This window comes from Goodfellowiella coeruleoviolacea (assembly GCF_024171785.1).
Taxonomy (GTDB): Bacteria; Actinomycetota; Actinomycetes; order Mycobacteriales; family Pseudonocardiaceae; genus Goodfellowiella; species Goodfellowiella coeruleoviolacea.
The window spans coordinates 376,622-434,292 of record NZ_JAMTCK010000005.1; the positions used below are offsets into that span (position 1 = coordinate 376,622).

Genomic DNA, 57,671 nt, shown 5'->3' on the forward strand with positions numbered 1-57,671 from the left:
TCGCCCACCCCACCGGCGATCACCGGCACGTCCAGGTCCGCGATGAACCGCTTGAGGTTGAGCGGCTCGCCGTTCCTGGCCACGTGCTCGGCCGAGATGATGGTGCCCTGCACGACCAGGATCTCCACGCCGGCGGCCAGCAGGTCGGGGGTGAGTTCGGCGGCGTGCTGCGGGCTGACCCGCACCGCCACGGTCACACCGGACTCGCGGACCTGCCGGATCGCCTCGGTGATCAGGTCCATCCGCACCGGCGCGGCGTGCAGCTCCTGCAGCAGGCGCACCGGGCCGGCCAGGTCCTCGCCGCTCTCCGCGCTCTCCTCCACGGCCTGCACCAGCCGGAACAGCACCTCGTCCACGTCGGCGTGGCGGGCCCACAGCCCTTCGGCGTTGAGCACGCCCAGGCCACCGAGTTCGCCCACGGCCACCGCGGTGCGCGGCGACACGATCGCGTCCGTGGGGTGGGTGACCAGCGGGATCTCAAACCGGTATGCGTCGATCTGCCAGGCCGTGGACACGTCCTTGGAGGACCGGGTCCGCCGAGACGGGATGATCTCCACGTCGTCCAGCTCGTAGGCCCGCCGAGCGGTCCGACCAATGCCGATCTCGACCAGATCCCGCACGTGAAGTCCTTTCTTGCTGACTGCTTGCTGGCGCTGTTTCCCCACCCACCTGGGCACCCGTCCACCTGGGCACCCGTCCAGCCGGGCGCGCCACCACCCGACAACCACCCGACCAGCAGCACCCCAGCCCCGTACCGCGCCTCATCCACCCCGCCGAAGTCCAGCCCCCACCCTCCCGGGGGGCGAGCCCCTGGCCAGCCTATCCGCCGCGGCCTGGGACAACACCGGGCCGGGGGAAGTTGTGCACAACCGGCGGGGCTGTGGACAACTCCCCTCACCAACGGGTGAATTCGGGGCGGAGCGCGCCCACGTGTGCTAGCGGGTCGTGTAGTTGGGCGCCTCGACCGTCATGGTGATGTCGTGCGGGTGGCTCTCCTTCAGGCCGGCCGCGGTGATCCGCACCAGCTGGGCCTGCTGCAGCTCGGCGATGGTCCGCGAGCCGGTGTAGCCCATGCCCGACCGCAACCCGCCGACCAGCTGGTCCACCACCTGCGACAGCGGCCCGCGGAACGGAACCCGCCCCTCGATGCCCTCCGGAACCAGCTTGTCCTCGGAGAACACGTCGTCCTGGAAGTAGCGGTCCTTGGAGAACGACTTGGCCTCGCCGCGCGAGCGCATCGCGCCCAGCGACCCCATGCCCCGGTAGGTCTTGAACTGCTTGCCGTTCACCAGGATCAGCTCACCGGGCGCCTCGGCCGTGCCGGCCAGCAGGCTGCCCAGCATCACCGCGCTCGCCCCCGCGGCCACCGCCTTGGCGATGTCACCGGAGTACTGGATGCCACCGTCGGCGATCACCGGCACCCCGGCCGGCCGACACGCCTGGTCAGCCTCGTACACCGCGCTGATCTGCGGCACACCCACGCCGGCGATGACGCGCGTGGTGCAGATCGAACCCGGGCCCACCCCGACCTTGACGCCGTCCGCGCCCGCGTCGACCAGCGCCTGGGCGCCCGCGCGGGTGGCCACGTTGCCGCCGACCACGTCGACCGAGTCGCCCAGTTCCTTCTTCAACCGGGCCACCATCTCCACCACGTTGCGCTGGTGCCCGTGCGCGGTGTCCACCATCAGCACGTCCACGCCGGCGTCCACCAGGGCCATGGCCCTGGCAACGGCGTCCGCGCCAACGCCCACCGCGGCCCCGCACAGCAGCCGGCCGTCCCGGTCCTTGGTGGCCAGCGGGTACTGCTCGGTCTTGACGAAGTCCTTGACGGTGATCAGCCCACGCAGCTTGCCGGCGCCGTCCACGATCGGCAACTTCTCGACCTTGTGCCGGCGCAGCAGGCCCAGCGCGGCCTCAGCCGACACCCCGACCTGGGCGGTGACCAGCGGCCCCTTGGTCATCACTTCCTTGACCTGCCGGGTGTGGTCCACCTCGAAGCGCATGTCGCGGTTGGTGATGATGCCCACCAGGGTGCCGTCGGTGTCGGTGACCGGCACCCCGGAGATGCGGAACCGCGCGCACAGCGCGTCCACGTCGGCCAGGGTGTCCTCGGGCGAGCAGGTCACCGGGTCGGTGACCATGCCGGCCTCGGACCGCTTCACCGTCTCCACCTGCCCGGCCTGCACGTCGATCGGCAGGTTGCGCTGGAGAACGCCGATGCCACCCTGGCGGGCCATGGCGATGGCCATCCGGGCCTCGGTCACCGTGTCCATGGCGGCCGAGACCAGCGGAATCCGCAACGCGACGTTGCGGGACAGCCTGGTCGACGTGTCCACGCTGCTGGGCACGACGTCCGACTCGGCCGGCAACAGCAGAACGTCATCGAAGGTCAGGCCGAGCATCGCGAACTTGGGTGGGATTCCGTCAGCGTTGTGCTCGCTGGTCATGACTGGTGGTGGACCTTCCTTTGACGCTGTTCGCACCGCCCGCGCCGTGGGGTTTCCGCAGGCGGTGGCCTCGAACCCATGGTATCTGGACCTGGCGGGGCACCCGCCGGGTACCGTGCGGGATCGTGCCGCACGAAGCGTTGCCCCCAGACCCCTTCGCGGGTGACCCGGACGACCCCGCACGGGAGTTGGGCGAGCCCGACGAGGACCCGTTCCAGCCGCTGGGCGAGGACGAACGGACGGAACTCCTCGACGACCTCAGCGACCTGGCCGTTTATCAGACGTTGTTGGAGCCGCGAGGCATCCGCGGCATCGTGGTCGACTGCGGGGAGTGTGAGGAGCCGCACTACCACGACTGGGCCCTGCTGCGTGCCAGCCTGGAACAGCTGCTCGCCGACGGGCGGATGCGCCCGCACGAGCCGGCCTTCGACCCCGACCCGGCCAGGTACGTCAGCTGGGAGTACTGCCGGGGTTTCGTGGACGGGGTAACAGCGACCGAAAGCGCGCGCTGATCGGGCTGCCCGGGCAGCGGGTGCGGGCCGCGCCAGCGGGAATTCGATTCGCCGGGCGGCGTGCGAAAAACCGAGGTGGGTGAACGAAAAAACCGAGGAGCCAGCCGCTCGTTGCTGGCGGGCTCCTCGGTGGCGATGGCGGTGGCGGCTGTCGATATCGGCGACCGGCCACGGTGGTGCTGAATCGCGCGGGCCTGACGATTGGCGCTGACCGATGTGTGTTGTCAGTCGATTCTCGAACTCATCCCCAGGAATTGACCGGGCCAGAACCAACTGCCGCTCAGTTGTTGCTCTCGCTCTGCGTTCCGTTGCCGTTGTTGGAGGATTCCGGACGCTGCCCACCCGGGGTGGTCACACCGGTGTCGATCGGCGGGTTCGGTTCTTCCCGCGTGCTGCTCGGGGACGAGACTGACGAGCTGCTCTCCTGCGCCGGCGGCGGGGGGCTCGACGGAACGGGCGGTGAGGTGGGGTCGAGGGTGCTGCTGGGCGGTGCGCTGGGGCTGTGGCTGGGCGACGGCACCGACTGCGTGCTGGACTGGCTGCTGGTGCTGGTCAGGTCGGGCAGCACTGGCGCGTCGGGAAGCTGCTGGACCAGGGACTCATGTCTGGCGACCAGGTCGGCCTGGCCGTCATCTCTGGACACCGACGGCAGGGTGTCCCCGGCCCGGTCCAGCGCGGTCCTGGCGTCGGCGATCCGTCCCTCGCGCAGTGCCGTGCCCGCACTGTCCAACTCGGTCTGCACGGATGCCGCGGCCTCGACCGAGCGGGCGTGCTCGGAGTACAGCACCTGGGCCACCGCCCACAGCGCGTCACCGGGCCGCGCGTCCCTGGCGGCCAACCCGACACCGGTGAAGGTGATCACCAGGACAGCGGCGGCGGCGGCGAACGGGACCAGGAACCGGTGCCGGTTGCGGACCGGCTTGCGCGCCGCCATCAGCGTGGCCAGAGCGGTGTCCGTGTCGACGAGTTCACCGATCCGCTCGCTGTCGACGTCCCGCCGCCAGGCCAGCAACAGGCTGTTGAGTTCCTGGTCGGCGAGGTTCTCGGCGGCCTCGGGCTCGCTGCCGCCCAGGGCGTTCAACAGGATGTCGTCCGCGCGGATGGCCGCGACGTCGTCCGGCTGGGGCGTCTCGGCATCCACCGGACCCGGCTCGGTGGGCCGGTTCTCGCCAGCGGCCTCGCCCGGTGCCGCGCTCGCCGCCAGGTCGCCGCCTGCGTCGCCCCGCTCCCCAGGGGCCTGTCCGGTTTTCTGAGGGACCTGGTCGGTCAAGTCCTGTCCAGTCACGTTCTGCCCAGTCAACGGGTCGCCCGAGGTGAGTGCGGCTTCCTTCGACTCGCTGCGCACGATCTCCTCATCGCCGTTGGCGTGTTGCTCGGCCACTCAGACCACCTCCTCCGCTGCCAGCGTCTTGCGGAGCCGGGCCAGCGCACGGTGCTGTGCCACCCGGACCGCACCGGGAGTCGAGCCCACCGCCTCGGCGGTTTCCTCGGCCGACAACCCGACCACCACCCTGAGCAGCAAGATCTCTCGCTGCTTCTCGGGCAGGATGCGCAGGAGCTTCGCCATCCGCTCAGACAACTCGCCCTGCATGGCCCGCTGTTCTGGGCCGGCTTCGGTTTCGGGAGCGTCCGGAACCTCGGGAACCGGCTCGGAGCGGTTCCGCGCCGCCGACCGATGTGCGTCGGCGACCTTGTGCGCGGCGATGCCGTACACAAAGGCCAAAAACGGCCGTCCCTGGTCGCGGTAGCTGGGCAGCGCCGTGAGCACCGCGAGACACACCTCCTGGGCCACGTCGTCCGCCGAAGCGAAGGACCGCTCCTGCCTCCCGACACGGGCACGGCAGTACCGCACCACCAAGGGACGGATCGACGCCAGCAGGCGCTCCACCGCCCGGCGATCGCCTTCGACAGCAGCGCCTACTTCGGCGTCCAGTCCGTCCCCCAAGTTGGTCATCGCAGACAACAGCCCTGGTGTTACTGGTAGGCGTACCGACAACGAACGGCATGGGAGGCCCACATCGCCCATACCGGTGACGGTAACCGTACCGGTCGACGTGATCCCTCCGGGCCGGTGGGGCAAGACAGGGGTTTGCGCGCCTCGGTGCTATGTGTCCCCACCCAGCGCAACACGCCCATCCCCCTTCGGCTCACCAGCCCCACTCCGCCCGGCTTCGCTCCGCCGTCGTCGTCCCTCGACGCTCGCTCCTCGCTTCGAGGCTCGCGCGTCCCCGGCCCACGTTCCGTGCACGAACAGCGGCCCAGCGGCCGTGTTTTCACGGACGTAACCCAGCATCCAGTCCGACGCGCGCTCGGCCAGCAGCCATTCGGCCCAGTGCCGCCCCGGTCGCAACAGGCCAACCGTCCCAGCGCCGACTGGGCCGGTCGGACACGGGTGACCGCGTCCGGGGGAAGTGCCCGAGCAGACAGCAGCCGCGGATCCAACACCAACCAGGTCAGCCCCGACCAAGTTCAGCACCGACCGACTCAGCACCGGCAGAAGCCGACACCGGCAGAAGCCGGCACCGGCGGCACCGACGGACCCGGCACCGACGGCAGGCACGTGGCAACGGAATCGAGCCCGAGCGGTACAGCCCGGCTCAGACACCAGCCCGGTTCAGACACCGACCGCGGCTACCGGCCCAGCCGGCACTGCCCGGCTGACCACAACCTGGACAACTCCAGACGCACAACCGTGTCTAGCCCGACGACTGGCTTTCGTCGGGCTAGACACGGTTGTTGCCGGACGGGTTCAGGATGGGACTCCTGAGACGGCGTGGTGGGGTTTCAGGACACGAGGCCACGGCGGAAGCCGTGGGCGACCGCCTGGGCGCGGTCCCGTACCCCGAGCTTGCGGAACAGGCGACGCGCGTGCGTCTTGACTGTGTCCTCGGACAGGTAGAGCTCACGCCCGATCTGTCCGTTGCTCTTGCCCTGGCTCATGCCGCGCAACACCTGGAGTTCACGCTCGGTCAGCTGAACTCCAGGATCTGACGGCTGTCGGGGCGCCGGCACCGAGGTGCTGGCCAAGGTGTGCGCGAGGGCGGCGACCAGTTCGGGACGCGAGGCGTCCCAACGCAGGTAACCGCGGGCTCCGCCAGCTATGGCGGCCGCGATGCTGCCGGCGTCGTCGGGTGCGCCGAACACGATCACGTTCGCTTGCGGGTTTGCTGAGACGAGCCGGCGGGTCGCTTCCACCCCGGTCGGGACGGCGCGCTGGGTACCAACCAGTACGACGTCGACCGGCTGCCGGGAGAAGCGGGCCAACAGCTCGTCACCGTGCGCTACGCAGTCGATGCGACTCACCCCGGGGACAGCCGACATCACACGGGTGAGACCCTCCCGCACACTGCGCCGGTCGTCGCAAATCAGGACCGTCGTCACGGGGACTCCTTCCTGCAGCCGAGTGACGTTCCACATCCCCTATCGGACGCTTGAGCCCCAACCTTGACACGATCTGGTGCTTTATCCGTCAAGAACTTCGCCCAGCCGGCCGCATTCGGGGGTTCCCCGGAATGGAGCAGTGCCGACGGCACCCACGGGGAAGCCGCCGCAATCCGCCGGCCAATCGGGTCGGCGGCACGTAATACGCAGCTCAGAGCGTTGTTAGCCCAGTCGAGAAGTTCCGCCGACTCATCCGGGGCATGTTGCGCGAGCACCAACGCTGCCGGCCAAACGAGCGAAAGCAGCCCCAGATCCACGGTGTGATTTAACACACACCCGAGTAGCGCAATGCACGTGGGCAACCGAGCGATGGCGCTCCCTGCCGCGTCCTCATCCCGGCCGACCACGGTGCTACCGGCCACCACCTCGCCGATCCCGGACTCGGCCTGGCCGGCCACCGCCAGGGCCGTGCCCAGCACGAGATCGGACTTGAGCACGTGACGGGCAGCGCCGGCCGTTCGCGCCAGCCGACCAGCGGCCTCGGCCAGCGGAACAGCCGCCTCGGCCCGGCCGGCGGCCAGTTCGATCTCGGCGCCAACCCATCCGGCGCGCACCTGTCCACGCCAGTCCGCCGGCTGCGGCAGTGGCGGTGGCCCGGTTTCTCCCGCTCCACCGCGCCGACCCGGCCGACCTCGCCGCTCCGGTTGCCGCTCCAGCCCCAGTTCCCGTTCGGCCGCGGCGAGCAACCGCCTGGCCTCGTCGACCCGACCCAATCCGACCGCGTCCGCGGCCAACCCCAGCAGCGCGTCCACCCGGGCGGCCGACTCGGTCACCCCGGCGGCCTCGGCCAGCACCAACTCCTCGACCGACCTGGTCACCCCTGGTCGTCCGAGCTGGGCCAGATGGGTCAGTGCTTCGGCGTCCAATCGGCGCGCGGCCACATGCCCACCGAGTTGCCGGCGGTGCGCGGCCAGTGTGCTCGCGGCGAGGGAGGCCAGCACGGGGTCGCGGACCGCGCGCAGCGGGCCGAGCAGGGTGGCCGCGGCGGCGTACCGGCCCTGCGCGCCGAGCACGACCCCGGCCAGCCACCGGCGGGTTGGGCGATCAGCGGGCGATATCGCGCTGACGTCCGCCCCGGGCAGGTCTCCGAAGGCGGCGCGGACCAGGCTGGCGTCGTCGATCACCACGTCATCCTGGCCAACCGCCCGGACGCTCCGCGTGAACTGCACCCCCACCCACCACAACCATTGTGATTCCCCCCACATTCTCGGTTCGGTCTCCCGCGATCCCCCCTCGCCACCGCGCGAGTCGACACCTCCGCGCCCGCGAGTTGCACCCTCGCGCACCGCGAGTTGACCGTTCAGCGTGCGCGAGTTGACACCTCACGCACCGCCATTCAGGTGAACGAGAACTGAAAAGCCCAGGCAGGAGCGGTGATCGGTCGTTCCACCCGGCAGCCGGGTTATCCACAGGGCAGCGAGTTATCCACAGCCACTGATCGAGGTCCTGATTTCTCCGGCTGCCGTCGATAGGCTGGAGCGGGGCTCGCCCCCCGGGAGGGTGGGGGGCTGCCCTGGGGGAGTTGCCTCGCCTGGCGCGGGTCGGCGCCGTGGTGGGGCGAGTCGGGTGTGGGTCGTGGTTTCCGCTGGTCGCGGGGCGGATGGGGGCGGTGGGGCCCGGGGCCGCGGTGGCGGTCAGGGGTTGTCGTCGGCGACCGCCTGTTCGACCAGGGTGGCCGCTTCGGCCAGGTCGGTGATCCGGTGCACCGACGGCGGGGCGGTCGTGTGCTCCCAGCCCGGCCCGCCCACGAACACCCTGGCCGGCTGCCTGGTCCTGGGCAGCGCGTCGAGCACGTCCGGGTCGGCGTGCCTGGGCAGCTGCGCCCACAGCACCACGGCGGCCGGCGCGGTTCGGCGGACCGCCGCGATCAGCGCGCGCGCCGGCAGGGCCGCGCCGAACTGCCTGGTCGCGATGCCCCGGGTGGCCAGCACCGCGGCCAGCGGGTAGAGCGGCAGGCTGTGCCGTTCCTCGGGCATGCCGGCCAACAGCACGGGGCGTGGGTTGCGCGGCTGGGTGACCAGCGGGGTCGCCCGCACCATGACGGCCACCACGCACTCGGTGAGCAGGTGCGTCGCCTCAACGCCGGCACCGGAGATCTCCCAGCGCTCGGTCAGGGCCCGCGACACCGGCTGGACCAGGTTCTCCCACGTGCTGATCAGCCCGTGCTCAGCCACCTCCTCGGCCAACAGCTGCTGCGCCGTGGTCGAGTCCAGGGCCAGCACCGCGCGCCCCAGCCCCCTGGCCCGCCGGCCGGCCCCTGGCATGCGCAGGCCACGGCCACCGGTGTTGGCTGGTGTGCCCACCCCCGACTCGAACACACCGCTGAGCAACACCGGGTGGTCATGGGCGCCGTCGGTCCGGGTGGGGGGCTGGTCCGCGGCGGCGCTCACCCGATCGGGGTCCCCCGGTCGTGCCGCGAAAAGTCGGTCTCCTGGGGATGGCTGGTCACCGGACGCGGGACCGGCAAGGGCGTATCTGGCGGCCTCAGCCGGGGAGGCGCCACGCAGCAGAGCCCGCTGCATGGTCTCCAACCGGGCGATGTCCTGCGGTCCGTACCGACGGTGTCGCCCACTCGTGTGATTGCTGGGCCCGAGTCCGTAGCGCCGGTCCCAGGTGCGCAGGGTCGCTGGAGCCACCCCGAGGCGTCTGGCCACGGCGGCCACGGTCAGCCTGGGCTCCCCGCCCGCGTCGTCGCTGTCCGTGAGGACGATCTCGGTGGGGTGTGACCGGTGTTCCCTCTCGGGGCTCGTGTGACTACCGGCCGACGTGGAATCCGGTGTCGTCATCACGTGGACATCGTGGGTTCACCTCATCCGGGAGGCAAGTGGACGGCGAGGCGACCACGGACGGTTGACCCCCTACCCATCGGCTGAATTGGCCAACTTCCCCAGGTTGAGGTCTTGAACAACCTTTGAAGCGGTTTTACCGTGAAGCTCCGTTAAGCCGAATGGAGCAAGCCACTGACGCAGTCCACATGACATCGCCCACGCGATGAGGAGGCAGTCTCGATGGCAGACACCCGGAGACTCCCTGGACCAAACGCCGACATCTGGGACTGGCAGCTTCGTGGTTCCTGCCGTGGGATGGACAGCGCGTTCTTCTTCCATCCCGACGGTGAACGAGGCCCCGCGCGGGCCAGGAGGGAAGCACGGGCCAAGGCGGTTTGTCAGACCTGCCCCGTACTGGAGATGTGCCGCAAGCACGCACTGACCGTGCAGGAGCCCTACGGCATCTGGGGCGGGCTGTCCGAATCCGAACGCGACGCCATCATCAAGTCGCGCAAGCGCGAGCTGCTGCTCGCGCAGGGCTCGTGACCAGGCCGAACCTGTCAGCACGCGATCCGACGAGACAACAGAATGACCACAACCGAATGCACGCCTGACCCGCCCAGCCGCACCTCTCGGCCTGACCGGCCGCGACGCGTGCCGGACACCGGTTCAGGACGACACGAGCCACCTGTTCAGGGGCCATCTCGCGGGAGAGGCGGCACTCCGAGGAAGAAGTGCCGCCTCTCGCCCTAGCAGCGGACCCCCGCAGCCGGCCAGCGCCGCGACCGCGCGGCCCGGGGCTGCCCGGGGTCGGTGCCGATCAGAAACCGCCGGGGCCGTGGCCGTGCCCGTGCCCGTGACCAGCGGCAGCCGGCTCCTCTTCCTTCTTCTCCACCACAGCGCTCTCGGTGGTGAGCACCATCCGCGCGATGGACGCGGCGTTGGCCACGGCCGAGCGGGTGACCTTCACCGGGTCGACCACGCCGGCCTCGATCAGGTCGCCGTAGGTGAGGCTGGCGGCGTTGAAGCCGTTGCCCCACTCCTGCTCCTGCACCTTGGCCACCACGACCGGGCCCTCCAGGCCGGCGTTCGCCGCGATCCAGTGCAGCGGCGCGGTCAGCGCCTCGCGCACCAGGGCCACGCCGGTGGCCTCGTCGCCGCTCAGGCCGAGCCCGCTGGCCAGCTCCTTGGCCGCGTGCACCAGGGCGGAACCGCCACCGGGCACGATGCCCTCCTCGACCGCGGCCTTGGTCGCCGCGACCGCGTCCTCGATGCGGTGCTTGCGCTCCTTCATCTCGGTCTCGGTGGCCGCGCCGACCTTGATCACGGCGACGCCGCCGGACAGCTTGGCCAGCCGCTCCTGCAGCTTCTCGCGGTCCCAGTCGGAGTCGGTGGTCTCGATCTCCTTGCGCAGCTGCTCGGCGCGCCCGGCGATGTCGGCCGCGGAGCCGCCGCCGTCGACGATGGTGGTGTTGTCCTTGGTGACCACCACGCGCCGGGCGGAGCCCAGCACGTCCAGGCCGGCCTCGGACAGCTTCAGGCCGACCTCGGACGAGATCACCTGGGCGCCGGTGACCACGGCCAGGTCGTCCAGGAACGCCTTGCGCCGGTCGCCGAAGAACGGAGCCTTGACCGCCACCGTCTTCAGGGTCTTGCGCAGGGCGTTGACCACCAGGGTGGACAGGGCCTCACCCTCGACGTCCTCGGCGATGATGACCAGCGGCTTGCCCGCCTCGGCCACCTTCTCCAGCAGCGGGAGCAGCTCGGCCAGCGCCGAGATCTTCTCCCGGTGCAGCAGGACGTACGGGTTCTCGAAGACGACCTCCTGCGCCTCCTGGTCGGTGGCGAAGTGCGCCGACAGGAAGCCCTTGTCGAACTGGACGCCCTCGGTGATCACCAGCTCGGTGGCCAGCGTGGAGGACTCCTCGACGGTGATCACGCCGTCCTCGCCGACCTTCTCGATGGCCTCACCGAGCAGGGCGCCGATGGACTCGTCGCGCGAGGCGACGGTGCCGACCTGGGCGATGTTGTCCCGGCCCTTGACCGGTGTGGCCTTGGCGCGCAGCACCTCGACCACCGCGTCGGCGGCGGCCTGCACGCCCCGGCCCAGCGCGGTGGGGTTGGCCCCGGCGGCCACGTTGCGCAGGCCCACCCGGACCATGGCCTGGGCCAGCACGGTCGCCGTGGTGGTGCCGTCACCGGCCACGTCGTTGGTCTTGGTGGCCACGTTCTTGGCCAGCTGCGCGCCCAGGTTCTCGAACGGGTCGGCCAGGTCGATCTCGCGGGCGATGGTGACACCGTCGTTGGTGACGGTGGGGCCACCGAACTTCTTGTCCAGCACGACGTGCCGGCCACGCGGGCCGAGCGTGACCTTCACCGCGTCCGCGAGCTTGTTGACGCCGCGTTCCATCGCCCGACGAGCGTCCTCGTCGAAACTAATCTGCTTTGCCATTGCCTACCTTCCATGAAGCAAAACGCCCCGGGACCCCGGATCGTGGGGCCGCCGGGGCGTCTGGCGTAGACGAGGAAGCGTCGTCAGTTGACGACGGCCAGCACGTCGCGGGCGGAGAGGATCAGGTACTCCTCACCGTTGTACTTGACCTCGGTGCCGCCGTACTTGGAGTAGATGACGACGTCCCCAACCGCGACGTCCACCGGGATGCGGTTGCCCTTGTCGTCGATCCGGCCCGGGCCCACGGCCAGAACCTTGCCCTCCTGGGGCTTCTCCTTGGCGGTGTCCGGGATGACGATGCCGGACGCGGTCGTCGTCTCAGCCTCGCTCGCCTGGACGAGGATCTTGTCCTCAAGCGGCTTGATGTTCACGCTCACCGGGGTGACCTCCACGGGTCGTCGAAAGCGTTGGCAGGTACCTAGTTGCGTTCCGGCTCCTGCCACCCCGCCGTCGCGGGTGCCGGGGCGGTGCTGGTGCCGTGCGATTGGCACTCTACCCATGAGAGTGCCAACGATTCAACGAGGGGTACACCAAACGTGGTCTTCGGGCGGAGATCACCACCGCGCCCGGCGGACACCGAGGTCACGGCCGGTATTCACCCGCCAGCACCAGGGTTGTCGACCGGATGCGGAACCTGGAGGTGCCAGTGGCCGAGCACCGCAAATCACTCGAACGGATGAACCGGCGGCCCGGCGGTGTCGTACCCGGCAACTACCGTCCGGCCCGTGACTGAGCACCAGGAACTGCACCGCACCAGCATCGACCGCGTGGAACAGCTGGTCGTGACCGAACTCGACGGCCGACCGCACGTGGTCATCGCCGGCGCCTGGCAGACCAGCGTCTGGCTCTGGGACCCGAGCGGCCCGGGCGACCGGCCGGACGAACTCCCACTGCGCGGCGCCGCCAGCTACACCATCGCCCAGCTGGCCACCGCCCAGCTCGACGGCCGGCCGGTCGTGGTCACCGGCGGCGACCGGCACGACGCCAGCGAGACCGACACCGGCGACATGGGTGGCAACGTCCGCGTGTGGGACCTGGCCAGCGGCACGATGCTCGGCCAGCCCCTGACCGGGCACTGGGCCGGCATCTGGTCACTGGCCACGGCCGTGGTCGACGGCCGGCCGGTCGCCGTCAGCGGCGGCGAGGACGGCCAGGTGATCGCCTGGGACCTGGCCAGGGGCGAGCAGCTGTGGGCGGAGGGGATGCACAGCGACGGCATCTGTGGCCTGACCACCGCCCGGGTGGATGGCCGGCCGACAGCGGTCAGCGGCGGCCACGACTCGACGATCCACCAGTGGGACCTGGCCGACGGCTGGAAGCCGGGCGAGATCGCCACCGACGCGGACGCGGCGATCCGGGCCGTCGCCGTGACCCGGCTCGACGGGCGGGACGTCGTGGTGAGCACCGGCGACGACAGCGAGATCAGCCTGTGGGACCTGGCGAGCCGGGAGGCGGTCGGCGACCCGCTGAGCGGCCACGAGGACCGGATCTTCGCGATGGCGGTCGGCGTGCTCGGCGGCAGGCCGGTGGCGGTCACCGGAAGCGAGGACACCACAGCCCGCGTGTGGGACCTGGCCAGCGGCGAACAGCTCGGCGCGCCGCTGCGGCACGGGTCCACGGTGCAGTCCGTGGCGATCACCGAGATCGACGGGCGGACGGTCGCGGTCACCAGCGAGCAGGCCGGCCACGTCCGGGTGTGGGCCCTGGGCGACTGATCACCGGTCGAGCGCCGCCAGCCAGCAACGCGGGATCAGCCCCGGACTGGTTCCCGCGTTGCCGTTGCGGCGATCAGGTCCGGTCGAACGCGCCGGCCTTGCCCGCCGTCAGAAAGGCCGACCACTTCCTCGGCGAGAACATCAGCGCCGGGCCGGCCGTGTCCTTCGAATCCCGGACACCAACCACCGACACCCCACCGAAGCCGATTTCCACGCAATTCGCCTTGTCTGGATGGGTATAGCTGCTCTTACGCCAGACAAGACGGAACCGCTCTTCCTGGTCCATGTGCCCCTCCTCAACCCTAACGACGTTTGCTCATGTACTCGAAAAATTCCGCAGTACCCTCCGAGCCCTCCGCGGTACGAGACATCTTCTTGAAGAGCAGCTTATATTGCTCTACGTCGTTTGGGCTTTCCAGGAACAACACGCTGTTATCCATCTCCTGGTAGACCACAGCGCCATCCTCTGGATCAGCGAAGGTCAATACAGCAAAGGAAGCACCCATACCGAAGTAGGCACCTTCCTCATAGCTGACGTACTGAATGGTGACATTGGGCAGCTCGGCCATCTTGGCGATGTGGGCGAACTGGTCCTGAATCACCTGCTTCCCGCCCACCTGGCGGTTGAACACCGCCTCGTCCACGATCGCATGCAACCGCAACGGGTTGTCTGGATCGGTCAGTCGCTTCTGCCGCTCCATGCGGAGGCGCACCTTCTGCTCGATGCGTTCGGGATCGGTGACAGAGCCGATCATCATCAGGGCACGGGCGTAACTGGGAGTCTGCAGCAACCCGGGTATCATGAGCGGCTCGTAGTTGAGTATTTCGACGGCTTCAGCCTCAAGCGCGAGGTAATGCGCGAAGATCTTCGGCATGCTCCCCGTCGCGCGTTCCCAGTAACCCTGGTGTTTGGCCTCCTTGGCCAGGTCGAGCAGGGATTCACGTTCCCCGTTGGGCACCCCGTAGAAGTCGAGCATGTCTCGCACGTCCCGAGTGAGCACGGGGACCTTACCCGTTTCGATTCGGCTGATTTTCGCGTCCGAACACTCCAGGTACTCGGCCACGTCGTCGAGTCGCTTGCCAGCCGCCTCGCGCAACCGGCGCAGTTCCTGTCCCAAACGGCGACGGCGCAGGACAGGACTGCCGATTGGCCCCATGACGTACCTCCAGAAGTCGGAATGTGACCACACCATTCCGCACTTCAGCCAGGCGTAAAAGGCTCCAGCTCCGCATTCACCAGATCGTGTAGCTAGCGGCGCAATTGCACGAGCTAGAGCAGCACGGTGTCCACGGGCAGGCCCGGGGTGGCGCCGAAGTCGGGCGGCGAGGGCTCGGCGCCGGCGGCGACCAGGTGGGCGCCCAGGGCGGCGATCATCGCGCCGTTGTCCGTGCACAGCCGGGGGCGCGGCACGCGCAGGCTGATGCCGGCCGCCGCACAGCGCTCGGCGGCCAGACCGGACAGCCGGGAGTTGGCCGCCACACCACCGGAGATGACCATGGTGTCCACGCCCAGCTCGGTGGCGGCGCGCACGGCCTTGGCGGTGAGCACGTCGGCCACGGCCTCCTGGAACGACGCGGCCACGTCCGGCACGGGCACCGGCTCGCCGTCCCGCTCCCTGGCCTCCACCCAGCGCGCCACCGCCGTCTTCAACCCGGAGAAGGAGAAGTCGAACCTGGCGTCGCGCGGGCCGGTCAGGCCGCGCGGGAACGCGATGGCGTTCGGGTCGCCCTGCTTGGCCATCTTGTCGATGGGCGGGCCGCCCGGGTAGGGCAGGTCCAGCACGCGGGCGACCTTGTCGTAGGCCTCGCCGGCGGCGTCGTCGATGGTGGAGCCGATCTCGGTGATCTTGCCGGCGATGTCCTCCACCAGCAGCAGCTGGGTGTGCCCGCCGGAGACCAGCAGCGCCAGGCACGGCTGGGGCAGCGGCCCGTGCTGCAGGGTGTCCGCGGCCACGTGCCCGGCCAGGTGGTTGACCCCGTACAGCGGTCGGTCCACGGCCGCCGCGTACGCCTTGGCCGCGGACACGCCGACCAGCAGCGCGCCGGCCAGGCCGGGGCCGGCGGTGACCGCGAACGCGTCCACGTCGGTCAGGGCGATGCCGGCGGCGTGCAGGGCCCGGCCCATGGTCGGCACCATGGCCTCCAGGTGCGCGCGGCTGGCCACCTCGGGCACCACCCCGCCGAACCGGGCGTGCTGCTCCACGCTGGAGGCCACCTCGTCGGCGAGCAGCTCAAGGCCGCCGTCCGCGCCGAGCCGGACGATGCCGACGCCGGTCTCGTCGCAGGAACTCTCAATGCCCAGAATGATCTTGTCAGTCACGGTGGCTCTCGGTGATCCGCGCGGGACGGGCCATGGTGTAGGCGTCCGCGCCAGAGGGTTGGTAGTAGCGGCGGCGCAGCCCCACCCGGTCGAAGCCGTGCGCCTGGTAGAGGCTGATCGCCGGGTCGTTGTCGGTGCGCACCTCCAGGTATACCGGGGCGTGCACCTCGTCGGCCCTGGTCAGCAGGGCCCGCAGCAGGGTGCGGCCCACGCCGGCGCGCTGCCAGGCCGGGTCGACGGCCAGGGTGTGCACCTCGGCCTCGACCTCGGGCGGCCGGCCCACCACGGCCAGGCCGGCGTAGCCGACCAGCTGCCCGTCGGGCAGGTACGCGCCCACGTAGTGGTTGCCCGGCTGGTCCAGTTCGGCGTGGAACGCGGCGGAACTCCACGGGTCGTCGCCGGGGAACAGCTCCCGCTCCAGCTCGACGCAGCGCGGGATGTCCGACCGGCGCAGCGGCGCGATGGTCACGGTGGCGGTGCGCTGCGGGCTCATACCCGGGTCACCCGCTTGCGTGCGCCCGGCTCGACCGCGTCGGGTCTGCGCAGGTAGAGCGGGGTCAGCGGGCCGGGCTGGGCGCCGGAGCGCAGGTCGGCGGCGGCCACCGCGACCAGTGCGGCCGGCGTGGGGTGGTCGGGGGCGAGCACCGGCAGGCCGAGCACGTCGGCGTAGCGGCGCGCGCCCTCGCCGGCCGCCCGGGTCACGCCCAGCTCGGCCAGCCGGCCGGCCACCTCGGCGGGGGCCTGCACGTGCGGGCCGTCCAGCCGGCGGCCGGCCGGGTCGTAGGCGGCCCAGTACACCTCGCGGCGCCGGGCGTCGGTGGCCACCAGCAGCGGCTGGTCGCCCGGGTCGGCGTCCAGCGCGTCCAGGGCGATGGCGTCCAGCGTCACCACCGGGTACACCGGCCTGTCCAGGGCCTGACCGAGGGCGGCGGCGGTGACCATGCCGGCGCGCAGGCCGGTGAACGGGCCGGGGCCGGCGCCGCACACCACCGCGTCCAGGTCGGCCAGCCTCCGGCCGGCCTCGGCGAGCGCGTCGCGCACGTGCGGCATGAGCAGTTCACCGTGCGCCTTGGCGTCCCGGGTGACCCGGGTGGCGAGGGTGCGCGGCGGACCGGTCTCGGCCAGGGTGACCACCCCGGCGGTGACCGCGGGAGTTGCCGTGTCGACGGCGAGCACAAGCACGGTAGTCAAGCCTACGAGGTTCGCGGACCGATGTGACGACCGATGCGTGGTAATGCTGTGAATGGGATGGACTTAACGTCCACGTCAAGGTGAAGGCTGGCGGGCGAGGAGGTCAGATGCGCATCGGAGAGCTTGCCGAACGTGCCGGAACCAGCACCAGGGCACTGCGCTACTACGAGTCGCAGGGCCTGCTCAGCGCGCAGCGGTCGGCCAACGGCCACCGGTTCTACGACGAGGACGCGCTGCGGGTGGTGCGGGAGATCCGGACGCTGCAGAGCATCGGGTTCGCCCTGGAGGAGACCCGCCCGTTCGTGGAGTGCCTGCGGGCCGGCAACGAGACCGGTGACGTGTGCCCCGACTCGGTCGCGGTCTACCGCCGCAAGCTGGCCGAGGTGGAGGCCTACATCGGCCGGCTGGAAGGCGTCCGGGGCCACCTGCGCCACCGGTTGACCGAACTCGTGGCGCCGGCGCCGCTGTGCGAGACCACCGTCCACCTCACCGAGAGGCGCCAACCGTGTCACGGGACACCAAGAGTCGGGTGATCGAGGTCACCGACGCGACCTTCGCCGAGGTCGTGCTGAACAGCGACAAGCCGGTACTGGTCGACTTCTGGGCGACCTGGTGCCCGCCGTGCCGGATGATCGCGCCGGTGGTCGCCCAGATCGCCGAGGAGTACGCGGACCGGCTCACCGTGGTCGAGATCGACGTGGACGCCAACCCGGTCACGGCCCGCGACTGCAACATCATGGCCATGCCGACGTTGCAGGTCTACCAGCGGGGCCAGCTGGTCCAGTCGGTGGTGGGCGCGCGCCCCAAGGCCGGCCTGGTCAGCCTGTTCGAGCCCTACCTCTGATCCGCCGGGCCGCCCGGGGCGGTTCAGTCCCCGGGCTCCTCGGCCGGGTTCCAGCTGAGCAGCCGCACCTTGCTGACCGTGCGCACGTGCCGGCGCATGGCCGCGGCCGCGGCCCTGGCGTCGCCGGTCCTGATCGCGTCGGCGATGCGTTCGTGCTGGTCCAGGGAGCGGCCGGGCCGACCGGGCTGGCGCAGTGACTCCTGGCGGCTCTCGGCGATCTGCTCGGCGATGGACCGCATGAACTCGGCGAGCAGCGGGTTGTGCGCGGCCTGGGTCACGGCCGCGTGGAACCGGCGGTCGCCCTCGATGCCCAACCCGCCGCTGTCGATCTCCGCGCGCATGGCGGCCAGCGCGCGGTCGATGGCCAGGACGTCGTCGTCGGTGCGGCGCAGCGCGGCCAGTTCGGCGATCTTGGTCTCCAGGGCTTCCCGCGCCTCCAGCACGTCGGGCAGCCGCTGTCGCCGGGCCACCAGTTCGGCGACCGGTTCCCCGTCCAGCCGGTCGTGCCGCAGGTAGCTGCCGCCGCCGTGGCGGGTGTCCACCAGGCCCTGCACCTCCAGCACCACGATCGCCTGCTTGATCGAGGCGCGGCTGACGCCGAGCCGCTCGGCCAGTTCCCGCTCGGGCGGCAGCCGGTCGCCGGCGCGCAGGCCGGCGTCCGCGGCATAGGCCCGGATCCGCTCCACGACCTGCTCGTACAGGCGCGGGCGGGCCACCGGGCGAAGCGCGTCCGCCACGTCTGTCCTGACCTTTCCTCACCGGCCGCTGGTCGGCCCTCGGGTGCGTTCGAGGGTAGCCCGTTGCCGTGGCCGCGGTCCGGAACACGGCTGGCGGCGCCGTCCGCACCGAGTGTGACCAGGACTACGCGTTCCGCTCACCAATGTGACCGGGCGACGAAGATCGAATTGGTACGGTTGTCCGGTAACTCAAGGTGTGATCGCGCAAGCACAGCGTGTCGGGGGGAACCGACCATGCCGGATCGTGGAGCACGCCTGGACGAGGCCATCCGCGCCTTCCAGGAACAGGCCAACCAGGCCGCCCAGCTCAAGGACAAGATCGCCGAACTGCGCGGGCACGCGCGCAACGCCGACGGCTCGGTCACGGTGACCGTGGCACCGTCGGGCGCGGTGCTGGGCCTGCAACTGTCGCCGGCCGCCATGCGCCGCTCGCACACGCAGTTGCAGCAGGAGATCCTGACCGCCATCCGCCAGGCCACCCAGCAGGCGGCGGGTGCGCTGCAGGCCACGGTGGAACCGGTCCTCGGCGACCGGGCCGCGCGGTTCAGCGAGGCGTTCAACGCCCACTCCCCCGCCGTCACCCCGATCGGCCCGAGCGCGCCGCCGCCGGCCAGCGCCCTGCCCACGCCGCACCCCCCGGACGCCCAGCCCGGGCCGTTACCACCGCAGCCGACACCGCCCGCACCACAGCGGACACCCCGGCCACGACCGGATGCGCCAGCCACTGTGGACGACGACTACTTCGGCGGTTCGGTCCTGACCTGAGATCGCGGGAATCGAGGGGGGAACACCATGACCGGCTACCAGGTGGCCGCGGCGGGGCTGCTGGCCTACGGCAGGGGCTCGCGGGACGCGGCCGACAACTTCGGCCAGCTGGCCAGCCTGCTGGAGCAGGCCCGGGTCAGCGACGACTGCTTCGGCCCGATCGGTGAACTGCTGGCGTTCACGTACTTCGACAGCCTCCAGGAGTGCCAGGACCTGGCCAACGCGGCCAAGGCGTTCCTGGAGGACGTGGCCGAGCGGGTCACCGAGACCGCCAGGACCTACCAGGACAACGACGCCCAGATCGAGGTCGCCTTCGACACGCTCGACGACGGCGGCAGCGGCCCCGGCAGCTTCGCCGACCTGGTCACCGCCGGCCACGACGAGCGCAAGAGCGACTTCGAGCAGGCCGCGAGCTACGGCAGTTCCTGGGCGAGCACCGCGGGGGACGTGGCGCGGGCGAGCAGTCCACCGGACATCGCCATCGCCGCGGTGAACACGCGCCTCGAACAGCTCCAGCTGATCACCAGTCCAGGACAGTCGCTGATCGACAACGGGCTGGGTTTCCTGATCGCCCTCGCGATCAGCCCGATCGTGGAAACGATCCTGGAACCCGCGATCGGCGACCCGGAGCAGATGCGCAGCACCGCCAAGGGCTGGGAGAAGGTCGCCGAGTGGCTGGAGAGCACCGGCGAGCACGAGACGGGCAGGGCCCAGGCCACCAGCGAGCTGTGGCAGGGCGAGGCCGGCGACGCGTTCCGCCAGCAGCTGGCCGAGTTCGGTGCCGGCGCGACCGCGTTCGCCAGTGAGATCCGGGGACTCCAGCAGACCCTGGAGATCGCCGCCGACCTGTTCGACGCGTTCGTCGAGATCTGCGTGGACACCCTGCAGGAGCTGGTGATGGGCCTGATCATCGAGTGGCTCGCCGCCCTGGCCGCCTCCTGGATCACCGCCGGTGCCTCCGTGGGTGCCGCCACCGCGGCGACCACCAGCCAGGTCGCGATCGTCGGCGGCCGGCTCGGGGCGAAGGCCGCCCAACTGCTCGGCAGGCTCATGCCGTTGATCAGGCGGCTTGAGGATCTGCTGCAGAAGCTGCGCAGCGGCCCGTTGAAGCAGGTCGTGGAACGGGCACAGGACCTGCGTGACAACGGCGGCTGGCTGCAGAAGAAGGTTGTGGGAGCGGCGGACAAGAACCCGTTGTTCAAGATCACCACGTCCGCCGAGCCGACAGTGGTGAAGAAAGCAGGTCTCGACGGCAGGATGGAGGATGTTGTCGTTCAGGCCACGAGAACCACCAACAAGTCCGCCGCGGCCTTTGGCATCCAGAACGGCGAGTCAGCACTCGCCGCCGAAGTAGCCAAGGTCGGCTTGGGAATTGCTGGCTTGAGTGGAACGACCGACCCACTGACCGCTGGCTTTCGAGGCGTTCTGGAAAACGTTCCCGGCACCGTCATCGAGCAGGCCGTGCGGCACGGTTACGACCAGGCGCAAGATCCGTCCACAAAGCAGGAGCGACGGGAGGCCACCGATCGTGGTTTCCAGTACGAGTGAGGCGTGATGGATTTCTCCGATGGACTCGGACCGGCGTTGAACGCCAGACTTCAGTTGTGTCGGCCGGACGAGCATTTTTTCTGGGCAGCCAGTTGCGACCTGTTCTACTACGACTTTCCCGGACAGGACGCATTTGGTAAGCCACTGGAGAACCCACTCGCCAAAGGTGTGCGCGCGGTCGGCAGAGGCGTGGGAAATTTCCTCGCCACGGGCCTCGAAGTAGTGCTGCTCGATGGCGGCTCTGACGAGAGTTACCAAAAGAAGCCGCCGCCACCCCCTGATCATCTGGTGTTCGGGTCGGGCTTGGGCTGTCTTGCTCACCAAACCGTCGCACGGATCGGCCTCGAACCGGGCCAGCCCGACGTTGTCCTGTGGATGCTGACTTCTGCCAGACTCGCGATGTTCCGCACCCGCCGCGCACCCGAACCCGAGCCGGACCAGAAACCGGAGAACCGTTCATTGCTGAGCAAGGCAATCGGGTTCGGCAAAGGTGTAGTGGATTTCGGCAAGGAAGTCGTCGAAGTCTTCGCCGACAATCGGGAGAAATATGGCGGCAACGTCGAGGGCGAGCCGGTCCGGATGACCGCCTACGTCCCGGTCCACGAGTTTCCACGCGAACAGATCGCCGCTGTCGGGGTCATTTCCCGCCAACTGGAGAACGGTGACGAGTTCTGCCTCCGGGTGTCTCTCGCAGACGGTTCCGGCGTGGACTTCCGGCTCTTCAGCAATGATCCAGCTGTGGCCGCCCGGGCCACCGAGCTGACGAACGGCATGTGATGACCGCCAAGTACCTGGATCGCGATGACGCGATCATCGAAACCGAACTGGCCAAGTACTGGCTGCAACCCGGTGAACGGCTGCTGCTCGGCACGATGCCGTTGAACGGTTACGTGGGCGCACGGATCGACAGCGAGTTGCACATCCCTTACCAGTCGGCGACAGAACTCCCCGCGCACGCCTTGGGACGCTGCCGGTGGCCACTGCCCTCCGAAGCCCTCAGGGAAACCCCTCGCCTCGACGAGGACTGGGTAGAGGATCCGACGCTGGCCTACTGGGTGGACGCGCCACACCCGAACACCGACGCGGTGCGCATGGCCGACCACTTCGCCCACACCAGGGGAACCGCACGGCTGGTGCTCAGCGACCAGCGCACGGCCGTGATCTACCCAGCGAGGTTGTTCGATCCGAAAGATTTCCAGCCGGCAGAGCCGATGCGGACCTTCTACGAACTTCCCCCCTCACGGGTCGCGGGCCTGAGCGCGCCGTTCGTCGGCCGCAGCATTCCACCGCGGCGGGTGATCCGGCTCGACTTCACCGACGGGTCCACGATCATGCTCCGCGATCCGCACTCCGGTGGTCGGGTCGACCGGGCGCTGCGCCGCCTGTCCGGTCAGCAACGGGACTGACCAGCCACCCCCACTGCCGGTCCGGAGTCTTGACAGGGGCGCTCCCCGATCCGCAAAGTGGCTGAGCCAATTGGCCACTGTGGTGGCGGTCACGCATCCGCCGCCAGCGCCGTCGAGGAGGACGCGATGCGCCGGGAGCCGCCATGTCAGCGCAGTTGATCTCGATCCTGGCGCTGGTCGCCGTGTTCGCCGTGGCCACGCTGATGTCGGTGAACATGGGCGCGCTCGCGTTCGCGGCCGCGTTCCTGGTCGGCACCCTGGCCGGCGGGATGTCCACCGACGACGTGCTGGCCGGCTTCCCCGGCGACATCTTCGTGGTGCTGGTCGGCGTGACCTACCTGTTCGCCATCGCCAGGGCCAACGGCACGATCGACTGGCTGGTCGGCTCGGCCGTGCGCGCGGTCGGCGGCCGGCTCGCGGTGATCCCGTGGATCATGTTCGCGGTCACCGCCGCGTTGACCGCGATCGGCGCGGTCAGCCCGGCCGCGGTGGCCATCGTCGCGCCGATCGCGCTGGGCTGCGCCGCCCGCTACGGCATCAACCCGCTGCTGATGGGCGTGCTGGTGGTGCACGGCGCGCAGGCCGGCGGGTTCTCCCCGATCAGCGTCTACGGCACGATCGTGAACACCGTGGTGGCCCGCAACAACCTGCCGGGCAACCCCGTGGTGCTGTTCCTGGCCAGCCTCGCGGTCAACCTGGTGATCGCGGTGGTCGTGTTCGTGCTGTTCGGCGGCACCAAACTGGCCAGGATCGCCCCGGGCGAGGTGGCCGAGGACGAGCCGGAACGCCTCGGCGCGCCGGGCGCGGCCACCGCCGCCGAGCTGGACCAGCTGGGCCGACCGGACCAGCCCGGGCTCAACCCCCACCGGGTGCTCACCCTGCTCGGCCTGGTCGCGCTGACCGTGTGCACCCTGGTGTTCGACCTGGACGTGGGCCTGGTGGCGATCACCATCGCGGTGCTGCTCGGCCTGGCCTCGCCCGGCACGCACAAGACCGCGATCAACCAGATCACCTGGCCCACCGTGCTGCTGATCTGCGGCGTGCTCACCTACGTCGGCGTGCTGGAGAAACTGGGCACCATCGACTACGTGGGCAACGCGGTGAGCCAGATCGGCGCGCCCATGCTGGCCGCGCTGGTGCTCTGCTACATCGGCGCGATCGTGTCCGCGTTCGCGTCCTCGGTCGGCCTGCTCGGCGCGACCATCCCGCTGGCCGTGCCGTTCCTGGCGCAGGGCGCGGTCGGGCCGGTCGGCGTGATCGCGGCACTGGCCGTGGCCGCCACCGTGGTCGACGTCAGCCCGTTCTCGACCAACGGCGCGATCGTGCTGGCCAACGCCCGCACCAGTGACCGCGACCGGTTCTTCCGGCAGCTGCTCACCTACGGTGGCGTCATCGCGGCGGCGGCGCCCCTGCTGGTCTGGCTGGTGTTCGTGCTGCCCAACCTCGGCTGAGCGGCGTCACGCAGTGACGTGGCTCGCAAACAGGCTGTGACGACCCGACGAGTCCGAGAAGGTGGATTCATGCCAGAACCCCTGTTCCCCGCCCTGGCCGAGGCATCGGCGCGGGAGGCGATCCGGTTCGACGACCAGGTGCTGACCTACCGCGACCTGGCCGGGGTGGCCGGTCGGGTCGCCACGCGCGTGGCCGGGGCCGCCCGCGTGGCGGTGTGGGCGACCAACACCCCGCACACCTGCGTGGCCGTCCTCGGCGCCCTGCTGGCCGGGGTCGCGGCCGTGCCGGTCAACCCGAAGATCGGGGAACGGGAACTCGCCCACATCGTCGCCGACAGCGAGCCCGCCCTGGTGCTGGCCGAACCCGGCGTCGCCCTGCCCTCGGGGCTGGCCGGGCTGCCGAGGGTGGACGTGGACCTGGCCGCGCCGGCCGGCCCGCCCCCGCCGCCGGCCGCCGAACCCGACCCGGAGACGCCCGCGTTCGTCGTCTACACCTCGGGCACCACCGGCCCGCCCAAGGGCGTGGTGCTGCCGCGCCGGGCCATCACCAGCAACCTGGACGCGCTGGCCACCGCGTGGGAGTGGACCGAGCACGACGTGCTCGTGCACGGCCTGCCCCTGTTCCACGTGCACGGGCTGATCATCGGGATCCTCGGGCCGCTGCGGCGCGGCGGGTCCGTGCGCCACGTGGGCCGGTTCTCCTCGGCGGCCGTGGCCAGGGAACTCGCCGGGCCGGCCACGATGATGTTCGGCGTCCCCACCATGTACCACCGGCTGGTCGCCGACGCCGAGGCCGACCCGGAGATCGCGGCGGCCGTGGGCCGGGCCCGGCTGCTGGTGTCCGGCTCGGCCGCGCTGCCCGCCACCGACCACGAGCGCATCGCCAGGGTCACCGGCCAGCGGGTGGTGGAGCGCTACGGCATGACCGAGACGCTGATGAACGTGTCCGTGCGCGCCTCGGGCGACCGCCGGCCGGGCACGGTGGGCCTGCCCCTGGACGGGGTCCAGGTGCGGCTCGTCGACGACGCCGGCCAGACCATCGAGGCCAGCGACGACGAGACCGTCGGCGAGATCGTGGTGCGCGGCCCCAACCTGTTCCTCGGCTACCTCAACCGGCCGGACGCCACGGCCGAGGCCATGCGCGACGGCTGGTTCCGCACCGGTGACATGGCCACCCGCGCGCCAGACGGCTACCTGCGCATCGTCGGCCGCCGGGCCACCGACCTGATCAAGAGCGGCGGCTACAAGATCGGCGCCGGCGAGATCGAGAACGCGCTGCTGGACCACCCCGGGGTGGCCGAGGTGGCGGTGACCGGTGAACCAGACCCGGACCTGGGGGAGCGGATCGTGGCCTGGGTGGTGGCCGCCGGCGAGCAGCCCCCGGCCGAGCAGGACCTGGTCGACCACGTGGCGCGACTGCTCGCCCCGCACAAGCGGCCCAGGGTGGTGCGGTTCCGCGACGCGCTGCCCCGCAACGACATGGGCAAGGTCATGAAGCGGGCCCTGACATGACCAGCACGCACCGGACCACACCCGGCGCCAGGGCCTGGATCGAGGCACTGGCCAGCGACTTCGTCGAGCTGGCCGGGTACGCGGCCTGGCCGGCCGGGTACGCCGGCCCGCTGGACTGGCCCGGCTACGCCGAGCAGCTCGAACGCGCCAGCGAGCGGTCCGGGCAGACCGAGTCGGTGGTGTGCGGGCAGGCCACGGTCGGCGGGGTGCCGGCCGTGCTGATCGCCTTCGACTTCCGGTTCCTGGGCGGTTCCGTCGGCCAGCAGACCGGGGAACGCATCGAGCGGGCGTTCAGCGTGGCCCGCCGCGCGCGGCAGCCGGTGGTGTCGCTGATCGCCACGGGCGGCAGCCGCATGCAGGAGGGCATGCGCTCGCTGCGCCAGCTCACCCGGCTCGCCCGGGAGTGCCAGCTGACCAGGGCGGCGGGCGTGCCGCACGTGGCCGTGCTGGGCAATCCGACCACCGGTGGGCTGTGGGCCGCGCTGGGCGCCGGCGCCGACGTGGTGCTGGCGCTGGCCGACGCCGAGGTGGGGTTCGCCGGCCGGCGGGTGCGCTCGCCCGCCGACGTCGACCACCCGGCGTTCACCAGCGAGGACCACTGGGCCAGCGGCCAGGTCGACCAGGTGGTCACCGAGTCGGAGCTGCCCTCGGTCCTGTCCCGCTGGCTGGACCTGCTGCGACCGGCCGACCAGCACGCCCTGCCGGAGCCGGCCGACGTGCCCAGGGCGCTGGGCCGCACCGAGCTGCCCCCGGACGGCTGGACCGCGGTGCGCTGGGCGCGCGACCCCGACCGGCCGCGCGCACCCGCCTACCTCGACGACTACTTCCAGACCAGGGTCGCGTTGAGCGGCGACCGGGTCGGCGGGGTCGACCCGGGCATGTGGTGCGGGATCGGCCGGCGCGACGGCCGGGCGATCGCCTACGCCGCGCAGACCGGCACCGCCAACACCCCGGCCGGGTTCCGCACCGCCGCCCGGCTGATCCAGCTCGCCGACCGGTTCACCCTGCCGGTGTTGACGCTGGTGGACACGCCGGGCGCGGACAACAGCGGCGCCGCCGAGCGGGCCGGGCTCGGGCCGGCGCTGGCCGAGCTGTTCGGCGCGGTGGCGGGTGCCCGGGTGCCCATCACCACCCTGGTGATCGGCGAGGGCGGCTCCGGGGGCGCGTTGGCCCTGGCCCACCCGGACCGCACCTGGATCACCCCGGACGGCTACTTCTCGGTGATCGCGCCCGAGGCGAGCGCGGCCATCCTCAAACGCGGCCCCGACCAGGTGGCGGCCACCGCCGACCAGTTGCGGCTGCGCCCGCAGGACCTGGTCGAACTGGGCGTGGTCCGGGGCATCAGCCGCGGGTGACCTGGCTCCAGTCGCGGTCGGCCAGGCTGCCGTGCGGCTCCAGGTGGGCCACGCGCACGTCGTCGGCGCGCCGGTCCAGCCGGACCAGCAGGTGGTCCTCGGACAGCCGCTCGGCCACGCCCTCGCCCCACTCCACGACCACCACCGCGGTCACCAGTTCGGTGTCCAGGTCCAGGTCGTCCAGTTCGTCGAGCTGGCCGCCGAGCCGGTAGGCGTCCACGTGCACCAGGGGCACGCCGCGCCCGCCCGGTGCTGGCGCGTGCTCCCTGGCCAGCACGAACGTGGGTGAGCTGACCCGGCCGGTCACGCCGAGACCGGCGGCGATGCCGCGCGTCATGGCGGTCTTGCCCGCCCCCAGCGGCCCGGACAGCAACACCAGGTCACCGGCGGTGAGCAGGCCGCCGAGCCGACGGCCGAACTCCTCGGTGTCGGTCACCTCGGGCAGCTCGACCCGGTAGTCGGAACGGCTGCTCATGCTTGCTGCTGACACGCTTGTCCGTCCTCGTCTTTCGTCGTGTCCGACCCGTCGACTCCAGTGTCCCCCTCGGGCGCGCACCGGCGGATCAGCGCCACCAGGTGCTCGGTGACGGTGTCCGCCTGTTCCAGCATGACCAGGTGCCCGGCGCCGGCCACCCGCACCAGGGTGGCCTCGGGCAGCTGCTCGGCCATGGTCTCCGAGTGCGAGAACGGGGTCAGCCGGTCGGCGTCGCCGCCCAGCACCAGCAGCTCACAGCGGCGCAGCTCGGCCAGGGCGAGCAGCCGGTCGTGCGTGCCCAGGGTCTCCAGGAAGTCGGTGAGCACCCGCACCGAGGTGCTGTCGATCATGTCGTCCACCAGGTCGACCAGGGCCGGGTCGACCGAGCGGTCCCCGAAGGCCAGCCGCCGCACCAGCGACCAGGCGAGCTGCCCGCCGGCCCGACGGGCGCCCTCCACCAGCACCGGTTGCAGGCTGGCCAGCCGGCCCAGCGCCAGCGGCACGGGGTTGCGCCGGGACAGCACCATCCTGGGCAGCCCGGACCCGCCGACCTGGCCGGCCGAGGTGCCGATGAACGCCACCCCGCGCACCCGGTCGTCGAACAGGTCGGGGCGCTGCTCGGCCAGCGCCATGATGGTCATGCCGCCCATGGAGTGGCCGACGAGCACCAGCGGACCGGTGGGCGCCACCGCGCGCAGCACAGCGTCCAGGTCCCTGGCCAGCTGCTCGATCGTGCTCGACTCGGCGCTGGCCCGGCCGGACCGGCCGTGTCCGCGCAGGTCGAACAGCACCTGCCGGACCCGGGGGCCGGTCAGCTCGGCCAGGGACGCGCGCTGGAACCCCCAGCAGCGCCGGTCCAGGGCGAACCCGTGCACCAGCACCACGGTCAGCTCGGCGGCACCGCCGTCGCGCGGGTCCACCTCCTCGACCGACAGCGGCAGCCCGTCGTCCGCGGCCACCGTGCTCTCCCGGCTGGGCGGCAGAGCCGGTCGCCGTCCGAAGTCGGTGTCGTCGGCCTGGCGCCGGCGCGCCGCGCCCCGGGCGCTGTGCGCGGCGACCCCGACGGCCGCGCCGGTCACGGCCGCGCCGAGCACGCCACCGGCCCAGCTGACCGCCTTCCACACGGGTCTCACCAGGTCACCGCCGGCGCCGACGGGTCACCGGGGGACTCCGGCCAGGCTGGGGGCCGGCGCGGGCAGGTGGCGGCGGCGCAGGCGCGGCCGGCACATGCCGGTGACGATCTCGTAGTCGATGGTGCCGATCAGGTCGGCCCACTCCCTGGCGGTGGGTTCGCCCTGGTCACCAGGGCCGAACAGGATCACCTCGTCGCCGGGGGACACCGGGTCGTCACCGCAGTCGACCACGATCTGGTCCATGCACACCCGGCCGGCCACCAGCCGCCGCCGGCCGCCCAGCCACACCTGCATCCGGCCGGACAGCGAGCGCGGCACCCCGTCCGCGTAGCCGACCGGCACCAGGGCCAGGGTGGTGTCCCGGCGGGTGGTCCAGGTGTGGCCGTAGGACACGCCCTCACCGGCGGGCACCCGCTTGGTGAACGCCACCGAGGACCGGAAGGTCATGGCCGGCCGCAGGTCGGCCGGCTGCGGTGTCGGGTTCAGCCCGTAGACGGCGATGCCCGGCCGGACCAGGTCGAAGTGCAGGTCGGGACGGGTCAGGGTGGCGGCCGAGTTGGCCAGGTGGCGCAGTGGCCGCAGCCCCGCGGCGCGGGCCACCCGGTAGGCCTCGACGAACCGCTCGGCCTGCGCGTCGATCGACGGGTGGCCCGGCTCGTCCGCGCAGGCCAGGTGGGACCAGATGGCCACCACCCGCACCTCGGGCGTGCGCGCGGCGGCGTCGACCAGCCGGGCCCACTGGTCCGGCGGGCAGCCGTTGCGGCTCAGCCCGGTGTCGATCTTGAGGTGCACCCGGGCCGGCCGGCCGGCCTGCTTGGCCGCGGCGCGCACCTCGGCCAGGGTGTCCAGGCTGGCCACGGACAGGTCCACGTCGGCGGCGATACCGGCCGCGTAGTCGGTGCCGGGCAGGTCCAGCCAGCTCAGGGTGGGTGCGGTGAGGCCGGCCGCGCGCAGGGTCAGGGCCTCGTCCAGCGAGCAGGAGCCCAGCCAGGTGGCGCCGGCGGCCAGCGCGGTGCTGGCCACCTCGACCGCGCCGTGGCCGTAGCCGTCCGCTTTGACCACCACCATGGTGGCCGCTCCCGACTGCCCGGCGAGGCCGGCGAGCGAGGTCACGTTGTGTGCCACGGCCCCGAGGTCGATCAACGCCTCGGCCCGCGGAAGGTTCCCAGCTGCCATAACGCCGTTCATGGTGCCACGACCGCCGGGCGGCGGGGTCAGGCAGCGTGCGGACCGGGAGCCGAATCCCACACCCCGCGCCGGCCGGGCGGCACCGCCACGCCACCGTCACCGGATCGTGTGACTACCCCACCTGTCGAACACATGTTTGACTAGCGGTGGAACGGGATCGCGTCCGCACCCGGCGAAGGCCAAGCCGGTGCGCGCCGGTCCCCGCCCCACTCCTGGCCAGGTGTGGTCGACCGCGCTCGACGAATCACGACACGACGAACAGGACTCGACAGTCTGAGGAGGGATGCCCATGTCAGGTAGCCGCCTGACGTGACCTGCGCTGGCGCCTCCCGCGGCCGCGAGGCCGCGGTGGTGGAGCCGTAGCGGTGGTGGAGCCGCGGTGGTTGGAGCCTCAGCGGTGGAGCCGCGGTGGAGAAGCCTCAACCGCGGAGCCGTGGGCGCGGACTCACGGACACGGACGTCACGGGCACGGGCGTCACGGGCACGGCACCGGACTGCGCGGGACCGGCGGCTCGATCGGGTATAGCTCCTCCGGACGACCCGACCGGGCCCTCATCCCGCGCTGACGCTGCCATCCCCTGCCGCAGGTGTCCACCGCGCTACCGCGCCGGCACCCGCCGCCGCGCCGACACCCGCTGCCATGCTGACACCGGCTGCCGTGCTGGCACCCGCTGCCATGCTGGCACCCGCTGCCGCGCCGACACCCGCTGCCGTGCTGGCACCCGCTGCCATGCTGGCACCCGCTGCCATGCTGGCACCCGCTGCCGCGCGCACCGCCCTGATCGCGTCCGGGACCGCGTCCAGCAGGGCTGACGCGCCAATGGGGGCGTTGCGGGCGGCCAGCTCGGCGGCCAGCCCGTGCACCAGGCAGGCGCTGCCAGCGGCCAGCCACGGGTCCATGCCGGCGGCGAGCAGCGAGCCGATCAGCCCGGTGAGTACGTCACCCGAACCCGCCGTGGCCGGCCACGCCGAGCCGGCCCGGTCCACCAGCACCCGGCCGTCCGGCGCGGCCACCACCGTGCTGTGCCCCTTGAGCAGCACGACCGCGTCGAACTGGCTGGCTGCCCGGGTGGCCGCGGCGACCCGGTCCGGGCCCACCTCACCGGCCAGCCTGGCGAACTCCCGGTCGTGCGGGGTGAGCACCACGGGTGTGTCCGGCTCGCGGGCGTCCCACAGGCCGGGGTTGGTGGCCAGCAGGGTGATCGCGTCGGCGTCCACGCAGACCGGCACACCCGCGCCGAGCACGTGGGTCAGCGCCTCGGTCCCAGCCTTGCCGGTGCCCAACCCGGGGCCCACCACCCACGCCTGCACGCGGCCGGCGTCGGCGACCGCCCCCGTGGTCACCGTCTCCGGCCAGCGGGCCCGCACCGCGTCGGCGGCCTGGCCGGCGTAGCGGACCATGCCGGAGGTGGCGTGCACGGCGGCACCGGTGGCCAACACGGCCGCACCAGGGAAGGCGGCGGAACCAGCGGCGATGCCGGTGACCCCCTGGGTGTACTTGTCGTCGTCCGGGCCGGGCACCGGCCAGGCGGCGCCGACCTCGGCGGGCTCCAGCAGCACCAGGTCCGGCTCGCCCAGTTCGGGCCCCAGCCCGATGTCGACCACGCGCACCACGCCGCTGCACGTGGCACCGGCCGCCAGCACGTGGCCGGGCTTGCGGCAGCCGAACGTGACGGTCACCGCCGCCCGCACAGCCGGGCCGGTCACCGCACCGGTGTCCGGGTCGACGCCGCTGGGCAGGTCCACGGCCACCACCGGCGCGGTGATCCGGTCGACCAGGGCCGCCGCGTCCGGCCGCAGCGGGCCGCGCGCGGACAGGCCGACAATGCCGTCCACCACCAGGTCGGCGGCGGCCACCACCGCGCCGGCGGCGGCACCGGTCACGGTGCGCCCGCCGGCCCGCCGCAGTGCGGCCAGCCCGGCGGGGTGGGCGCGGTTCGGGGCCAGCAGCACGGCGGTGACGGCCACGCCACGGCGGCGCAGGAACGCGCCCGCCCACAGCGCGTCACCACCGTTGTTGCCGGCGCCGACCAGCAGCGCCACCCGACGCCCGGCCACGCCGCCGGTGTGCCGCGCCAGCAGCCCGGCCACCTCCGTGGCCACCCCGAAGGCGGCCCGGCGCATCAGCGTGCCGGCCGGCACCACGGCCATCACCCGCTCCTCGGCCGACCGCACGTGGTCCACCGTCCACACGCCCTGCACCGCGCCTACCTCCCGACCGTTGCTGTCTTCGTTGTGCCCGATGCGCCGCCCGGGTTCGACCACGCGGTTCCACCCCCGGTCAGCGCCCTGCTTCTTGTTGGCTCCCGCCTGGCTCCGCCAGCCAACCTGTGTCCATCCCGGCTCCTGCCTGGCTCCACCAGCCGACCTGTCCTTCCAGGCTCCCGCCTGGCTTCACGCCAGGCGACCTGTGTCCATCCAGGCTCCCGCCTGGCTCCGCCAGGCGATCCGCGCTCGCCACCCGGGCGCGGTGTTGCTCCCCCACCGTCACCCCCGCTCAGCCACCACGATCGCGGCGGCCAGGTCGGCGTCGTGGGTGAGTGACACGTGCCAGGTCAGCACGCCCTGGCTGGCGGCGGCCTCGGCGAGCACACCGGCCAGGCGCAGCTGGGGCCGTCCGCCCGGGCCGGTGACCACCTCGCAGTCGCGCAGCCGGTAGCCCGGGGGCGCGCCCATGGCCTTGACCGCCGCTTCCTTGGCCGCGAACCGGGCGGCCAGTGACGCGGCCGAGCGGGGCGACCCACCCGTGGTGAGTCGCTCCTGCTCGCTGAACACCCGGGCAGCCAGTCCCGGGGTGCGGTCCAGGACGGCCGCGAACCGCCGGACGCCGACCAGGTCGGTGCCGATACCCACGATCACCCAGCAAGGGTGCCATTCGCGGACCATGAACGTGCGCCAGCGAGCCCACCGGCTACCCGACGGTGACGGTTCCGTGTCCACCGCCGTCGCGCCAGCCAGCCCGTCCTGCCCGGCGGCCCGTCCTACCCGCTGGCGCGCTCACCCGCGTGCGCTCACCCGCGCCCGCGTGCCGGCCGGCGCCCGCTCGCCGGTGCTCACTCCACGGTGACGGACTTGGCCAGGTTGCGCGGCTTGTCCACGTCGTAGCCCCGGCTGCGGGCGATCTCCGCGGCCAGCACCTGCATCGGCACGGTGGCGACCAGCGGCTGCAACAGGGTCGGCACCGAGGGGATCTCGATCAGGTGGTCGGCGATGGGCCGCACCGTCTCGTCGCCCTCCTCGGCGATCACGATGGTGCGCGCGCCCCTGGCCTGGATCTCGCTGATGTTGGACAGCAGCTTGGCGTGCAGCACGGCCCTGCCCTTGGGGGAGGGCATCACCACCACGACCGGCAGGCCCGGCTCGATCAGCGCGATCGGGCCGTGCTTGAGTTCACCGGCGGCGAAGCCCTCGGCGTGCATGTAGGCCAGTTCCTTGAGCTTGAGGGCGCCCTCCAGGGCGACCGGGTAGCCCACGTGCCGGCCCAGGAACAGCACCGCCTTGGACTCGGCCAGCTCCCGACCGATCTCCCGCACCTGGTCCACAGTGGACAGCACCTGCTCCACCGCGGCGGGCATGGCCGACAGCGCCTCGAACTCGCGGGCCACCTCGTCCGGGTACTTGGTGCCCCTTGCCTGCGCCAGTGCCAGGCCGACCAGGTAGTTGGCGGCGACCTGGGCGAGGAAGGTCTTGGTCGCGGCGACCCCGATCTCCGGGCCGGCGTGGGTGTAGAGCACGGCGTCGGACTCGCGCGGGATCTGCGCGCCGTTGGTGTTGCAGATCGCCAGCACCCTGGCCTTCTGCTCACGGGCGTGGCGCACCGCCTCCAGGGTGTCGGCGGTCTCCCCGGACTGGGAGATCGCCACCACCAGGGTGTCGCGGTCCAGCACCGGGTCGCGGTAGCGGAACTCGCTGGCCAGTTCGGCCTCGACGGGCAGCCGGGTCCAGTGCTCGATCGCGTACTTGGCGACCAGGCCGGAGTGGTAGGCGGTGCCGCAGGCGACCACGAACACCTTGTCCACGTCCCGCAGGTCCTGGTCGGACATGCGCTGCTCGTCCAGCACGATCCGGCCGTCGACGAAGTGCCCGCGCAGCGTGTTGGCCAGCGCCTCGGGCTGCTCCTCGATCTCCTTGAGCATGAAGTAGTCGTGGCCGCCCTTCTCCGCGGCCGACAGGTCCCAGTTGACCTCGAACGGCCGGCCCTCGGCCGGCTCCCCCGCGAAGTCGGTGACCTGGTAGCCCTCGGCGGTGATGGTCACGACCTGGTCCTGGCCGAGTTCCACGGCGTGGCGGGTGTGCTCGATGAACGCGGCCACGTCGGAGGCCAGGAAGGTCTCGCCGTCGCCCACGCCGACCACCAGCGGGGAGGACCGGCGCGCGGCCACGATCCGGCCCGGCTCGCTGGCGTGCGTGACGACCAGCGTGAACGCGCCCTCCAGGCGCCGGCACACGGCCTGGACGCTGGCGGTCAGGTCGCCCCGGGTGGCGGACCCGTCCACGCCGTCGAAGGCCCTGGCGACCAGGTGCGCCACGCTCTCGGTGTCGGTGTCGCTGGCCATCTCCACGCCGGCCGCCTCCAGTTCGGCGCGCAGCGAGGCGAAGTTCTCGATGATGCCGTTGTGCACCACGGCCAGCTGGCCGGTGACGTCCCGGTGGGGGTGGGAGTTGCGGTCGATGGGCGCGCCGTGCGTGGCCCACCTGGTGTGTCCCATGCCGGAGGTGCCGGCGAAGCGGTCCCGGCCCACCTCGTCGAGCCGGGCCTCCAGGTTGGCCAGTCGACCCGCCTTGCGCTCCACGGTCAGCCCGCCAGCGCCGTCCAGCACGGCGACGCCGGCCGAGTCATAGCCCCGGTATTCCAGTTTTCTCAGCCCGTCGAGGACGACCTCAAGCGCCGGCCGGTGTCCCACGTATCCCACGATTCCGCACACACAGGACAGCGTAGCTAGACCACAGACATCACTCGAAAGTGTGGACCGAGCGCGTTTTAGCTGGTCAGCGGGGCCATCACGGACATTTTGGTTTAGACCACAACCGATCGGCGGCGCGCCGGAGCCAGCCGGCGGTTCTCCCCCGGTCTGCCGAGGTCGCCCCGGTCACGATCGACTACCGTCTCCAGCCGTGACACGGACGGCCAAGCAGGCGCTCGACGAGCTCAGCCGGCCAGGTCCGCACGAGGTGCTGCGCGGTGACCTGGCCCTGGTCGGCATGCCCGGCCTGGTGTTCACCCCTCGGTCGGGGCGGGGACTGCCCGCCGTGGCCTTCGGGCATGGTTGGTTGCAGCCGGTGCTCCGGTACCGGGGCCTGCTCCGCCACCTGGCCAGTTGGGGGATCGTGGCGGTGGCGCCCGCGACCCAGACCGGCCCGCTGCCCTCCCACCGGCTGTTCGCCGCGGACCTGTCCACCGCGCTGGACATCTGCACCGGGGTGCGGCTCGGCGACGGGGACATCACCGTGTCCGGTGACCGGCTGGCGGTTGCCGGGCACTCCACCGGCGGCGGCTCCGCCGTGCTCGCGGCCAGCCAGGACGACCGGGTGCGCGCCGTGGTCACCCTGGCGGTGGCGGAAACCCACCCCTCCGCGGTGCGGGCCGCCACCCAGTGCGACATGCCCGGCCTGCACCTGGCCGCCGGCCAGGACCGGGTGGCCCCGTCCGTGGGCCACGCCGAGGCCGTTGCCACCGCCTGGGCCGGCCCGGTCCAGTTGCGCAGCCTGGCCAAGGCCAGCCACCTCGGGTTCACCGAGAGCTGGCACTGGAGCGACCTGCTGCTGGACGGCAAGCCGGAGCGCGCGACCCAACGGTTGGGCCGGGCCCTGATGACCGGGTTCCTGCTGCGCGTCCTCACCAGGAACCGGGGCTACGACGCGCTGCTGGAGAGCGACGCGCGCGGCGCCGCCCTGACCTACCAGCGGACTCCCCGCACCCCGCGCGGCGCCACCTCGGCCAGCCGCCGCTGACCCTGCTGCCGCGGCGCCCCTGTCCCGGCGGCCAGCGCGCCGTCGCCCGGCCGCCCGCCGCCAGGTGGCGATCACCGCCACCGCGCCGGCACGCCGGACAGCGGGCACGATGGCCGGGTGGCCGAACGCGAGGCAGCCGTTCCAGCGCCCTTCTCCGGTCGCAGCGCGTGGGTGCGCAACCTGCAGACGCCGCTGCGCGCGTTCCTGCGCACCTCGGCCAGCAGCGCGACCGTGCTGCTCACCGCGACGCTGGCCGCGCTCGCCTGGGCCAACCTCGCGCCGGCCCACTACGAGTCCTTCTGGCAGACCGACCTGTCGATCAGGCTGGGCGACTGGAGCCTGTCCGAACACCTGCGCTACTGGGTGAACAGCGGCCTGATGACGCTGTTCTTCTTCGTGGTCGGGCTTGAGGCGCGCCGCGAGTTCGACATGGGCGAGTTGCGCGAGCGGCGCCGGGTCACCCTGCCGCTGCTCGCCGGGATCAGCGGCATGCTCGTGCCGGTCCTGGTCTACCTCGCGGTCAACCGCGGCCATCCCTCCGCGCACGGCTGGGGTGTGGCGATGTCGACGGACACCGCGTTCGCCCTCGGCCTGCTCACCCTGGTCGGCTCGCGCTTCCCGCAGCGGTTGCGCGCCTTCATCCTGACCGTGGCCGTGGTGGACGACTTCGTCGCGCTCGCCGTGATCGCGATTGTCTACAGTGGACACGTCGCCCTGCCCGCGCTCCTGGTGGCGCTCGCGGTGTTCGCCGCGACCCTGCTGGCGCGGGCCGGTGGGGTGCGGTACGGGCCGGTGTACGCGGTGCTCGGCGTGGCCGCGTGGGTCGCGCTGGCCGAGTCCGGGGTGGACCCGATCGTCATCGGCCTGGCCATGGGGTTGCTGACCTACGCCTATCCGGCCGCGCGCGGTGACCTCGAACGCGCCAGTGACCTGTTCGTGTCGTTCCGCGAGCAGCCCACGCCGGAGCTGGAGCGGCTGGCGCGGCTCGGGCTCACCTCGGCGATCTCCCCCAACGAACGGCTGCAGAAGCTGTTCCACCCGTGGACCAGCTACGTGATCGTGCCGCTGTTCGCGCTGGCCAACGCCGGCATCGCGATCAACCCCGACCTGCTCGCCCGCGCGGCCAGCTCACCGATCACGCTGGGCGTCCTGTTCAGCTACCTGCTGGGCAAGCCGATCGGCATCATCGGCGCGTCCTGGCTGGCCAGCCGGGTGAGCCGGGGCCGGGTGCGGCCCCCGGTCGGCTGGGCCGCGGTCACCGCCGGCGGCACCATCGCCGGCATCGGCTTCACCGTGTCGCTGCTCATCGCGACCCTCGCCTTCCAGGGCGAACAGCTCGACGAGGCCAAGATCGGCATTCTCGCGGCGGTGCTCTGCGCGTGCCTGGCCACCGGGGTGGTGGCCCTGGTGACCGCGCTGCTGCCGCCGCGCCTGCGCACCAGGGCGCTGCTCGGCACGTCCGAATCCGTCATCGACCTCGCCGCGCCGGTCGACCCCGAACGCGACCACGTACGCGGGCCACTGGACGCGCCGATCACCCTGGTCGAGTACGGCGACTTCGAGTGCCCGTACTGCGGCCAGGGTGAACAGGTCGTCCGCGACCTGCTGGCCGACTTCGGGGATGTTCGCTACGTCTGGCGCCACCTGCCGCTCAACGACGTCCACCCCGCCGCCCAACTGGCCGCGGAGGCCGCGGAGGCCGCCGCCGAACAGGGCGCCTTCTGGGCGATGCACGACCACCTGTTCGACCACCAGGACAAGCTGGGCATGGCCGACCTGATCCGGCACGCCGAACACCTGGGCCTGGACGTCGAGCGGTTCCGCCGGTCCCTGCGCCTGCGCACCGGTGCCGCCAGAATCGCGGAGGACGTGGACTCGGCCGACCTGAGCGGCGTGTCCGGAACGCCGACGTTCTTCATCAACGGGCGACGCCACCACGGCGCGTACGACATCGCCGCCCTGTCGTCAGCGGTGCGGGTCGCCCGGGCCCGCGCGACGATCCACCCCGAGCCCTAGCCGTCAGGGGGTCAGCAGACGACGGTCCGGTCGTAGGTGCCCCACGTCAACTTCCACTCGCGGCTCTGCCCGCTGCGCAGCGTGTTGCACCCGGTGTCGCGACCCCCCTTGACGATGATCTTGATGCGCATCGTCTTCCCGCACTCGTTCCTGACCCAGACGTACTGGGCATCAGCCTGGTTGTCGACGACCCGCGCGATGCACGCCGGCGCGGTTCCCCCCGCCGCCCGCTCCGCAGCGGTGGACGCGGTGGACACGGTGGACGCGGTGGCACCGCCCACACCGAGCAGGCCACCCGCGGCGATCATGCCGGCGGCGAGCACGCCAACCCTCCGCAGCCAGACCAAGAGCTTCATCTCTCCCCCTATCATTGACGACGCACTGTTCGGTGTTCCGAGGAAAGCGACTTCTGACAGCCGCCGTGCTCAGGGGCTGCCAGGAGCCAGAGGAGCAACCTCTCGCTCCAGTACAGCGTCCGCACACGCGCGTGTCGTCAGCAGTGGGTGCACTGTTCTGCGCACTGAGCGCACTACGGCCCCGCAGATTCGGGGGAATCTGCGGTTTCCAGCGGAGCATCACGAGGGGGAAACCATGCGGAAGATGTTCGACAGCAGCGACGTGCCTGTTCACGAGCGCGTGGCAGGCTGGCTGGACGCCACCGAGTCAGCATTGGTGGCCAATGAGTTCCACATCGCAACACCATCATTGTTCGCCGCGCGAATCGATGCCATGTCATTGGGGACTTCGCAGATCACGGCCAGCTCGTACACGGCTTTCACCGCCCGCCGGACGCCCAGGCTGATTCGACGGGCAGATCCGGAGCAATACCACCTGTCCCTCGTCCGGGCAGGACGACTGGGGTTCGAGCAGAACCGCACGCGGATTCTCCTGCACCCCGGTGAACTGGTGTTCTACGACACCTCGTGCCCCTCGGCGGCGCCGTCTCGACCGCTGTCAACGCGACCTGGCCGACCCGAGCCTGCACCACCTGTCCATCGCCGCGATCGCCGCGCGCTGGGGCTTCGCCCGGCCCGCCGACTTCAGCCGCGCCTTCCGGCGCGCGACGGGCATGTCACCTGGCGAGTACCGGCGCGCGCACCGCGGTCGCGGCGAGCCGTCGCCGTAGCTCCCCACGCCTCTCACCAGCGTGGGGAGCGGACCTACCGGGAGCAGGACGGCTAGCTCAGCCAGCTCTGCCCGGACATGTCCTCGTCGTCGTCCTCGATCGGCCGCCGACGCGGTGGCGCCTGCCTTGGCGGCAGCGGTGCGGGTGGGGCGGCGGCCGGCTGCGGGGGGAAGCCGGGCTGCGGGGCGGCCTGGGGCGCGGCCCAGCCGCCGGTCTGCGGCTGGTGGCTGACCGGCGGCGGCACGGCATGCCCTGGGTCGTCGTCCTCGGTGGCGAAGCTCAGCTCGTTGCCGTCGCCCTGCGCCGGTTTCGCCCACGGGTTGCTGGCCCGCTTCGGCTGCTCCTTCTGCTGGTCCAGCTGTGCGAGCTGGCCCTTGATCTCCTCGCGCTGTCTGGCGAACTTCTCGGTGTTCTCCCGCAGCTGCGCGGCGATCCGCTGCTGTTCGGCTCGCAGGTTGCCGGTGATCTCCTCACCGCGGCGACGCGTCTGCGCGAGGTTCTGGTCGAACAACGCCTGGACCCTCGGGTCCACCTGGATCACGCTCATCATTCACCGTCCCGGGCCGACACGGACGACGTCACCTGTCCTCACCCAGCACGCCGTCCAGTTTGCCGCTGCTGTCGAACTTGCCGTGGCTGGCGGGCACGTCATCGAACAGGCTGCCCGTGGTGCGCCACTGGCTGGCACCGCGCTCCTGGTCGCCGCCGCCGCCACCGCCGCCGTGCGCGCCACCGCCCATGCCCATGCCACCCATCATCGGCATGCCACCGCCCATGGCGGAGCCGCTGGTCTGCTGCGGCTGACCGTGGCTGTCCTGCATGGACGCCAGGCCCGGTCCGCTGACCTCGCCGGCCTGCTGCGCGGAGGTGTCCGCCAAGCCGGGGCTGTCGCCGTGGCCGCCGCCGATCTCCTGGTGGCCGAGCATTCCGGAGGACGACACGTCAGCACCGGCCGGTCCCCAGATGCCCCCCTGGCCACTGCTGCCGCCGAAGCCGGCCGACTGCATGCTGGTGCTGTCCGCGGCCGGGCCAACGCCCAGGTCGCCACCGCGGTGCCAGGCCCCGCTGTCGTTGAACGCCGGCATGGTGTGCACACCACCGTCAGCCGCACCGCCGCCGGCGAAACCACCGCCGAAACCAGCACCAGCACCGCCGGCGAACCCAGCACCGCCGGCGAAACCACCAGCGGCGGCACCACCGGCGAAACCACCGTCCGCGGCGCCGCCACCCAGGCCACCGGGGACAAAACCACCGCCGATCGCGCCGCCGGCACCACCGCCGTGCGCGGCGCCCGCCTCCAGCGTGGTCCAGCCGCTCTGCTGCGTGGGCTCCGGCGGCGACCACCCACCCGACGCCACGTCACCGAACACGGCCGAGCCAGCGCTGGCCGAGCCCACGACCGAGCCGACGCCGGTCCCGACGGCGTGGCCGGCGCTGGCCACGCTGCCCTCCATGGTGTGCACCCCACCGACAGCCCCCGGGCCGATCCGCTGCTCCATGGTCTGGGCCTCGGTGCTCCGCCACTCCATGGTGTGCGCGCCGGCCAGTCCACCGGCAGCGCCCGACCGGCCGTCGGCGCCGAAGTCGGAGTGGTAGGTCTTGGCCGCCGCCCCGTCGCCGTTGTCCACGCTCAGCGTGATCTGGCCGGTCTTCGGGTCGAGCTGGGCGGTGATCGTGGTGTTGCCGTCGTGGATCACGGCCCGGCCGTCCGGGCCGGCCTGCACCGGGATGGCGCCATCGGCACCGCCCTGCCCCACGCCGCCCAACCCAGAACTTCCCAGGCCAGCACCACCCAGGCCAGCGCCACCCAGACCGGCGCCGGTCAGCCCGGTCGGCTGGCCAACACCCGGCTGGCCGAGACCAGGCTGACCGACACCAGGCTGGCCAACACCAGGCTGGCCAACACCAGGCTGGCCAACACCAGGCTGGCCGAGCCCGGCCTGCCCAGTGCCTACGCCGAGGCCGCCCGCCCCGAGAGCACCCGAGCCACCAGCACCAACGCCACCGGGGCCAACGCCACCCGCGCCGGTACCAGCTCCGCCCTGGCCGGTGCCGAAGTCGATGTCGTAGGTCTTCGGCTGCCCGTCCGGGCCGGTGATCTGCAGCTTGGCGTGACCCTGCTGGTCCGGCCGGTCGACCGTGATCTCGTTGTCGCCGTCCTTGACACTGAACGACTCGCGGGTCTGGTCACCCAGCAGGCCGTCGGGCCGGCCGTCACCGTTGGTGTCCAGGTCGGGCTGGCCGTCACCGTCCTTGTCCTGCATGGAGTTCTGCAGGTCCTGCTGGGCCTTCTGCAGTTCCTCCTGGGCCTTCTTCTGCTGTTCGGCGATCTCGCCCTGGTCGATGCCACCGGTACCGCTACCGCCGCCGGTGTCCCCGCCCCCGGTGCCACCACCGGGCACGCCGGAGGACCCACCGCCCGGCATGCCGGAGGAACTGCCCCCGGGCATGCCCGTCGAGCCACCCGGGCCGCCCTTGTCGCCGCCCTGCTGGTTGCCACCCTGCTGGCCGGTGCCCTGCTGGCCGGTGAACGGCGGCGGGTCACCGACCTCGCCCAGTGCCTTGTCCTTCACCTGCTGGTCCAACGTGGACAGCAGGGTGTCGTAGTCGGTCTGGACGCCCTGCTGCACGGTGGTGCAGTAGCCGTCGAAGGACTGCTTCTTGCTGTCGAACTCACCGCAGAACGCCTGGAGCTTGGCCTTGGCCTCGTCCATGATGTTCTTCTTGATCTGCTCGGCGGCGTCCTTGGCCCCGGTGATACCGCCGATGATGCCGCCGATGGCGCCGCCGAGGATGAACCCCTTGATCTCGTTCCAGACGACGCTGCTGATGCTGGAGAACCAGTCGCCCGCGTCCAGGTCACCCGGCAGGATCGCGCCGGCCGCCTTGCGGATGTTGTCCCGCACCTCGTCGACCGTCTGGTCGCCGCACTTCTCCGAGTACAGGTCGTGGACCTGCTGGGCGAACTCCTTGACCTTGGTCTGGATGCCGCCCACCGCGGCCGTGATCGTGCCCGGCGCCTGCTTGGTGTCCTGCACCATGCCGCCGGCCGCGCCGAGGAACTTGCCGTTGTAGGCGTTGCCCGCCTCGGCCGCGTCACCGGTCCACCCGCTCAGCGTGGAGAAGGACCGCCCCAGCTCGTTGTGGGCGGTGTCCATCTTGCCGGTGGCGTCGTTGATCTTGTTGGCGTCGTCGCGGAACGCGCCGAAGTCGATGCCGCGGACCTCGTCGTAGTTGCGGTAGATGTCGTTGTTGAGGTCGGGCGCCTGGCCGTTGCCGCCGATCACCTTGCTGGCCTGGGCGTAGAGCGGGATGAACTTCTCGAAGAAGCGCAGCCCTGGCGCGCCCGCGTCGAGCAGTTCGTCCGAGGTCTTGAAGTCGCCGTTCTCGTTCAGGGTCTGCTGGGTGCGGCCCAGCTCGCTCTGCTCGTTGGCGCGGGCGACCGCCTGGTCGGCCTCGTCGTCGGACATGGCGAAGTTGCTCTGCGACACCGCGTCGTGGGCCAGGCTGGTGGGCACGCTGGTGCCCAGGGTGAGGATGGCGGCCGCGGTGTCCAGCGCGCCCCAGTCGCTGGGCAGGTCAACGCCGTTGGCCTCGGCGTACCGCTTGACGTCCTCCTCCGATCCGCCCGACGAGTAGAGCGCGCGGACCAGTTCCTTCTTGGTGTCGCCGGGAACGTTCGGGTCGTCCAGCAGCCGCTTGATCTCGTTCTGGTCAGCCACCGTCGGTCCCCTTGAACGCGTTGGCGTTGTCGCTCTCCTGCTGCTCGTAGGTGCTGGCCACGTCCTTGAGCCGGAGCGCCACGTTGTTGGCTTCCTTGCCGAACGCCTCGATGTTGGCCTTCAACCGGTCGAACACCGCCCGGTACTTGCCCTCGAACCCCTGGAAATGCCGGCCAACCTGGCCCGCGCCGACCGCTGGGTCGACGGAACTCCGCAGGTCGATGAGATCACCACCGTGCGTCTCGTACTGCCCGGCCACCGTGGTGAGATCGCCGGGCTGGACGCCGTAGCCAGCCATTGTTTCCTACCCCTCCCCGTGTCCCGCTCTCCGACGCTGCCAGGGCGTGGCGGGTTCCCGGGCCAGACTGTGTTCCAGGTCCAGACTGTCAGGTTTACCCGACGCCCACCCCCACCTCGACGGGGTCGGTTGCCTTTGTGAAGCCACGCGGTCAGCGAAACGGGCCGGCACCCGGATGCTGGTCAGCACCCGTGTTCCGACCCGTGACCGCCGGTGCGCGTCCGCGCGGGGTGACTCAGACCACCGAGGACACCACACCGGCCAGGCGGCGCGCGGCCGACTCGGCCACCTCGTGGGTGGCGGCCTCCACCATGACCCGGACCAGCTGCTCGGTGCCGGAGGGGCGCAGCAGCACCCGGCCGGCCTCACCCAGTTCGGCCTGGACCGCGGCGACCGCCTCGCTCACGGCGTTGTCCCTGGCCACCGCGGTCTTGTCGGCGACCCGCACGTTCACCAGCACCTGCGGCAGCCGGCGCATCACCGAGGCCAGCTCGGCCAGCGGCTGCCCGGCCTGGACCACCCGGGCCATCAGGCGCAGCGCGGTGAGCAGGCCGTCACCGGTGGTGGCGTAGCTGGGCAGCACCACGTGCCCGGACTGCTCCCCGCCCAGCGAGTAGCCGCCGGAGCGCAGCTCCTCCAGCACGTAGCGGTCGCCGACCTTGGTGGTGCGCACCCGCACGCCCTGCTCGCGCATGGCCAGGTGCAGGCCGAGGTTGCTCATCACCGTGGCCACCAGGGTGTTCTCGGCCAGCTCCCCGGACTCCTTGAGCGCCAGCGCGAGCACGGCCATGATCTGGTCGCCGTCCACCTCGGCACCGGTGGCGTCCACGGCCAGGCACCGGTCGGCGTCCCCGTCGTGGGCGATGCCCAGGTCGGCGTGGTGCTCGCGGACGGCGGCGCGCAGCACGTCCACGTGGGTGGAGCCGCAGCCGTCGTTGATGTTCAGCCCGTCCGGGGTGGCGTGGATGGCGATCACCTCGGCGCCGGCCCGGCGGTAGGCCTCGGGCGCGGCGGCCGAGGCCGCCCCGTTGGCGCAGTCGACCACCACGCGCAGGCCGTCCAGCCGCTGCGGGGTGGCGGCCAGCAGGTGGTCGGTGTAGCGGTGCACCGCGTCGGTGATGTCGCGGACCCGGCCCACGCCCGCGCCGGTCGGCCGGACCGCGTCCTCGCGCAGCCGCTCGGCGATCTCGTCCTCGACCGCGTCGGCCAGCTTGTGCCCGCCCCGGGCGAACAGCTTCACGCCGTTGTCCGGCATGGGGTTGTGCGAGGCGGAGATCATCACGCCGAGGTCGGCGGAGAGTTCACCGACCAGGTGGGCCACCCCGGGCGTGGGCAGCACGCCCACGCGCAGCACGTCCGCGCCGGCCGAGGTGAGCCCGGCGGTCACGGCCGCCTCCAGCATCTCCCCACTGGCGCGCGGATCTCGGCCGACCACGGCGACCGGCCGGTGGGTCCGGTCGTGTTCGCCGAGCACCCGGGCCGCCGCGCTCGCGACGGACAGGGCCAGTTCTGGCGTGAGGTCGGAATTGGCTAGGCCGCGCACCCCGTCGGTGCCAAAGAGGCGAGCCATGGTCGATGCAACCTCCACAGTGGACCGCTATCAACCGGAAACACTGCCAGCCCCGGCGGCCGGCAGCGACACGATCACGCTCCGGCGCGGGCACAGTCCCGACCGGAGGAACAGCAGCAGGAACGAACAGAACCGCTTGAGCACGCAATAACGGGGTGGAGAAAGCACTGCGGGAGCAGCCGCTCCCATGGAAACGTCCAAAGGAGAACGGCTGCTCCCGCAGTGTGAGTTGCCGGAAACCCGCGAGCCGGGGCTGTCGGGCCAGCGCTCGTCGTGGCGGTCGGAGCCGCCTCAGCGCTTGCTGTACTGAGGCGCCTTGCGAGCCTTCTTCAGACCGTACTTCTTGCGCTCCTTGACCCGGGGGTCGCGGGTCAGGAAGCCGGCGCGCTTGAGCGCGGGACGGTCGTCGGAGTCCACCTCGATGAGGGCACGGGCGATGGCCAACCGCAGCGCGCCGGCCTGACCCGTGGTACCGCCACCCTTGAGGTTGGCGATGATGTCGAAGCTCTCCTGCTTCTCGATGGTCACCAGGGGCTCGCGGATGAGCTGCTGGTGCACCTTGTTCGGGAAGTACTGCTCCAGCGTCTTCCCGTTCAGCTTGAAGTTGCCGGAACCGGGCACCAGCCGCACGCGGACCACGGCCTCCTTGCGGCGGCCGACGGTCTGCACCAGGCGCTGGTCCGCCGGGTCGGCGTACTGCACGGCCTCGACGTACTCGGGCTCGGGAGTGGTCGTCTCAGGAGTGGTCACGGGGACTTCCTCGGTGTACTCGTCGCTCACTGGGCGATCTTGCGGATCTCGTACGGCTGCGGCTGCTGGGCCGTGTGCGGGTGCTCAGGGCCGGCGTAGACCTTGAGCTTCTTGCCCATGGCCCGGCCGAGGCGGTTCTTGGGCAGCATGCCCTTGATGGTCTTCTCGACCAACCGCTCGGGGAACTTGTCCAGCATCTCGCCGAACGACCGCTTGCGCAGGCCACCGGGGTGGCCGCTGTGGCGGTACACGAACTCCTGGTCGCGCTTGCTCCCAGTGAGGGCCACCTTGTCGGCATTGACGATGACGACGAAGTCACCGGTGTCGACATGCGGGGCGTAGGTTGGCTTGTGCTTGCCACGCAGCAGCGTTGCGACCTGCGTGGCGAGCCGGCCGAGCACCACGTCCTCGGCGTCGATCACGTGCCAGGCGCGGGTCACCTCGCCGGCCTTCGGGCTGTACGTGCGCACGGGTCTACCTCGTCGTCACTTGCGTCTGGGGTGTCGTTGCGGCGGCCACTCCTGCCAGTCCCCGTCGCTGCCGGCCCTCCAGGTCGGAGCTTGTGGACCGGAATCAGTCGAGACAGGTATGCCACGACAGGCACCGCACAACAAGCTAAGAGAGTACCCGGAGGGGGACAGCAGGGTCAAAACGGGGCCAAGTCACCCGGCCGGGGGCCGCCACCCAGCCTAACGGGTGACCTGACTCGGGTCTGCGGCGGCCGGCTGACCAGGAGGGACGCCGACCAGGCCGGACACCGGGCAGCCGGCACCCGGCCCGGGCAGCGGCCCGCGCCCGGACACGCACGTGGGCCCCGAGTCGCCCCGGGGCCCACGAAACAACCACCGCGATGTCACACCGGCGAGCCGGCCAGTTCAGCTCCAGCGGCCCTGGTTGGCCCGCTCAGCCTGCTCGTAGGCCTCGTTGGCCTGCTGCACGGCGGTACCGATGGAGGCCAGCACCTGCTGGATGTCGGCGGCCGAGGTGTCCCACTTCTGCTGCGCCTCCTGGTAGGCGCCGGAGGCGGAACCTTCCCACTGGGCCAGGACCGGCTGCAGGCGGCTCTTCAGGTCGTCCAGCTGCTGCTGCACCTTCTGGGCCGCGCTGGAGATGTTGCCCGCGGCCTCGCCGATGACCGCGAAGTCAACCTTGATCTGGTCGCTCATTTTCTCCCCTTGTGAAAGAAGTCAAGAAGTGTGGAAGCAAGAAAGAAAAAACTTTGGGAAAGAAAGCGGGCTCAGCCGCCCAGCCGCGAGGTGATGGAGGACATCGCCTGGGACTGCTCCTCCTCCTGCTGGATGTAGGTCTGGGCCGACCCCTGCATCTGCTCGGAGATCGACTGCAGCGCCTCGCTCAGCTTGCGGGCGTCGTCGTTGAACCGCTCCATCAGCTGGTGGAAGGCGGTCGCGGCGGAGCCGACCCACGCGCCCTCCAGGCTGCTCAGCTGACCGGACAGCGAGGTCAGGATCCCGTTGGTCTCCTGGTTCACGTTGTCGATGTCCTTGGCGGCCTGCAGCATCACGTCGCTACCGGTTGCGTAACCAGCCATTGGGTGTGACCCCCTTCATCGGGTGTTCGTCGTACGTCTTGCTTCGTACGCCTCTTGTGATGGAGACAGTGCCATGTTCGGTTCCACGCTGTCTCCGATTCTTCTCAAGTAGTTGCTCGCGTTAACGCTGGCGGCGGGAACCGGGGCTAGGAAAGGATTCGCTCTTGCGAAAAGTCCTCGTCATCGTCGTCCGGGTAGGACTGTCGCCCACCGGACGCCCGACGTCTGCCACGGCCGTCCGACACCACGTCATCGCGTTGCCACCGGCTTGATCCTTGCCTACCGGTGTCCTGCCCCGACTCCGACCCCGGCTGTGCCCCTGGTTTGGCCGGGTCGGCCAGCAGTTCCTCGCCCTCGGGCAGCTGGTCCACGGGCAACCGCTGGTCCTGGCGGAACCCGGTGGCCGCGCGCCGCAGCGCCGGCCCGGTCAACTCGTCCCGCCGCGGGGTGACCCGCCTGCCCCGGACCCGGTCGGCCAGTTCCCGGTTGTCGTTGCGGAACGCGGCGCTGACCGCGGACGCCTCGGCCGCGGCGCGGCGGCCCCTGGTCAGTGCCGCGTCCACTTCGGACCGGAAGCGGGCGAAGGCGTCACTGGTCGCGTGTGCTGGCCCGGTCATGGCCTGTTCCCTTCCGCAGCTCGGCTCCGACAGCGTCCACCGGGCACCGGTGCCCGGACAACGCGCCTCAGCCGGTGATGTCCAAAGTGCGCACGATCTCCTCGCAGGCCGACCGCACCTGGTTCTGCCCGGCTTCGCTGTACTGGCAGCCGACGCTGACCTGGGTCCTGCCCTCGAACAGCACGTACCAGTCGACCGTCGCCCCGTCGAGGCTCTCCTGGTAGTGGCTGACATTCTTCCCGGCGAAATCCTGTTCCGCGGTGAAACCGGAGAACCGCGGCCCGGCCTGGGCCACCACCTGGCGCAGTTCGTCCACGGCCCGCTGCCGGTTGGCCGTGCTGTCGTAGCCGAGCAGGTACTCCTGCACCGCGACCAGGTCCCGCTCGGTGCGCGGCTGGTCCGGTTTCAGCTGGACCTTCCGCTCCTCGGGGGAACCACCGGACTGGCTCCACCCGCCCGGCAAGGTGAAGATGTACTCGTACTGGGCGATCTGCCGCCCGGACGGCTGGGTGGCCGAGGTGCCCGGTTGCGCCGTGCCCCCCGGCGTGGTCGCGTCACCGCGCGGCCAGAACACCAGGGCGGCGCCCACCACCGCGGCCAGGGCCACCACCCCACCCACCACCAGCCAGGGCGTGCTGGACCGACCGGGCCGCACCGGAGCCGGACCGGCGGACCGCTGCCCGGCGGGCAGGGGTCCGGTGCCGGGAAAGGCCGGGCCACCCGGTCCGGCGAATCCCGACGGCACCGCGTGGGTGGGCGGGGGCAGCGTGCCCGCCGCCGGGAACTGGCTGCCCAGCGGGCTCACCGCCGGTCCGCCCACCGGGGTGGCCGGGGGAAACGCCGGCCCGGGAAACGCCGGGTGGCCGGCGGCCGGCCCGGGTGGGCCACCCGGTCGGTGGGCGGCGGGCGGGGCGGCCACCGGCGGGCCGGACCGGGCCGCGACCACGTTGCCGGTGCGGTCCGGGTCCAGGCTGACCGCGCGCAGCGCTCCCCTGGCCACCACGGTCTCGGGCTGGTCGATGCTGGTCGGCACCACCCCGGTGCGCTCGTGCACCAGCCGGGCCACCAGCGGGATCCGGCTGGACCCGCCGACCAGGAACACCCCGGCCAGCTGGTCCGGCCGCAGGCCCGCCTCGCGCACGGTGTCCACCACCAGCTCGGCCGCCCGGCCCAGCGGCTCGGCGATCAGCCCCTCCAGGTCGGCCCTGGTGACGTGGGCGTCGGGAAACGGCGGCGGCAGCGGCACGTCCGTGTAGGTGTGCCGGGACAGCGTCTCCTTGGCCCCCCTGATGTCCTGCCACAGCACCCGGCGGCGCCGCCGGTCGGCGATCTCCCGGCCGGCCACCAGCTCCTGCCACCCGTCCGGGTCCTCCCGGCCCACCAGCGAACCCACGTGCTGGAGCAGGGCGTGGTCGATGTCGGTGCCGCCGAAGGTGGGATCGCCCTTGGTGGCCAGCACCTGGAACCCCGGCCGGCCCGAACCGGGTGCGCCGCCGTCGCCGCGGCGCACCACGCTGGCGTCCACGGTGCCGCCGCCCAGGTCGAGCACGGCCAGCGCGGCCCCCGGGGCACCGGCCCCGGACGCGGCCCCGGCCGGGGCGAACATGGCGGCGTGGTACACGGCGGCGGCCACCGGTTCCGGCACCAGCACCAGTTCGTGCGCCAGGCCGTGGCCGGCCTGGCGGAGCACCCGGGTGCGGACCGCGCCCCAGTCCGCCGGGTGGGTGAGCACCAGCAGGTCCACGGCCGCGCCGCCGGCCAGCCGCCGGGCCTCGCCCACGGCCCGGGTGAGCACCGCGCGCACCACGTCCACCACGTGCACCACGGAGTCGCCCAGCAGCAGCTCACCCTCGTCCACCCGCCGCTTGGGGTGCGGCTCGTAGCGGGCCGGGTCCACCGCCGCCTGCCGCTCGGCCTCCTGTCCGACGAACAGCGTGCCGTCGGCGGCGGCGAACACCGAGGACGGCACCAGCGGCTGCCCGTCGAACACCACGACCTGGGGCTCGCGGCCCTGGATGGACACCGCGGCACACGTGCTCGACGTGCCGAAGTCCACGGCGACGTGCAGGCTCATCAGCGACCCCCCGGGTCGGGCAGGTCCGGGTCGGGCATCGACCTGGCTGGCGGCAATGCTCTGCTCCCCCTCCCCCGGACACGTCTGACAACAGCCCGGCGGGGCGCGTCCGGGCAGCACCATGCTTACCCGAACGCGCCCCGCCGGTCACACCGCCTGGCACCCGGTCCCGCTACCGCACGGTCCCGGCTCCCGTCCGTCGCCCCTGGTCCACGTCGCTCACTCCGCCTGCAGCCACGCGGTGTGGATGAGCTGCTGGCCGGCCTTGCGGCTGATCAGCGTGCCCCGGCCGGGCGGCTGGGCGCTGGGCTTGACGTTGCCAAGCAGCACACCCTCGTCCTTGCTGCCGCTCATGATCAGACCCGGGGCGGCGATCTCCCGCATCTTGCCCAGGATCGGGTCGTACATGGCCCGGGACGCGCCACCCATCCGGCGGGCGGTGATCACGTGCAGACCCACGTCCTTGGCCTGCGGCAGGAACTCGGCCAGCGGCTGCAGCGGGTTGGCCCCCTGCGGCGCCACCAGGTCGTAGTCGTCGACCACGATGAACAGCTCCGGGCCCTTCCACCAGGACCGGTTGCGCAGCTGCTCCTGGGTGACGTCCGGGCCGGGCAGCCGGCCCGCCATGGACGACCGCACGTCCTTGATCATGTCGCCCAGCTGGGCGGAGGACACCGCGTAGCTGAGCAGGTGGTCGGTCTCGATGTAGCCGAGCATGGTGCGGCGGTAGTCCACCAGCATGATCAGCGCCTCGCTGGAGGTGTACCGCTGCATGATGCCCCGGATGATCACCCGCAGCAGGTTGGTCTTGCCGGACTCGCCGTCGGCGAAGGCCATGAAGTGCGGCTCGGCGTCGAAGTCCAGGTAGACCGGGGCCAGCTCGTCCTCGTTGACGCCGATCGGCACCAGCCTGGTGCCCTGCGGGTACTGCTGCGCCGACGCGGCGACCAGCTGGTCGAACGGCAGCAGCTCGGGCAGCAGCCGCACCGGCGGGGCCACCGGGCCGCGCCAGGCGCCGGTCACCTTGTGGATCAGGTCCTGCACGCCGGCGGCCACGTTGGACGCGTCCGAGGACGCGTCGATGCGCGGCAGCGCGGTGAGGAAGTGCAGCTTCTCCTTGGTCAGCCCGCGGCCGGGCCGGCCCTGCGGCACGTTCACCGCGACCTTGCGGTCGATGTCGGACTCGCTGGGGTCACCCAGCCGCAGCTCGAACCGGGTGCCCAGCAGGTCCTTGACCGCCGGCCGGATCTCCGCCCACCGGTTGGCCGCGATGATCACGTGCACGCCGTAGGCCAGACCCTGCGCCGCCAGGTTCACCACCTGCGGCTCCAGCGCCTCGAACTCCTGCCGGAAGTTCATCCAGCCGTCCACGATGAGGAACACGTCCCCGAACGGGTCGTCCTTGATCTCCCCGCGCCGCTTGCGGTTGCGGAACTCGACCATGGAGTCGATGCCGTGCTGGCGGAACCGGCCCTCGCGCTCGCTGATCAGCGTGGTCAGCTCGGCCACCATCCGGCGCGCCTTGTCCGGGTCGAGCCGGCCGGCGAAGCCACCCACGTGCGGCAGCGCCTCGAACGGCGCGAGCGTGCCACCACCCAGGTCCAGGCAGTAGAACTGCACCTCGGTCGGGGTGTGGGTGAGCGCCATGGACGCCACGATGGTCCGCAGCAGCATGGACTTGCCGGACTGCGGGCCGCCCACCACGGCGCCGTGGCCCATCGCACCGGAGAAGTCGGCCCACAGCAGGTCGCGCCGCTGCTCGAAGGGCCGGTCCACCACGCCGAGCGGCACCTGCAGCTTGCCGTTGCCGAAGAACCCGGCCGGGGAGATGCCCCGGTCCTCGGTGGGCGCCAGCGGCGGCAGCAGCGTGTCCAGTGAGGGCGGCTCGTCCAGCGGCGGCAGCCACACCTCGTGCGCTGGCGGGCCCTGGCCGACCAGCCGGCCGACGATGACCTCCAGCACGCTGGGCTCGTTGCTCTCCTCCTTGGGCTTCTCCTTGGGCTGCTCGACCGGCTTCTCCGGCTCCTTGGGGATCTCGATGTAGTCGGGCACGAACAGCCGGGGCCGCTTGTCGCCGCGCACCGGCGCGGCCGGGCCGGCCACCTGCATGCCGGCCGGCCGGTAGGGGCCGGACACGTACAGGGCCTTGAACCGCACCATCGAGCTGGTGTCGAACTTCAGGTAGCCCGAACCGGGGATGGGCGGCAGCTCGTAGGCGTCGGGCACACCGATGGCCGCGCGGGACTCGGCCGCGGAGAAGGTCTTCAGACCGATCCGGTAGGACAGGAAGGTGTCCAGACCGCGCAGCTTGCCCTCTTCCAGTCGCTGCGAGGCGAGCAGCATGTGGATCTGCAGCGACCGGCCGACCCGACCGATCTGCAGGAAGATGTCGATGAAGTCCGGCTTGGCCGTGAGCATCTCGGAGAACTCGTCGATGCAGATGAACAGCGCCGGCAGCGGGTCCAGGTCGGCCCCGTTCTCCCTGGCCTTCTCGTAGTCCCAGACGTTCTTGTAGTTGCCCTTGGCCAGCACCTCCTGGCGGCGGGCCACCTCACCGGCGATGGCGTCCTTCATCCGGTCGACCAGGGTCAGGTCACCGGCCAGGTTGGTGATGGTGGCGGCCACGTGCGGGGCCTTGTCCAGCCCCAGGAACGTCGCACCACCCTTGAAGTCCACCAGGATCATGTTCAGCGTGGCCGAGGAGTGCGTGGCCAGCATGCCCAGCACCAGGGTGCGCAGGAACTCCGACTTACCGGAACCGGTCGCGCCGATGCACAGGCCGTGCGGGCCCATGCCCTCCATGGCCGCTTCCTTGATGTCCAGCACCACGGGCTGGCCCTGCTCGCCGATGCCGAACGGCACGCTGTAGCGGTCCCGGATCGGCCGGGGCCGCCAGGCCTGCTGGATGTCGAAGGTCATCGGGTCGCCGGGGATGCCGAGCCACTCCAGCAGCGGCGGGTTGGAGCCGGGGCCCAGCGCGTTCTGGTCCTCGCCGCCCACGTCCTGGGTGCTGCCGATCCGGTACGGCGAGATCTTGCGGGCCAGCGCCTCGACCTCGACCAGGCTCAGCGAGTCGGGCTTGCCGAACCACTCGATGCCGCTGGCGCTGCGCGCGCCCAGCTTGTCGCCCTCCACGACCAGGCGCAGCCCGCGCCGCGCGGTCAGGTTGCCCAGCGAGTCGGACAGGTCGAACAGGGTGACGCCGACCAGGCCCTCTTCGAGCAGGATCTGCTCTTCCCTGGTCACGTCGCCGTCGTCGATGACGATCAGGATGTGCGGCTGGTCGGTCAGCGGCGGCGCGTTGCGGGTGAACCGCTGCCGGTTCTGCAGCTCCTCGGCCAGCATCTGCTCGATCTCGGCGAGCGAGCCGGCCATCATCCGCATCTGGCCGATGCCGTCGACCAGGGTGGGGTGCTGCACGTGCGGCAGCCACTTGGCCCACTCCCACTCGGCCTTGGTGCGGCCGGCCGTGACCACGGCGATCAGCAGGTCGTCCGGGCTGTGGAAGGTGGCCATCTGGGCGATCATCGCCCTGGCCAGGCCGCGCGTCTGCGCCTTGTCGTCGCCGAGCAGGCCGACCGCGGCGAACCCGCGCAGCGCCACGGACAGCGGCAGGTCGGGCACGAGCGAGTGGGCCCGCACGAACCGGCGCAGCGCCAGCGTGGCGATGGGCTCCAGCTCCTCGACCGGACCGGTCTGCGGCGGCACCAGCCGGGTGGTCAGCCGCTGCGAGCCGGTGCCGACCCGGATGTGGCAGAAGTCCGGGTCGGACTGCCTGCGCTCCCACATCCGCCTGGTGGTGGCCACCGACCAGAGGATCTGCGGCTCGGGGTGCACCCACTCGCGCTCGGCGCGCTGCTCGTTGGCCGCCTCCCGGGCGCGGTCCCGCATCTGACCGAGGTACCGCAGGTAGTCCTTGCGGTCCTCGTTCATCTCGGCCTTCTTCTGGCCCTTGCCGCTGCCCATCCCGCCACCGACCATCATGCCGATGGTGGAGATCATCATCATGCCGGGCATGACCATGGCGGCGGGGCTGCGGCCGCCGCTGTAGAACATCACGACCATCATTCCGGCGGACGCGACGATCATCGCCACCGGCATGATCTTCATCAGGATGTTGCCTGGGATGACCCTGGGCACCTCGGGTGGCGGTTCGAGGTGGACCTCTCCGCCCGGCGGGCGAGGGGCAGCAAGGCGCGGCAATCGCTTGAACTGCAGCGTGCTCACCGAACAGGCACCTCTTCAACTCGACTGGACAACCGTGTACCGGACGGAGCCGGGGAACACCCGAAGCCCGGGCTGACCCACGTTCCGACGACCAGATTCGGCGGCCCATCCTGCACCCCGACGACGACGTGCCGACTGACGGGCGGGAAAACCCGATCGACGTGTTCGCCGGAATCGGCAGTGCTGCCGCACCCGGTGCGGCCATACTAGGGGCGCTCGCCAGCCGAGCGGGCCGGTTCGGGCAAGACCGTGGCCATTACTTCGCGGCTCAGCGCCTGGGCCGCGGCCGGCTCACCCGTGGCACCGGCCACGGATGCGGTGGTCTTCCCGCCGGCCGACTGGTCGCGCGACCCGGCCGCGCAATAGGGTCGGCTCGCGCTCGGCCGGGCGGGCCGACAGTCGAAAACCGCACAACGAAGCGATCACGATCGATCATGACTTAGGGGGCGCTGGTGGCGACCGGTACGACGGTGTTCAGCCGGGTGACGGTGGTGGCGCCGCGAACGCGCATCGACGTCGCACTGCCTGCCGACGTCGCAGTGGCCGACCTGCTGCCGATGCTGCTGGAGATGGCCAGGGAGGCCACTCCGGACGGTGGCGTGCGGCACGGCGGGTGGTGTCTGGCCAAGTTGGGCGACGCCCCGCTCGACCCCGGCCGGACGCTGGCCTCGCTCGGTGTTGTCGACGGCGACCTGCTGCAACTGCGCCGCCGCTCGGAGAACCCACCGCCACCGCTGTACGACGACGTGGTGGACGCGATCGCCGAGTCCACTCCGGACAGCTTCCGGCCGTGGACCAAGGAGACGGCCCGGCGGATCGGCCACATCGCCGGGGGCATCGCCCTGGTCACCGCGGCCATCGCGGTGCTGCTGGGCGGCCCGCTCGGCGGCGGCAGCGGCCTGGCCGCGGCGATCGCCGCCGGGGTGACCGCGGTGGCGGCCGTGGCCGGCGGCGCGGTGATCACCAGGGCGTACGGCGCCAGGGACACCGGGGTGCTGGTGGCCGCGGCCGGTGGCCTGCCGATGGCGTTCGTCAGCGGCCTCTACATCGTTCCCGGCGCGGTCGGCGACGCCAACATCCTGCTGGCCAGCACCCTGGTGCTGATCGTGGCCGCCGCGTCGATCCTGCTGATCGGCGAGGGCGTGACCACGTTCGTGGCCGCCGCGACCGGCGCGGTCCTCAGTGGACTGGCGTTCCTGGTCGGCACGCTGCTGGAGACCCCGCTGCCCGGCCTGGCCGCCGGCACCGCGGCGGTGGCGCTGGCCGGCATCTCGGTGCTGCCCAGGATCACCCTGCAGCTGGCCAGGCTGCCGCTGCCCACCGTGCCCGGCAGCGCCGAGGACCTCAAGGAGGACACCGGCTTCCCCGAGTACGCGGTGATCGAGCGGCGCACCGGCCTTGCCCACGAGTACATGACCGGCATGATCACCGGCGCGGGCGTGATCGCCGCGCTGGGCGCGATCATCGCCGCCACGGACGCCACCCTGTTCGGGCCGATCTTCGCGGTGGTCGTGGCGCTGGTGCTGCTGCTGCGCGGCCGCAGCTACGCCAACGGCAGCCAGGCGATCGCCCTGCTGGCCACGGGCATGCTCGCCGCCGGCGGCGTGCTGATCGGCTGGATCGTGCAGGCGGTGGCGTTCGACCGGCTGCTGTACGTGTTCGGCACGCTGGTGCTGGCCGGGGCCGCCGCGCTGGTGCTCGGGGTGATCTTCCCGAACCAGAAGTTCTCGCCGGTGCTGCGCCGGACCGTGGACGTGCTGGAGGCCATCCTGATCGCGGCGGTGCTGCCGCTCGCGCTGGCCGTGCTGGACCTGTACTCGGCCATGCGCGGGGTCATCCCGGTGTGACGGGCTCCGGCGTCGGAATGTTCGGGCGAGGATTAAGGACACCGAGAATGCGCGTTGCTGGCAAGGCCGGGCGGGCCGTGGTGGCCGCGGCGACCGCCCTGCTGCTGACCGCCCCGACCGTCCCGGCCTGGGCCGAGCCGACCACGATCGGTCCAGCGCCCGAGCCGAACGCGAGCCAGCGGCCGCCGAGCGCCCAGCCGTCGGCGATCGGCGGTCCGTTCAGGAACACCGAGGGCTGCATCGCCTCCGCGACCACGGAGAACCTGCCCAAGGAGCCGTGGGGCCAGCAGCAGCTGCAGATCGAGGAGGCCCAGCGGTTCGCCACCGGCAAGGGCCAGAAGGTCGCGGTGATCGACACCGGGGTGAACCAGCACCCGCTGTTCAAGAACCCGATCACCGACCTGGGTGACTACATCGAGGGCAAGAGCGCGGTCGACAGCGACTGCGACGGCCACGGCACCGAGGTGGCCGGCATCATCGCCGCCCAGGCCGACCCGACCGGCGCGAACGGGTTCATGGGGGTGGCTCCGGACGTCCAGCTCATGGCCATCCGCCAGGGCAGTTCCAAGTTCCAGAACGAGGCCACCAAGGCGCCGCCGGGCAACCTGGACACGCTGGCCAGGGCCGTGGTGTGGGCGGCGGACCACGACGCCGACGTGATCAACATGTCGGTGACCGCGTGCCAGCCCCCGGACAAGACCGGTGGCGAGAGCGACAAGGCCCTGCGGGCCGCGATCCGCTACGCGGTGGACGTCAAGGACGTCGTGGTGGTCACCTCGGCGGGCAACACCAGCGACCAGGCGCAGGCCAACGACACCAACTGCGTGCAGAACGACAACCCCGACCCGAACGTGGTGACCAAGGTGGCGGTGCCACCGTGGTTCTCCGACGACGTGCTCGCGGTGGCCGCCATGGCCAAGGACGGCACGCCGGCGAACTTCACCGTGTGGGGGCCGTGGGTGAACATCGCCGCGCCCGGCACGGAGATCGTCTCGGTCAACCCGGCCCCGGGGTCGACCGGCCTGGCCAACGCCAACATCGAGGGGAGCCAGCAGCGGCCCATCGAGGGCACCAGCTTCGCCTCGCCGTACGTGGCCGGGGTGGCCGCACTGGTCCGGGAGCGCTTCCCCGAGCTGAACGCGCGCCAGGTGATGGAGCGGCTGAAGGCCACCGCCAAGCACCCGGGCAACCCCGAGGGCCGGGACAAGAAGGTCGGCTACGGCATGGTCAACCCGATCGCCGCGCTGACCGCGGTGCTCCCGGCCGAGCAGTCCAGCTTCCAGTCGGCCGACCCCAAGCCGATCCTCAACCCGGCGGTGCCGCCGCCGGCCAAGGACTGGACGCCGATGATCGTGGCGCTGGGCGGTACCGGCGCCGGCGTGACCCTGCTGCTGTTGACCCTGTTCATCGTGCACACGGTCAACCGCACCCGGAACCGCAGGGCCAGAGCCAACACCTGAGCCGACGCGACAGTGGCCGGGGTGATCACCACGATCACCCCGGCCACTTCTGTCTCACCCGGTCAGCCGGCGGGTTTACCCGCTGGTTGCCAGCGGTCCGCTGGCGGCTGAGCCGGTCAGTCCTCGTCCTCGCCGAGCACGGGCGGAGCGGTGGCCTCGGGCTCGCCGAAGATCTCCTCGGGGTCGACGGTGAGCCGCTGGCGGGCCTTGTGCTCCTCCTCGCCCTGCTGGCCGCCGGCCATGCCGCCCATCATCGGCATCATGCCGCCGCCCATCATCCCGCCGGCGCCGGGTTTGGCCGCCGCGGCGGCAGCGGCCGCCGCGGACCGCCCGCCCGCCTTCTCCTCCACCGGACGCGGCTCCTGCGGTGTGGTCGCCGAGTACGAGCCGGGCTGCAGCGGCTGCTCCGGCTGCGGGCCGGGCGCGGCCAGCGAGCCGGTGCCGACCGAGCCGCCGCCGATGCCGGCGCCGCCGATGCCCGCCGTGCCCGCTGAACTCGTGCCGCTCGCCCCGGTCGCGGCCGGTTTCTCCGGTTCCTGCTCCTTGAGCGGTTCGGCCGGGGTGGCGTCCGGGTCGGTGAACGTCCAGTTCTGGTCGGGAAACCGGTGTTCCATGCCGGTGTCGGCGAACAGCTGCTCGCCCTGCACCCCGTCGCACAGCCGGACGAACGCCTCCAGCACGTCCCGGACGGCCTCGAACAGCTCCTTGGTCGGCCGGTTCATCTCGTCCAGGTACTGCCGGGCGCGCTCCTCGCCGAGCAGCGGCAGCATCACCGCCTCGGACAGCAGCTCGGCGGCCTCGGCGAGCACCTGGGCGAGGTCGCGCACCAGCTGGCTGAGTCCGCTGGCGGTCTGGTCCAGTGCGTCGGCCATCGCCGTCATGGCGTCGGACATGTCCTGCCCGGCCAGCCCGACCTGGCGCATGTGCTCCAGGAACGAGTCGGCGTCCGCGCCCTGCCAGGCGGCGTCCAGACCGCCGAGCGGCTGGGTGAGCTGTGCGGTCACGGCCTCGGCCGCCTGACCGGCCCGGCGCCAGCGCTCGGCCTCGTCGTGCATGTCGCTCCAGCTGCCGACCACCGGGGCGAAGTACTCCTCCACCGGGTCGGACACGCCGAGTTCCCGGGTCAGCTGGGTCAGGTAGTCGAGGTGCCCGGCCACGTCCCTGGCCACGTCACCGCTGTCCAGCCGGGCGATGAGCGGCTCG

At 71.6% G+C, this 57,671-nt stretch carries 52 protein-coding genes and 2 pseudogenes (2 of these 54 running past the window's edge); 18 read left to right on the forward strand and 36 right to left on the reverse strand.

Going from position 1 to position 57,671, the window contains the following annotated elements; translation table 11 throughout:
* Both LX83_RS13220 and guaB read right to left on the reverse strand, forming a co-directional pair.
* Positions 1-620, reverse strand: partial view of a GuaB3 family IMP dehydrogenase-related protein gene (locus tag LX83_RS13220; protein ID WP_253770886.1) — the 5' portion only. It extends 526 nt beyond the left edge of the window; the window shows 620 of its 1,146 coding nt (coding positions 1-620); the start codon lies at positions 618-620; the stop codon falls past the left edge of the window.
* A gap of 315 nt (positions 621-935) precedes the next feature.
* The gene (guaB, locus tag LX83_RS13225; RefSeq protein ID WP_253770888.1) at positions 936-2,447 is read right to left on the reverse strand and encodes an IMP dehydrogenase; all 1,512 of its coding nucleotides are present in this window, start codon (positions 2,445-2,447) and stop codon (positions 936-938) included.
* 125 nt (positions 2,448-2,572) lie between these two features.
* Here guaB and LX83_RS13230 point away from each other — a divergent pair, with 125 nt between their 5' ends.
* Positions 2,573-2,959, forward strand: coding sequence for a DUF5319 domain-containing protein (locus LX83_RS13230; RefSeq protein ID WP_253770891.1), 387 nt, complete (start codon positions 2,573-2,575; stop codon positions 2,957-2,959).
* A 280-nt stretch (positions 2,960-3,239) separates the two neighbouring features.
* Here LX83_RS13230 and LX83_RS13235 read toward each other — a convergent pair whose 3' ends face one another.
* From LX83_RS13235 to LX83_RS38885, 6 genes and pseudogenes are all read right to left on the reverse strand, one after another.
* Positions 3,240-4,340: an anti-sigma-D factor RsdA gene (locus tag LX83_RS13235; protein ID WP_253770893.1), complete on the reverse strand. Its 1,101-nt coding sequence runs from the start codon at positions 4,338-4,340 to the stop codon at positions 3,240-3,242.
* The gene (locus tag LX83_RS13240; protein ID WP_253770895.1) at positions 4,341-4,913 is read right to left on the reverse strand and encodes a sigma-70 family RNA polymerase sigma factor; all 573 of its coding nucleotides are present in this window, start codon (positions 4,911-4,913) and stop codon (positions 4,341-4,343) included. It abuts the gene before it with no gap.
* Positions 4,914-5,743: 830 nt separating this feature from the next.
* Entirely contained in the window at positions 5,744-6,340 is a 597-nt protein-coding gene (locus tag LX83_RS13245) for a response regulator transcription factor (protein WP_015805222.1), read from the reverse strand.
* The gene (locus LX83_RS13250; RefSeq protein ID WP_253770897.1) at positions 6,337-7,569 is read right to left on the reverse strand and encodes a hypothetical protein; all 1,233 of its coding nucleotides are present in this window, start codon (positions 7,567-7,569) and stop codon (positions 6,337-6,339) included. The genes LX83_RS13245 and LX83_RS13250 overlap by 4 nt, the downstream gene beginning before the upstream one ends.
* A 465-nt stretch (positions 7,570-8,034) precedes the next feature.
* Positions 8,035-8,790: a MerR family transcriptional regulator gene (locus tag LX83_RS13255; RefSeq protein WP_253771195.1), complete on the reverse strand. Its 756-nt coding sequence runs from the start codon at positions 8,788-8,790 to the stop codon at positions 8,035-8,037.
* A gap of 141 nt (positions 8,791-8,931) precedes the next feature.
* Positions 8,932-9,186, reverse strand: a pseudogene (locus tag LX83_RS38885) (MerR family transcriptional regulator); the annotation flags it as partial.
* 222 nt (positions 9,187-9,408) lie between these two features.
* On the opposite strand from LX83_RS38885, the gene LX83_RS13265 reads away from it, so the two are divergent.
* Positions 9,409-9,714, forward strand: coding sequence for a WhiB family transcriptional regulator (locus LX83_RS13265; protein ID WP_301328123.1), 306 nt, complete (start codon positions 9,409-9,411; stop codon positions 9,712-9,714).
* Between the two features lie 274 nt (positions 9,715-9,988).
* Here the strand turns inward: LX83_RS13265 and groL are convergent, their stop codons facing one another.
* Positions 9,989-11,620, reverse strand: a complete 1,632-nt coding sequence (gene groL / locus LX83_RS13270; RefSeq protein ID WP_253770903.1) for a chaperonin GroEL — start codon at positions 11,618-11,620, stop codon at positions 9,989-9,991.
* Positions 11,621-11,703: 83 nt separating this feature from the next.
* Positions 11,704-11,997: a co-chaperone GroES gene (gene groES, locus LX83_RS13275; protein ID WP_253770905.1), complete on the reverse strand. Its 294-nt coding sequence runs from the start codon at positions 11,995-11,997 to the stop codon at positions 11,704-11,706.
* Positions 11,998-12,345: 348 nt separating this feature from the next.
* Here groES and LX83_RS13280 point away from each other — a divergent pair, with 348 nt between their 5' ends.
* Positions 12,346-13,335: a WD40 repeat domain-containing protein gene (locus tag LX83_RS13280; RefSeq protein WP_253770907.1), complete on the forward strand. Its 990-nt coding sequence runs from the start codon at positions 12,346-12,348 to the stop codon at positions 13,333-13,335.
* 73 nt (positions 13,336-13,408) lie between these two features.
* Here LX83_RS13280 and LX83_RS13285 read toward each other — a convergent pair whose 3' ends face one another.
* The 5 genes from LX83_RS13285 to tsaB all read right to left on the reverse strand — a co-directional run bounded on the left by LX83_RS13285 (position 13,409) and on the right by tsaB (position 16,837).
* Complete coding sequence (locus LX83_RS13285) at positions 13,409-13,621, reverse strand: DUF397 domain-containing protein (protein ID WP_253770909.1); 213 nt, start codon at positions 13,619-13,621, stop codon at positions 13,409-13,411.
* 16 nt (positions 13,622-13,637) lie between these two features.
* The gene (locus LX83_RS13290; protein ID WP_253770911.1) at positions 13,638-14,492 is read right to left on the reverse strand and encodes a helix-turn-helix domain-containing protein; all 855 of its coding nucleotides are present in this window, start codon (positions 14,490-14,492) and stop codon (positions 13,638-13,640) included.
* Between the two features lie 113 nt (positions 14,493-14,605).
* Positions 14,606-15,655, reverse strand: coding sequence for a tRNA (adenosine(37)-N6)-threonylcarbamoyltransferase complex transferase subunit TsaD (gene tsaD, locus LX83_RS13295; RefSeq protein ID WP_253770913.1), 1,050 nt, complete (start codon positions 15,653-15,655; stop codon positions 14,606-14,608).
* Positions 15,648-16,124: a ribosomal protein S18-alanine N-acetyltransferase gene (gene rimI / locus LX83_RS13300; protein WP_407649554.1), complete on the reverse strand. Its 477-nt coding sequence runs from the start codon at positions 16,122-16,124 to the stop codon at positions 15,648-15,650. The genes tsaD and rimI overlap by 8 nt, the downstream gene beginning before the upstream one ends.
* A gap of 20 nt (positions 16,125-16,144) precedes the next feature.
* Entirely contained in the window at positions 16,145-16,837 is a 693-nt protein-coding gene (gene tsaB, locus LX83_RS13305) for a tRNA (adenosine(37)-N6)-threonylcarbamoyltransferase complex dimerization subunit type 1 TsaB (RefSeq protein WP_253771182.1), read from the reverse strand.
* A 116-nt stretch (positions 16,838-16,953) separates the two neighbouring features.
* On the opposite strand from tsaB, the gene LX83_RS13310 reads away from it, so the two are divergent.
* Together LX83_RS13310 and trxA are read left to right on the forward strand one after the other, a co-directional pair.
* Complete coding sequence (locus LX83_RS13310) at positions 16,954-17,379, forward strand: MerR family transcriptional regulator (RefSeq protein WP_253770918.1); 426 nt, start codon at positions 16,954-16,956, stop codon at positions 17,377-17,379.
* Positions 17,352-17,690 carry a thioredoxin gene (trxA, locus tag LX83_RS13315; protein ID WP_308203963.1) on the forward strand — a complete coding sequence of 113 codons (339 nt, stop codon included), beginning with the start codon at positions 17,352-17,354 and terminating at the stop codon, positions 17,688-17,690. Before LX83_RS13310 ends, trxA begins: the two co-directional genes overlap by 28 nt.
* Positions 17,691-17,713: 23 nt before the next feature.
* Here trxA and LX83_RS13320 read toward each other — a convergent pair whose 3' ends face one another.
* Positions 17,714-18,427: a FadR/GntR family transcriptional regulator gene (locus LX83_RS13320; protein WP_253770920.1), complete on the reverse strand. Its 714-nt coding sequence runs from the start codon at positions 18,425-18,427 to the stop codon at positions 17,714-17,716.
* Positions 18,428-18,661: 234 nt separating this feature from the next.
* Here LX83_RS13320 and LX83_RS13325 point away from each other — a divergent pair, with 234 nt between their 5' ends.
* The 7 genes from LX83_RS13325 to LX83_RS13355 all read left to right on the forward strand — a co-directional run bounded on the left by LX83_RS13325 (position 18,662) and on the right by LX83_RS13355 (position 26,464).
* Positions 18,662-19,192 carry a YbaB/EbfC family nucleoid-associated protein gene (locus LX83_RS13325; RefSeq protein ID WP_253770922.1) on the forward strand — a complete coding sequence of 177 codons (531 nt, stop codon included), beginning with the start codon at positions 18,662-18,664 and terminating at the stop codon, positions 19,190-19,192.
* Positions 19,193-19,219: 27 nt separating this feature from the next.
* Positions 19,220-20,740, forward strand: coding sequence for a WXG100 family type VII secretion target (locus tag LX83_RS13330; protein WP_253770924.1), 1,521 nt, complete (start codon positions 19,220-19,222; stop codon positions 20,738-20,740).
* Between the two features lie 6 nt (positions 20,741-20,746).
* Positions 20,747-21,517 (forward strand): hypothetical protein, encoded by a 771-nt coding sequence (locus LX83_RS13335; protein WP_253770927.1) that lies wholly within the window; start codon positions 20,747-20,749, stop codon positions 21,515-21,517.
* Positions 21,517-22,146, forward strand: coding sequence for a hypothetical protein (locus LX83_RS13340; protein ID WP_253770929.1), 630 nt, complete (start codon positions 21,517-21,519; stop codon positions 22,144-22,146). Before LX83_RS13335 ends, LX83_RS13340 begins: the two co-directional genes overlap by 1 nt.
* Positions 22,147-22,289: 143 nt before the next feature.
* On the forward strand, positions 22,290-23,597 hold the full coding sequence (locus LX83_RS13345; RefSeq protein WP_253770931.1) for an SLC13 family permease: 1,308 nt from the start codon (positions 22,290-22,292) through the stop codon (positions 23,595-23,597).
* Positions 23,598-23,666: 69 nt separating this feature from the next.
* A complete protein-coding gene (locus LX83_RS13350) occupies positions 23,667-25,109 on the forward strand; it encodes an acyl-CoA synthetase (RefSeq protein ID WP_253770933.1) in 1,443 nt (480 codons plus the stop codon).
* Entirely contained in the window at positions 25,106-26,464 is a 1,359-nt protein-coding gene (locus LX83_RS13355) for a carboxyl transferase domain-containing protein (RefSeq protein ID WP_253770935.1), read from the forward strand. The genes LX83_RS13350 and LX83_RS13355 overlap by 4 nt, the downstream gene beginning before the upstream one ends.
* On the opposite strand, the gene tsaE is transcribed toward LX83_RS13355, so the two are convergent.
* The 6 genes from tsaE to glmS all read right to left on the reverse strand — a co-directional run bounded on the left by tsaE (position 26,451) and on the right by glmS (position 34,185).
* Entirely contained in the window at positions 26,451-26,939 is a 489-nt protein-coding gene (gene tsaE / locus LX83_RS13360; protein ID WP_253770937.1) for a tRNA (adenosine(37)-N6)-threonylcarbamoyltransferase complex ATPase subunit type 1 TsaE, read from the reverse strand. The two genes, LX83_RS13355 and tsaE, sit on opposite strands and share 14 nt — an antisense overlap.
* Positions 26,936-28,072 carry an alpha/beta fold hydrolase gene (locus LX83_RS13365; RefSeq protein ID WP_253770939.1) on the reverse strand — a complete coding sequence of 379 codons (1,137 nt, stop codon included), beginning with the start codon at positions 28,070-28,072 and terminating at the stop codon, positions 26,936-26,938. Before LX83_RS13365 ends, tsaE begins: the two co-directional genes overlap by 4 nt.
* 24 nt (positions 28,073-28,096) lie before the next feature.
* Entirely contained in the window at positions 28,097-29,248 is a 1,152-nt protein-coding gene (gene alr, locus LX83_RS13370; RefSeq protein ID WP_253770941.1) for an alanine racemase, read from the reverse strand.
* 564 nt (positions 29,249-29,812) lie between these two features.
* A complete protein-coding gene (locus LX83_RS13375) occupies positions 29,813-31,462 on the reverse strand; it encodes an NAD(P)H-hydrate dehydratase (protein WP_253771186.1) in 1,650 nt (549 codons plus the stop codon).
* A gap of 285 nt (positions 31,463-31,747) precedes the next feature.
* Positions 31,748-32,119: a holo-ACP synthase gene (locus LX83_RS13380; RefSeq protein WP_253770943.1), complete on the reverse strand. Its 372-nt coding sequence runs from the start codon at positions 32,117-32,119 to the stop codon at positions 31,748-31,750.
* Positions 32,120-32,313: 194 nt separating this feature from the next.
* Positions 32,314-34,185: a glutamine--fructose-6-phosphate transaminase (isomerizing) gene (glmS, locus tag LX83_RS13385; RefSeq protein WP_253770945.1), complete on the reverse strand. Its 1,872-nt coding sequence runs from the start codon at positions 34,183-34,185 to the stop codon at positions 32,314-32,316.
* A 190-nt stretch (positions 34,186-34,375) separates the two neighbouring features.
* Here glmS and LX83_RS13390 point away from each other — a divergent pair, with 190 nt between their 5' ends.
* Together LX83_RS13390 and nhaA are read left to right on the forward strand one after the other, a co-directional pair.
* Positions 34,376-35,212: a dienelactone hydrolase family protein gene (locus tag LX83_RS13390; protein WP_253770947.1), complete on the forward strand. Its 837-nt coding sequence runs from the start codon at positions 34,376-34,378 to the stop codon at positions 35,210-35,212.
* A gap of 117 nt (positions 35,213-35,329) precedes the next feature.
* Positions 35,330-37,228: a Na+/H+ antiporter NhaA gene (gene nhaA / locus LX83_RS13395; RefSeq protein ID WP_253770949.1), complete on the forward strand. Its 1,899-nt coding sequence runs from the start codon at positions 35,330-35,332 to the stop codon at positions 37,226-37,228.
* Between the two features lie 11 nt (positions 37,229-37,239).
* Here nhaA and LX83_RS13400 read toward each other — a convergent pair whose 3' ends face one another.
* Together LX83_RS13400 and LX83_RS13405 are read right to left on the reverse strand one after the other, a co-directional pair.
* Positions 37,240-37,584: a hypothetical protein gene (locus LX83_RS13400; protein ID WP_253770951.1), complete on the reverse strand. Its 345-nt coding sequence runs from the start codon at positions 37,582-37,584 to the stop codon at positions 37,240-37,242.
* Positions 37,585-37,854: 270 nt separating this feature from the next.
* Entirely contained in the window at positions 37,855-37,998 is a 144-nt protein-coding gene (locus LX83_RS13405) for a hypothetical protein (RefSeq protein ID WP_253770953.1), read from the reverse strand.
* On the opposite strand from LX83_RS13405, the pseudogene LX83_RS38675 reads away from it, so the two are divergent.
* Both LX83_RS38675 and LX83_RS13410 read left to right on the forward strand, forming a co-directional pair.
* A pseudogene (locus LX83_RS38675) lies at positions 37,934-38,098 on the forward strand (hypothetical protein); the annotation flags it as partial. The gene LX83_RS13405 and the pseudogene LX83_RS38675 sit on opposite strands and share 65 nt — an antisense overlap.
* 28 nt (positions 38,099-38,126) lie before the next feature.
* The gene (locus LX83_RS13410) at positions 38,127-38,354 is read left to right on the forward strand and encodes a helix-turn-helix domain-containing protein (RefSeq protein ID WP_253770955.1); all 228 of its coding nucleotides are present in this window, start codon (positions 38,127-38,129) and stop codon (positions 38,352-38,354) included.
* A 52-nt stretch (positions 38,355-38,406) separates the two neighbouring features.
* On the opposite strand, the gene LX83_RS13415 is transcribed toward LX83_RS13410, so the two are convergent.
* The 11 genes from LX83_RS13415 to eccCa all read right to left on the reverse strand — a co-directional run bounded on the left by LX83_RS13415 (position 38,407) and on the right by eccCa (position 53,161).
* Positions 38,407-38,901: a hypothetical protein gene (locus LX83_RS13415; RefSeq protein WP_253770957.1), complete on the reverse strand. Its 495-nt coding sequence runs from the start codon at positions 38,899-38,901 to the stop codon at positions 38,407-38,409.
* 31 nt (positions 38,902-38,932) lie between these two features.
* Positions 38,933-42,076, reverse strand: a complete 3,144-nt coding sequence (locus LX83_RS13420) for an OmpH family outer membrane protein (RefSeq protein ID WP_253770959.1) — start codon at positions 42,074-42,076, stop codon at positions 38,933-38,935.
* Positions 42,069-42,374, reverse strand: a complete 306-nt coding sequence (locus LX83_RS13425; protein ID WP_253770961.1) for a WXG100 family type VII secretion target — start codon at positions 42,372-42,374, stop codon at positions 42,069-42,071. The genes LX83_RS13420 and LX83_RS13425 overlap by 8 nt, the downstream gene beginning before the upstream one ends.
* Positions 42,375-42,609: 235 nt before the next feature.
* Positions 42,610-43,944 (reverse strand): phosphoglucosamine mutase, encoded by a 1,335-nt coding sequence (gene glmM, locus LX83_RS13430; protein WP_253770963.1) that lies wholly within the window; start codon positions 43,942-43,944, stop codon positions 42,610-42,612.
* A 291-nt stretch (positions 43,945-44,235) separates the two neighbouring features.
* Positions 44,236-44,694, reverse strand: a complete 459-nt coding sequence (gene rpsI, locus LX83_RS13435) for a 30S ribosomal protein S9 (RefSeq protein ID WP_407649545.1) — start codon at positions 44,692-44,694, stop codon at positions 44,236-44,238.
* Positions 44,695-44,720: 26 nt separating this feature from the next.
* Positions 44,721-45,164, reverse strand: a complete 444-nt coding sequence (gene rplM / locus LX83_RS13440; protein WP_253770965.1) for a 50S ribosomal protein L13 — start codon at positions 45,162-45,164, stop codon at positions 44,721-44,723.
* A gap of 405 nt (positions 45,165-45,569) precedes the next feature.
* Positions 45,570-45,860 (reverse strand): WXG100 family type VII secretion target, encoded by a 291-nt coding sequence (locus tag LX83_RS13445; protein ID WP_253770967.1) that lies wholly within the window; start codon positions 45,858-45,860, stop codon positions 45,570-45,572.
* Positions 45,861-45,931: 71 nt separating this feature from the next.
* On the reverse strand, positions 45,932-46,243 hold the full coding sequence (locus LX83_RS13450; protein ID WP_253770968.1) for a WXG100 family type VII secretion target: 312 nt from the start codon (positions 46,241-46,243) through the stop codon (positions 45,932-45,934).
* A gap of 146 nt (positions 46,244-46,389) precedes the next feature.
* Complete coding sequence (locus LX83_RS13455; protein WP_253770969.1) at positions 46,390-46,860, reverse strand: hypothetical protein; 471 nt, start codon at positions 46,858-46,860, stop codon at positions 46,390-46,392.
* Between the two features lie 67 nt (positions 46,861-46,927).
* Positions 46,928-48,934 carry a type VII secretion-associated protein gene (locus tag LX83_RS13460; RefSeq protein ID WP_253770970.1) on the reverse strand — a complete coding sequence of 669 codons (2,007 nt, stop codon included), beginning with the start codon at positions 48,932-48,934 and terminating at the stop codon, positions 46,928-46,930.
* A 219-nt stretch (positions 48,935-49,153) separates the two neighbouring features.
* Entirely contained in the window at positions 49,154-53,161 is a 4,008-nt protein-coding gene (gene eccCa, locus LX83_RS13465; RefSeq protein ID WP_253770971.1) for a type VII secretion protein EccCa, read from the reverse strand.
* A gap of 452 nt (positions 53,162-53,613) precedes the next feature.
* Here eccCa and eccD point away from each other — a divergent pair, with 452 nt between their 5' ends.
* Together eccD and mycP are read left to right on the forward strand one after the other, a co-directional pair.
* Positions 53,614-55,008 carry a type VII secretion integral membrane protein EccD gene (eccD, locus tag LX83_RS13470; RefSeq protein ID WP_253770972.1) on the forward strand — a complete coding sequence of 465 codons (1,395 nt, stop codon included), beginning with the start codon at positions 53,614-53,616 and terminating at the stop codon, positions 55,006-55,008.
* Between the two features lie 47 nt (positions 55,009-55,055).
* The gene (mycP, locus tag LX83_RS13475) at positions 55,056-56,468 is read left to right on the forward strand and encodes a type VII secretion-associated serine protease mycosin (RefSeq protein ID WP_253770973.1); all 1,413 of its coding nucleotides are present in this window, start codon (positions 55,056-55,058) and stop codon (positions 56,466-56,468) included.
* A gap of 116 nt (positions 56,469-56,584) precedes the next feature.
* On the opposite strand, the gene LX83_RS13480 is transcribed toward mycP, so the two are convergent.
* Positions 56,585-57,671: the 3' portion of a WXG100 family type VII secretion target gene (locus LX83_RS13480; protein WP_253770974.1), read on the reverse strand. Its footprint extends 356 nt past the window's final position; the window shows 1,087 of its 1,443 coding nt (coding positions 357-1,443); its start codon lies beyond the right edge, outside the window; it ends in the stop codon at positions 56,585-56,587.

Bases quoted from the DNA above. Each gene is read 5' to 3' on its own strand.
- LX83_RS13455 (WP_253770969.1), bottom strand. From the start codon at position 46,860: ATGACCGGGCCAGCACACGCGACCAGTGACGCCTTCGCCCGCTTCCGG.
- alr (WP_253770941.1), bottom strand. From the start codon at position 29,248: ATGGCAGCTGGGAACCTTCCGCGGGCCGAGGCGTTGATCGACCTCGGG.
- LX83_RS13425 (WP_253770961.1), bottom strand. From the start codon at position 42,374: ATGGCTGGCTACGGCGTCCAGCCCGGCGATCTCACCACGGTGGCCGGG.
- LX83_RS13265 (WP_301328123.1), top strand. From the start codon at position 9,409: ATGGCAGACACCCGGAGACTCCCTGGACCAAACGCCGACATCTGGGAC.
- LX83_RS13325 (WP_253770922.1), top strand. From the start codon at position 18,662: ATGCCGGATCGTGGAGCACGCCTGGACGAGGCCATCCGCGCCTTCCAG.
- LX83_RS13330 (WP_253770924.1), top strand. From the start codon at position 19,220: ATGACCGGCTACCAGGTGGCCGCGGCGGGGCTGCTGGCCTACGGCAGG.
- LX83_RS13340 (WP_253770929.1), top strand. From the start codon at position 21,517: ATGACCGCCAAGTACCTGGATCGCGATGACGCGATCATCGAAACCGAA.
- LX83_RS13290 (WP_253770911.1), bottom strand. From the start codon at position 14,492: ATGGGGCCAATCGGCAGTCCTGTCCTGCGCCGTCGCCGTTTGGGACAG.
- tsaE (WP_253770937.1), bottom strand. From the start codon at position 26,939: ATGAGCAGCCGTTCCGACTACCGGGTCGAGCTGCCCGAGGTGACCGAC.
- LX83_RS13240 (WP_253770895.1), bottom strand. From the start codon at position 4,913: ATGACCAACTTGGGGGACGGACTGGACGCCGAAGTAGGCGCTGCTGTC.
- LX83_RS13460 (WP_253770970.1), bottom strand. From the start codon at position 48,934: ATGAGCCTGCACGTCGCCGTGGACTTCGGCACGTCGAGCACGTGTGCC.
- LX83_RS13415 (WP_253770957.1), bottom strand. From the start codon at position 38,901: ATGAGCGTGATCCAGGTGGACCCGAGGGTCCAGGCGTTGTTCGACCAG.
- LX83_RS13350 (WP_253770933.1), top strand. From the start codon at position 23,667: ATGCCAGAACCCCTGTTCCCCGCCCTGGCCGAGGCATCGGCGCGGGAG.
- LX83_RS13285 (WP_253770909.1), bottom strand. From the start codon at position 13,621: ATGGACCAGGAAGAGCGGTTCCGTCTTGTCTGGCGTAAGAGCAGCTAT.
- LX83_RS13400 (WP_253770951.1), bottom strand. From the start codon at position 37,584: ATGAAGCTCTTGGTCTGGCTGCGGAGGGTTGGCGTGCTCGCCGCCGGC.
- LX83_RS13355 (WP_253770935.1), top strand. From the start codon at position 25,106: ATGACCAGCACGCACCGGACCACACCCGGCGCCAGGGCCTGGATCGAG.
- LX83_RS13345 (WP_253770931.1), top strand. From the start codon at position 22,290: ATGTCAGCGCAGTTGATCTCGATCCTGGCGCTGGTCGCCGTGTTCGCC.
- LX83_RS13335 (WP_253770927.1), top strand. From the start codon at position 20,747: ATGGATTTCTCCGATGGACTCGGACCGGCGTTGAACGCCAGACTTCAG.
- LX83_RS13310 (WP_253770918.1), top strand. From the start codon at position 16,954: ATGCGCATCGGAGAGCTTGCCGAACGTGCCGGAACCAGCACCAGGGCA.
- LX83_RS13445 (WP_253770967.1), bottom strand. From the start codon at position 45,860: ATGAGCGACCAGATCAAGGTTGACTTCGCGGTCATCGGCGAGGCCGCG.
- groL (WP_253770903.1), bottom strand. From the start codon at position 11,620: ATGGCAAAGCAGATTAGTTTCGACGAGGACGCTCGTCGGGCGATGGAA.
- guaB (WP_253770888.1), bottom strand. From the start codon at position 2,447: ATGACCAGCGAGCACAACGCTGACGGAATCCCACCCAAGTTCGCGATG.
- LX83_RS13450 (WP_253770968.1), bottom strand. From the start codon at position 46,243: ATGGCTGGTTACGCAACCGGTAGCGACGTGATGCTGCAGGCCGCCAAG.
- mycP (WP_253770973.1), top strand. From the start codon at position 55,056: ATGCGCGTTGCTGGCAAGGCCGGGCGGGCCGTGGTGGCCGCGGCGACC.
- glmM (WP_253770963.1), bottom strand. From the start codon at position 43,944: ATGGCTCGCCTCTTTGGCACCGACGGGGTGCGCGGCCTAGCCAATTCC.